The following is a 56,615-nucleotide window of genomic DNA, read 5'->3' on the forward strand; positions in this document are numbered from 1 at the left end:
CTACGTCGACAAGTGGGCCGACCAGTACGCCGACGAATACGAAGACGAGAAGGCCTGACGCCTCTCGCTCGTCCGCGCGCCCGCCGACGCCTCTGCGGCGACCGGGTGGGCACGAGTGGTTCTCGTCGACCCTCGATGTCGAGCGGCGGTGACGTGATCGTCACCGCCGCTCTTTCGTCCCGGGGTCGGCGACGCCCCTGAGCGGAGCGGGTCGTCACCAGGAGCGTCCGGTACGCCTCTCCCACGCGTCCTCGATCGTCTCGCGCCGCGCGACGATCAGCCCCGCGGGCACGGCGCACGCGATCGCCGCGCCGAGCACGACGAGGGCCGCGACCCATCCCCCGGTCAGTTCGTGCGTGAGGCCGATCGCCAGCGGCATCAGGGCGGCGAGCCCGTAGCCCGCGCTCTGCACCAGTCCGCTCAGCGCGACGGCCGTCTCGTGCCCGCGCGTGCGCAACCCGAACAGCACCAGCACGAGTGGGAAGAGCAGGGGCGGGATGCCGATCAGCACGACCCACAGCACCGTCGCCGCCGTGGGGGCCACGAGCAGTCCCGCCACCCCGGTGAGACCGGCGATGACCGCGACGGCGTAGAACGGCGTCGTCCGCCCGATCCTCTGCACGAGCAGGGGGACGAGGAGCGAGACCGGCAGGCCCATGAACGAGAACAGCGCGAGCAGTCCCCCGGCCTCGGCGGCGTCGACGCCCGCCACATCGATCAGCAGCGGCGGCAGCCAGGCGAACATCCCGTACGCGACGGCGGAGTTCACCGCGAACGTCAGCACGAGCGCCCACGTCTGCGGCACCCGCACGATGCGCGACAGCACGGAGGTGCGCGGCTCCTCGACGAGGTCGACGCGTGCGGCCCGCGCCCGCAGACTCATGAGGATCCAGGGCACGACGGCGGCGAGGGCCACAACGGCCCACGTCGCGAACGATCCGCGCCAGCCCACGGCGTCGGCCAGAGGCACCGCGACCAGCGGCGGAGTGAAGGTCGCGACGGCCATCGTCGTCGTGTAGACCGTGGTCATCAGCCCGATGCGCGCGGGGAAGTACTTCTTCACGACCGCCGGGATCAGCACGTTGGCCACACCCACCGCCGCGAACACCCCGGCCGTCGCGGCCAGGAGCGTCCACGCGTCGACCGCGGCGGCCCGCAGTCCGAGCATGACGGCGGCGACCACCGCCGCGACCAGCACGCTGCGCTCGAGTCCGAGGCGGCGTTCGATCGCGGGGGCGACCATTCCGGCGAGGGCGAACGCCACCGGCGGAGCCATGCCGATCAGGCCCACGACCGCCGCCGGCAGGGCGAAGTCGCGGTCGATGACGTCGAGCAGCGGCGACAGCGAGGCCACCGCGATGCGCAGCGTCAGCGCCAGCAGGACGATGGCCGACGCGGCCAGCGCCAGCGTCCCCGCCGGTCTCGGCGGGGTCAAGACTCCTGGCTGCCCTCGACCCAGGCGAGGTACTCCTCCGACACGGTGCCCGTGACGTAGCGGCCGTCGAAGCAGCTCATGTCGAGGTCGACCAGGTCGGTGCCCTCCATGATCGCGGCCTTCAGATCGTCGACCTCCTGATACACCAGGTAGTCGCAGCCGAGCTCCTCGGCGATCTCGGGGATCGTGCGCCCGTGGGCCACCAGCTCGTGACGCGAGGGCATGTTGATGCCGTACACGTGCGGGTAGCGCACGGGAGGTGCGGCCGACGCGAACGTCACGCTCTTGGCCCCGGCATCCCGGGCCATCTGGATGATCTCGCGGCTGGTGGTGCCGCGCACGATCGAGTCGTCGACGAGGAGGACGTTCTTGCCCTGGAACTCCGTCGACATCGCGTTGAGCTTCTGGCGCACGCTCTTCTTGCGCACCGCCTGACCGGGCATGATGAACGTCCGGCCGACGTAGCGGTTCTTGTAGAAGCCCTCGCGGTACTCGATCCCGAGCTTGCGGGCGACCTGCATGGCCGCCGGACGCGCGGAGTCGGGGATCGGCATGACCACGTCGATGGCGCCAGCGGGCGTGTACTTCGCGACCGTGTCGGCCAGGCGCTCGCCCATGCGCAGGCGCGTCTCGTACACCGAGACGCCGTTCATGACCGAGTCCGGACGCGCGAGGTAGACGTACTCGAACGAGCACGGCGCGAGCATCGTGCTCTTCGCGCACTGCTGCGCGTGCAGGGTGCCGTCGAGGCTGATGAAGACGGCCTCACCGGGCTCGACGTCGCGCACGACCTCGAAGCCCGCGTTCTCGAGCACCAGCGACTCGGACGCCACGATCCACTCGTCGCGCGGATCGCCGCCCGGAACGGTCGCGGCGGGACGCTTGCCGAGGATGAGCGGGCGGATGCCGAAGGGGTCGCGGAACGCGAGCAGCCCGTACCCGGCGATGAGGGCGATCGAGGCGTACGACCCCTCGACGCGCTCGTGCACGCGGGCGACCGCGCGGAAGACCTGGTCGGGGTCGAGGTCGGGACCGGTGATCTCGGACTGCAGCTCGGAGCCGAGGATGTTGACGAGCAGCTCGGTGTCGCTGCTGGTGTTGAGGTGGCGACGGTCCTTGCTGAACAGCTCCCGCGTGAGCTCGCGGGTGTTGGTCAGGTTGCCGTTGTGCACGAGCACGATGCCGTAGGGGGCGTTGACGTAGAAGGGCTGCGCCTCTTCTTCGTTGGATGCCGTCCCCTTGGTCGCGTACCGCACGTGCCCGAGGCCGATGTCGCCGAGGAGGGCCCGCATGTCGCGCGTGCGGAACGCCTCGCGCACCTGCCCCCGGGCCTTGTGGATGTGGAACACCCCGCTCGACTCGGCCGTGGCCATGCCCGTGGAGTCCTGTCCCCGGTGCTGGAGGAGGAGGAGCGCGTCGTAGATCTCCTGGTTGACCGGGCCCTGCCCGGCCATGCCGACGATGCCGCACATGGGGTGTTAGTTCGCTCCGTTCGCCGGGTGACCGGCATCCGCGTAGGTTCCGACCAGGCGCACGGCACCGCCGTCGACGCCCTTCGCACCCTGCTCGTACTCGCCCTCGGGGCGGGCGCCGTCGCGCACGACGCCGACCTGCCAGGTGGCGATGCCGTCGGCCTGCAGCGCCGCGGTCGCGGCATCCGCGATCTCGGGCGCGACGACGGCGAGGAAGCCGATGCCGAGGTTCCAGGTGCCCTCGGTCGCGGTCAGGTCGAGGCCGCCCAGATCGGCGAGCACCCGGAACACCGGCGACGGGCTCCACGTCGAGCGGTCGACGTCGACCCACGTGTCCTGCGGCAGCACGCGCGCGAGGTTCGCAGCGATGCCGCCGCCGGTGACGTGGCTGAGCGAGTGGATGCCGGAGCCGACCGCCGCGTCGTCGAGCAGGCGCAGCAGCGGCGAGGTGTACAGGCGCGTGGGCTCGAGCAGCGCCTCTCCCCACGTGCCGCCGAGATCGGCGGAGGCCGAGCCGTAGGCGATGCCCGCGCCGGTGATGATGTGGCGCACGAGCGAGTAGCCGTTCGAGTGCAGGCCGCTCGAGGCGAGCGCGAGCACGACGTCGCCGCTGCGGACGCGATCGGCGCCGAGCACGCGGTCGGCCTCGACGACGCCGGTCGCCGCTCCCGCGACGTCGTAGTCGTCGATGCCGAGCAGACCGGGGTGCTCGGCCGTCTCGCCGCCGACGAGCGCGGTGCCCGTCATGGCGCAGCCGCGCGCGATACCCGCGACGATGTCGGCGATGCGCTGCGGAACGACCTTGCCGCACGCGATGTAGTCGGTCATGAACAGGGGACGCGCCCCGACCACGACGATGTCGTCGACGACCATGCCGACGAGGTCTTCGCCGATCGTGTCGTGCTTGTCGATGGCCTGAGCGATCGCGACCTTGGTTCCGACGCCGTCGGTGCTCGTCGCGAGCAGCGGCTTGGCGTAGTCGCGCAGGGCGGAGGCGTCGAAGAGGCCGGCGAAGCCGCCGACCCCGCCCAGCACCTCGGGACCGTGCGTGCGGCGCACGGCCGACTTCATCAGTTCGACGGCGAGATCTCCGGCGGCGGTATCGACGCCTGCGGCGGAGTACGGGTTTTCGTGGGGAGCGGAGGCCACCGCAACAGACTACCCGGGGCGGACACGCGCGGGTGTCCGGCGGGGTCCGCAAGGCCCGGCCCCGACCCCGCTCCGCCTCCCTACAATGGCGCCATGACGGGCGGCCAGCCGGAATGGGTGATCCGCGAAGACGCGGCGCAACCGGTGCTCGTCGCGCTCTACCTGCGTCAGGTGCTCGGCATCCGCTCTCCCGAGGAGCTGCCCGCCCTTCGCCGCGTCCCTCCCCCGCTCGTCGACGAGCGGACGGATGCCGCGCACGAACTGCTCGAGCGCGAGTGGCGCAGCTACTGGGCCCTGACCGTGGAACCGCAGGCGCATCCCTCGCCCGTGCCGCTCGAGCTGGTCGACGGTTTCGGCACGCTCGTCGCGCTCCCGGTCGAGGGCTCCGATGCCCTGCGCGCCGCGATCGGCCGCCACGCCGACGACGCCGTCGACTTCGCGCGCCTCGCCCACGACCGCTACGCGCGGGAGTCCGCGGCGCGACCGGGGGTGTCGTACCGCGCCTACGCGAGCGCGATCGCCGCGCACGAGCGGGTGGTCGGTCGACGGGCCCACTCGTTCGAGCTGAACGTGCAGGTGCTCCCGCTCGCTCAGCGGGGCGTGTGGTGGATCGGCTCCCTGACCGTCGCGGTGACCGACGGTCTGCGCAGCGACGTGGTCGCGTTCGACACCGCGATCCACCCGATCATCGCCGAGCTGGCGTGAGGGTCAGACCTCGAACTGCTCGTGGTCGACGGTGACCTGACGGGTGCGTCCGCCCAGGGTGCGTTCGAAGATGAGGGCGACGATCGCGGCGAGCGCGACCCCCAGCACCACGCAGATGAGGGCGGTGAAGCCGAAGACCTGCACCTGCGAGTAGACGACCTGCGTGTAGGGGCTCACGTCGGTGCCGTCGATGGCCACGGTGAGGATGAGGGCCACGAGGATGCCGAGGAAGGCACCCGCGGCCAGGAAGACGCCGTACTTGGGGGCGCGGCGCACCGTGACGGTCTCGATATCGTCGCGGACGTACACCGGTCGTTCAGGAGCGGGCTGGTCGGACATACGCATATTGTCCCACCGCTGAACCGCGAGCGGGTCGGGTTCTTCGGCGTCGAGCGACCCGGCGTCCGCGGCCGGGCGTTCCGCGGACGGCGCCCCTCGCGCGGGCGGGATCCTTCTGCCAGGAGACCGGCTGCGCGCGAGAGGACCCGCCGTCCGCGCGGGTGCCGGGGCATCCCGCGCGTCGGGGGTCCGTTCGGGGCGGGGCCGAGGGTTACGGCCGCAGGGGGAGCAGAGCGCTCAGGTCGGCGCGCACACCGGAGGCGATGATGCGGCCGGCGGCCACGGCATCCGCCCAGTGCTCCTGACCGGTAGCGACGGCGATCCAGGTGGCGGCGTCGGTCTCGACGACGTTGGGCGGGGTTCCGCGCGTGTGGCGCGGGCCCTCGATCACCTGCACGGCCCCGAAGGGCGGCACGCGCATCTCGACCGAGTTGCCGGGGGCCTTCTCGGCGAGCAGCTGCAGCAGGTAGCGCACCGCGGTCGCCGTGGCCGGGCGCGGGGCGTCTCCGGCGGCGACGGCGGCGAGCGCGTCGCGGCCGTCACCGGTCTCGATACGGCGGGGAGGCATGGCATCCACGCTACTCGGGGCGGTGCGCGTCGGCGCCGCGCGCGATGTCAGGGATTCGCACGACCTCAGCTCCCCCACGCCCCACGCGACGGAGATTATGCAGATCACAGAGCGTGCACCAACGCACCCCGACGCCGCGCACAACCTCAGCGATTCGCACACCCTCAGCTCCCCCGCGCCCCGCGCGACGGAGGTTGTGCGAATCACGGAGCGTGCGACCGCGCCGGGCCGGCGGACCGCGACCCGAGCCCCGGCCCCGCGCTCGCTAGGCTGGCCGCGTGAGAATCCTGGTCCTCGGTTCGGGCGCGCGCGAGCACGCCATCATCCTCGCGCTGCGCTCGGAGCAGGAGTCGCACGCGATCTTCGCCGCCCCCGGCAACGCCGGAATCGCGCGCGAGGCGCACCTCGTCGACCTCGATCCGCTCGACCCCACCGCCGTGCTCACCTTCGCCAAAGACGAGGCGATCGACCTGGTCGTGGTCGGCCCCGAAGCGCCGCTGGTCGCCGGCGTGGCCGATCCGCTGCGGGCGCACGGCATCCCGGTGTTCGGCCCCGGCAAGGCCGCGGCCCAGCTCGAGGGCTCCAAGACCTACGCGAAGCGCATCATGGATGCCGCGGGCGTGCCCACCGGACGCTCCGCGCGCGCGCACGACGTCGAGGCCGTGGCCGCGGCGCTCGACGCGTTCGGCGCCCCCTACGTGGTCAAGGCTGACGGCCTGGCCGCGGGCAAGGGCGTGATCGTCACGAGCGACCGCGACGCCGCCCTCGCCCACGCCGAGACCTACCTGCCCACCGGAGCGGTGCTCATCGAGGAGTTCCTCTCGGGACCCGAGGTCTCGCTGTTCTTCCTCAGCGACGGCGATCACGTCGCTCCGCTCAGCCCCGCTCAGGACTTCAAGCGCCTGCGCGACGGCGACGAGGGCCCCAACACCGGCGGCATGGGCGCCTACTCCCCGCTGCCCTGGCTGAGCGACCGATTCGGCGATGAGGAGACGTTCGTCGACCTCGTCACGCGCGAGATCGCCGAGCCCGTGATCCGGCAGATGGATGCCGAGGGCACCCCCTTCATCGGACTGCTGTACGCGGGGCTCATCCTCACCGAGCAGGGCGTGAAGGTCATCGAGTTCAATGCCCGCTTCGGCGATCCCGAGACGCAGGTCGTGCTGCCGCGCCTGGTCGACCCGCTGTCGCGCCTGCTGCTGGCCGCGGCATCCGGAACCCTCGAAGACGAGCCCCGCCCGGCCTTCGCCGAGGCCACCGCGGTGACCGTCGTGCTCGCGAGCGAGGGCTACCCCGAAGCGCCACTGACCGGACGCGTGCTCACCGGCCTCGACGAGGCCGAGGAGGTCGACGGCGTCCACCTCGCACATGCCGCCACCGCCCAGCGCGACGCCGACTTCGTCGCCACGGGCGGGCGCGTGCTGAGCGTGGTCGCGACCGGCACGACCTTCCGCGAGGCGCGCGAGGCGGCCTACGCGGGCCTCGAGCGCATCGGCCTCGAGGGCGGGCAATTCCGCACCGACATCGCCGCGCGGGTCGCGCAGGACTGACGCGAGACACCCCGGTCCAGCCGGGGCACCGGCCGCGTCACACCCGAACGAGCAGCACCTGGAACCCGTCCGGGTCGAGGAACGCCGACGCGTTCTGCTGCCAGTACGGGTTCGTCGGCGTGGTCTCGCGGCCCGCGAGACGAGCCGCGGTGCGCCGCAGCTCGGCGTCGTCGAGGTACAGCACGAGCAGGGATTCCGGCTCGGGCGTCGGAGCGGCCTGACCGCCGCCCGACGTGAACTCGAGGTGCGCCCCCGTTCCGGGGAGATCGAAGAAGACCCCGTCGTACCCCGCGTGATCGCGGAACTCCCCCCGCACGGGCAGGCCCAGGTCGTCGCGGTAGAAGCGCACGATCTCAGGAAGGCGGTCGGTGTGCCGTGCGAAGCGGACCTGCATGGGTCCATTCTGAGCGCGTAGCCTCGATCGGTGGCACCTTCCCCCGCCTACGACGCACGAGCCGACGAGTACATCGCGGCGCTCGGAACGATGGATGCCGTGCACCCGGTCGACCGCGCGATCGTCGAGGCGTGGGCCGCGCGGCTCGCGGGCCCGGTGCTCGACGCCGGCTGCGGTCCCGGCCACTGGACGGCGCATCTCGCCCGCTCGGGCCTCGACGTGCGCGGCGTCGACCTCGCGCCGCGCTTCGTGGAGCACGCGCGAGCAGCTCACCGCGGCATCCGTTTCGACGTCGGCACCATCGACGAGCTCGAGATGGCCGACGGCGGGCTGGGCGGCATCCTGTCGTGGTTCTCGACGATCCACCACGCGCCCGAGGCCGTCTCGACGCCCCTGCGCGAGTTCGCGCGCACGATCCGTCCCGGCGGGGGTGTGCTGCTCGGCTTCTTCGTCGGGAGGGTGCTCGAACCCTTCGATCACGCCGTCACGCGCGCGTGGCGGTGGCCGGTCGACGACCTGTCGGAGAGGGCGGATGCCGCGGGCTTCGACGTCGTCGAGACGCACACGCGCGCGACGCGGGGCACTCGGCCGGTCGGCACCCTGGTCGCCGAGCGACGCGCATGAGCGCAGGTGTCGTCATCGTGCGCGCCGGACCGGCTGACGCCGCCGCCATCGCCCGCTTCCAGGTCGCGGCGTGGCGGGAGTGCGACCGCCTCATCCGTATGCGAACCGTCAGGACCCGCCATCCGACGGCGGGCGGTGGAGAGCATGAAGACGTGATCGAGACCGACCTTTCCGACCTCTCCCCCGTCCGCCCCGTCGAGGCCGAGAACGAGTCCGGGGTGATCCTCGGCTACAACTGAGCCTCATGCTCACGGGGCGGCGGACGACGCCGCCCCGTGAATCCGAGGGCGTATGGCTTCCGCGAGGAACACCGAACCGCGGGGGAAGCGAGACCACGATGACGACGTGCAGTTCTCCGACAACGCTTCTCCTTCCCTCTCGAGCGGCGAGTGGGGGTCGTACGAGCGGCGCTTCAGCGCGCACGGTCTGACCGTCGAGCACCTCCGGGTGCTGCCGCCCGACGCGAGCGCCGACGACCGCCTGCGGTGGAGCCTCACCGCGATCTGGCCCGTCGTGGGCTTCTTCCTCGGCATCGCCGTGTCCGTCGCGACTCACCGGATCGCCTCGGTGGAGGTCGGCGTGGCGGCCGGTTTCGTCGCGTGGATCGCGCCCTGGCTCTGGCTGGCGTGGAGCAGTCGCGCTTTCACGCGTGAGATCCGCGAGGAGTGGCGGATCGGCAGCGCGGGATCCTGGGCGCTGGACGATTCCCCCCTTCGGGAGCGGGCGAGGCGTCTGATGGCGGCGAGCAGCGGGAAGCGGACGCCCGAGCGGGACGCGATCCTGCGACCGGTCTGGGCCAGCGTGTACGCGGAGATGGGGGGCGTCGACTCCGAAGGCGCCGCGCGCCGTCGTGGGGAGGTCGGGGACCGGCTCTTCCACGGCTGACGATGCCGGTCGCGAGCCGACGGGTGGCCCACGAACGCCGGATGCCGCCACCCGCTCGGGTGACGGCATCCGTGATCCAGCGTTACTCCCCCGCGGCAGCCGGGGCGGCCTGCGCGGCCTTCTGGGCGGCGCCCGCGTCGCGCGGCGCACCGTGCGGGCGGATCATCGACGGACGCCGCATGAACAGCACCACGATCAGGCCGACTCCGATCACCACGATCGGCAGCACGAGCGACTGCCCCATGGCCTGCGAGAACCCGCCGACCACCTGCGGCGGCAACGCACCGCCGCCGAAGCTCGCCCCGGCATCCGCTGCTCCCGGCAGGTTCGCCTCGAGACGCGCCTGCATGAACGCGGCGATGGATGCCGAACCGATGACCGATCCGACGGTGCGGGTGGTGTTGTAGATGCCGGCGCCGGCCCCCGCCTGACGCGGGGGGAGGTTGCGCGTGGCGGTGGTGGCGAGAGGACCCCACATGCCCGCGTTCCCGACGCCCATCAGCGCCGAGGGGATGAGGAACATCCAGATCGGCGCGTCGTTGAGGATCAGCGCGACGTAGATGCCGAGCGAGCCGCCCACCAGCAGCAGACCGGGGACGAGCAGGAAGCGGGGATCCGTGCGGTCGAGCAGCTTGCCGGCGAACGGGGCGAGGACGCCCGAGAGGATCGCGAGAGGGACGAGCAGCAGCGCCGACTCGGTGGGCGTGAGGCCGCGCGCGAGCTGCAGGTAGAACATCTGCGGCAGCGCCATGCTCGTCACGGTGAAGCCGACGGCCGCGATCGCGAAGTTGGCGACCGAGAAGTTGCGGTCCTTGAAGAGGTCGAGCGGCACGAGGGGTTCTCCCGTGCTGCGTCCCTGCGTCCAGATGAAGACGCCCATCACGACGACACCGGCGATGACCATCGCCCAGATCCACGCGGCCCACGCGTAGTGCTCGCCCTCCTGGAGTCCGAAGACGATGAGGAACAGGCCGATCGCGCTGAGGACGACGCCCAGGATGTCGAACTTGTGCGCCGTCCGGGGCAGCTGGGGCACGAGGATCACCGCGGCGATGAAGCCGATGATGCCGACGGGGATGTTGATGAAGAAGATCCACTCCCAACCGAGACCGTCGACGAGCAGGCCACCGGCGAGGGGGCCGACGAGCGTCGCGACGCCGGCGGTCGCTCCCCACAGACCCATGGCCGCGCCGCGGTTCTGCGGCGGGAAGGTGCGGGTGATGACGGCCATCGTCTGCGGCGTCATCAGCGCGGCGCCGAGGCCCTGCACGGCACGAGCCGCGATCAGCACCTCGAGAGAGGGCGCGAGACCGCACGCGAGGGAGGCGAGCGTGAAGATGGCGAGACCCGTGAGGTAGATGTTCTTCGGGCCGAAGCGGTCGCCGAGGCGGCCGGTGATCAGCAGCGGAACCGCGTAGGTGAGCAGATAGGCGCTGGTGACCCACACGACGTTGTCGAGGTTGTTCGTGTTCGGGTCGAGGGCCGCCTTGATCGCGGGGTTGGCGACCGAGACGATCGTGGTGTCGACCAGGATCATGAAGAAGCCGATGACCAGGGCCCAGAGGGCCGGCCACGGGCTCTTCGCCGGGGTCTTGAACGAACCGGTGCGGAGAGACCCGGTCGAGGGGGATGCGGATGCGGATGCCGTGGAAGCGGCGCGGGAGTCGGTCATGGGGTTGTCTCCTTCGAGACGCGTGCTTTCGTGAAGTGTTCCGGGATCTCGTCGGGGCCCCAGGCGAGGGAGCCGTCGGCGAGGCGCGCACGCAGGGCGTCCTGCCACGCGAGTTCGGCGTCGAGCAGCACAGCCTGCCGCTGCACCTCGACCATGAACTGGGCGGGGACACCACGGTGGGCGGCTCCGTCCAGGCCGGTGCGATGCTGGTCCATCGAGGCGACGAGCAGGGCACGGCGTCGATCGAGCAGAGCGACCACGTCGTCGCGCTCGAGGTTGTGCGCTTCGGCGAGCGCGACCCGGAAATCGGTCGGGCGCTCGATCTGCGGCAGTTCGGTGCGCACCCACTCCTCGACCGCGCGGCGCCCGGCGTCGAGAAGCGTGTACGTGGTGCGTTCGGGACGATTGCCGTCGCGGTCGACGCCGACCTCGGCGAGCAGACCGTCACGCTCGAGACGGGCGACCGTGTGGTAGATCGTGCCCTTCTGCAGCGGCACGAGACGGTCGTCCTTTCGCTCGCGCAGCAGGCGCACGAGCTCGTAGGTGTGCATGTCGCCCTCGCGGAGGGTGGCGAGGATCATGACCGCGACCGGCGTGAGGCGCGTCACATCCGGCATCCTGCTCCCCCCGATCAATGGTCCGTCTCGACTAGTCCATATGGACTATACGCTGCTCCGGCCGGACACGCGAGTGCGGGAGATGAACGTCGAGTGTCCGGACGGCGCCGCGGGCGCGACGACGCAGCGGGAACAGTCAACGCGCGGCGGAGGGCGCGGACGGGGGGCTTGCGCCGGGCCCGCGGGACGGGGTGTCGAGCGTCCTGGGGCGAGCCGGGACCGGGTGCCGGCGGCGGGGCCGCCACGCCCCGTCCGCGACGACCCCCGCGCGCACGGGGCACGCGGGGGTGTCGGAAGCCGGGACTACGTCGCGCTCGGCGGCGTCGTCACCTCGTCGTTCGACGGGGCGGTGGCCGGCGACCCGGCGCGCGTGTCCGCGGAAGCGCCCGCGGGCGCGCCGACCCGCGGGCGGCGCCAGGGGGCCACGAAGCCGAAGATGCCGCGCTGGTTGGGCTCTTCCACCTCGAGGCCGTAGTGCTGTCCGATCGAGTCGCGCAGCTGCGCGCGCTCCGCCTTGTCGTACGCCTTCATCTCGCGGCGGAACGCCACGACCGTCGCCCAGCAGATCGCGAGCAGCACGACGCTGAAGGGCAGCGCGATGCTGATCGCGGCCGTCTGCAGGGCGGTGAGACCACCCGCGATGAGCAGCGCGAACGCGATCACGGCGGTGGCGAGGGCGAAGAAGACGCGCACCCAGTTCTTCGGCTCCTCTTCGCCGCCGGTCGCGATCATGCTCATCACGAGCGCGCCGGAGTCGGCCGAGGTCACGAAGAACACCGCGATGAGGATCAGGAAGCCCACGATGAGCACCACCGAGCCCGGGATGCCCTCGAGCATCTGGAACAGCGCCGTCGAGACGTCGACCGATCCGTCGGCCCCCGTATAGGAGGCCGTACCGGTCAGCTCCCCGTAGATCGCGGTCCCGCCGAGGACCGTGAACCACAGGATGCCGACGAGCGTGGGCACCAGGATCACACCGACGACGAACTCGCGCACGGTGCGGCCGCGCGAGATGCGCGCGATGAAGATGCCGACGAAGGGGGCCCACGAGATCCACCAGCCCCAGTAGAAGGCTGTCCACGCGCCCTGCCAGGCGACGCCGTCGTCACCCGCGTAGGCGCTGACGGTGAAGGAGAGACCGACGAAGCTCTGGATGTAGTTGCCGATCGACTGCACGACGTCGCGCAGGAGGAACTCGGTGGGGCCGACGAAGAGGAGGAAGAGCATCAGGACGCCGGCGAGGACGAGGTTGATGTTCGAGAGCCACTTCATGCCCTTGCCGACACCGGAGAGCACCGAGAAGAGCACCAGCCCCGTGATGATGCCGATGATCACGGCCTGGCTGACGATCGTCGTCGGCACGACCCCGAGGAAGTCCAGGCCCGCGCTGATCTGGATGACGCCGAGACCGAGCGACGTCGCCACGCCGAACAGCGTCCCGACGAGGGCCGCCACGTCGATCGCGTTGCCCCAGCCGCCCTGCACGAGACGCGCACCGAGGATCGGCTCCAGGGCCCAGCGGATCGTGCGGGGGCGGCGACGACGGTGGAAGGCGTAGGCCAGGGCGAGGCCCAGCACGACGTAGATCGACCACGCGTGCACGCCCCAGTGCAGGAACGTCTGCGACATCGCCTGCTGCGCGAGCTCCGCGGGCGTGCCGGTCACCCCGGGGCGCGGCGAGACGAAGTGGGTGAGCGGCTCGCTCACGCCGTAGAAGACGAGGCCGATCCCCATGCCGGCGGCGAAGAGCAGCGCGAACCACGACATGGTCGAGAACTCGGGCTCGTCGTCGTCCTGACCCAGCTTGATGTTGCCGAAGCGGCTGAAGCCCATCGCCAGGGCGAACACCACGAAGAAGGCGGCGATGAGCACGTAATACCAGTTGAAGGTCGAGACGATCGCGGTCTGGACGCTGGTGAAGGTGGCCTCCGCCGCTGCCGGGAAGAACAGCGCGAACGCGATGAACACCAGGGCGATGGTCGCGGCCGGCCAGAACACCCACCCGCGGATCGTCTTGTGACTGCTCCCCCGGTGAGGGTCGACGGATACCGCGTTGTCGGAGGCTGCATCGGTCATCTTTCCAGGCTAGCCAGGGGCCTCCCGCCGCCACGGGGGCAGGCGCCGCGCGCGCCGGTGTGGAACAATCCGCACGGGTGCGTTCCGCGCACACCCGCAATAATGAGCGGGTGACCTCCGCCCCTCCCCTCGAGCTCGCCGGCTGGCGCCACGTCTACTCCGGCAAGGTGCGCGATCTCTACGTGCCCGCCGAGACGGCCCCCGACGCCGCCCCCGCGCACCTCCTCGTCGTCGCGAGCGACCGGGTGAGCGCCTTCGACCACGTGCTCGAACCCGGCATCCCCGACAAGGGGGAACTGCTGACGACGCTGAGCCTGTGGTGGTTCGATCAGCTCGCCGGCGCCGACGGCGGGTCGTCGATCCCGAACCACCTCGTCCCCGATCACCGCCTCGAGGGCGATGACACGGTGAGCCTCATCCCGGATGCCGTGCGGGGGCGCGCGATGCTCGTGCGCTCGCTCGACATGCAGCCGATCGAGTGCGTCGTCCGCGGCTACCTCACCGGCTCGGGGTGGGCGGAGTACCGCGCGCAAGGCACGGTCTGCGGCATCCCCCTCCCCGAGGGCCTCGACGACGGAGACCGCCTCCCCGAACCGCTGTACACGCCGGCCTGGAAGGCCCCGATGGGCGAGCACGACGAGAACATCACGTTCGAGCGCTCCGTCGAGCTCGTCGGCGCCGACACCGCGGGGGCGCTGCGCGACCTGTCGCTCGAGATCTACCGCCGCGCCTCCGCGATCGCCGAGGCGCACGGCCTGATCCTCGCCGACACGAAGTTCGAGTTCGGCTTCGACGCCGACGGCGTGCTGACCCTGGCCGACGAGGTGCTGACCTCCGACTCGTCCCGCTACTGGGACGCCGAGGCCTGGCGCACCGGCACCACCCCCGCCGAGCGCATGGCGAGCTTCGACAAGCAGATCGTCCGCGACTGGCTCGCCGCGCACTGGGACAAGCAGGGCGAGCCCCCCGCCCTCCCCGCCGAGATCGTCGACCGCACGCGCGAGCGCTACGCGACTCTGCTGCGCCTGCTCACGGCATCCTGACCACGAGAGCACACGATCGGGCCGAGATCGCACGTCCTCACCCCGCGGGGCCGTGTGATCTCGCGCCGAGCGTGCGATCTCGGCATCCACCACCCCAAGGAGACACATGTTCCGCTGGAAGCTGCACGGAGACGGGCGCACCGTCGCACCGGGCGCGGTCGTCGCCCCGGGCGAGCGCCTGAACTGGGGCGCGACGATCGCGATCGGCCTGCAGCACGTCATCGCGATGTTCGGCGCGACCTTCCTCGTGCCGGTGCTCACCGGATTCCCGGTGTCGACGACGCTGCTGTTCTCGGGTGTGGGCACCCTGCTGTTCCTGCTCGTCACGAAGAACCGCCTCCCCAGCTACCTGGGGTCGTCGTTCGCGTTCATCGCCCCGATCACCGCGGCGACCACCACCGCCGGAACGGGCTCGGCCCTCGCGGGCATCGTCGCCGTCGGCGTGCTTCTCATGGCGGTCGGCTTCATCGTGCAGTTCGCCGGGCTCGGCTGGGTCGACAAGGTCATGCCTCCCGTGGTCGCGGGAGCGATCGTCGCCCTGATCGGGTTCAACCTCGCCCCCGTGGCCTGGTCGAACTTCCAGGTGCAGCCGCTACCCGGCACCATCACGCTGGTCGCGGTGATCCTCTTCAGCGTGCTGTTCCGCGGATTCCTCGGGCGCATCTCGATCTTCCTCGGCGTGATCGTGGGATACGTCGCGACGGTCATCATCCAGGCCGCCACGGGCGAAACGCTGATCGATTTCGCGGCGGTCGAGGCCGCGCCGTGGATCGGTCTGCCCGTGTTCCAGTTCCCGAACTTCGCGACGCCGCAGACCTGGTCGGTCATCGCGATGTTCCTGCCCGTCGTCCTGGTGCTCGTGGCCGAGAACGTCGGTCACGTGCGCGGTGTGGCGGCGATGACGGATGCCACGGCCAACCGCTCCACCGGACGCGCGCTGATCGCCGACGGCGTCGCCACGACGCTCGCCGGTACGTTCGGCGGTTCGGGCACGACGACCTACGGCGAGAACATCGGCGTGATGGCCGCGACCCGCGTGTACTCGACCGCGGTGTACTGGATCGCCGGTCTCACCGCGATCGTGCTGAGCCTCTCACCCAAGGTCGGCGCAGTGTTCAACACCATCCCGCCGGGGGTGCTCGGCGGCGTGACCACCGCACTGTACGGCCTGATCGGCATCATCGGCATCAAGATCTGGGTCGACAACCGCGTCGACTTCTCGCGCCCCGTCAACCAGTACACGGGGGCCGTGGCGCTCGTGCTCGCGATCGCCGGTTTCACGATGCAGTGGGGTGACTTCCAGCTCGGCGCGATCGTGCTCGGCTCCGTCGCCGCCCTGGTCATCTATCACCTGGGCAACGCGATCGCCCGCGCCCGCAGGACCGGCGCCGACGACGGCGGTCCGATCCCCGCGGTGGGCCCGCTGGGCGGCGACCCGTCCTGAGTCGCCGGGGTCGCGGCATCCGGTGCCGAGATCACCCGATCGGCTCGAGCGCACCCGTTCCGCAGGCCGCGGAGCGTGTGCGCTCGAGCCGTTCGTGTGTTCTCGCGCGCGTTCCGGGCGTGGGCGTGTGCGCTCGCGCCGCCGGTAGAATGGGGAGCGGCGTGTCGGGAAGTCTGGTCGACGATCTGTCGATCGACCCCGGAAGGGACACCTTCATGACCGAGACCCACACGCGCGCGCCGAGCTGGCCGGGCTACCGCGAAGTCCACCGCGTCACCACGCTGCTGCGCCGCGAATCCGTCGGCGGGATGCTGCTCGTGGTCGCCGCGATCATCGCGATCATCTGGGCGAACTCCCCCGCGTCCGACGCCTACTTCGCGCTGCGGGACTTCCGCTTCGGATACGAGCCGTGGCACCTCGAGCTGAGCGTCGGATCGTGGGCGGCCGACGGCCTGCTGGCCGTCTTCTTCTTCATGGTCGGCCTCGAACTCAAGCGCGAGATCGTCGTGGGGAGCCTGCGCCGCTTCCAGACCGCGATCGTCCCGGTGACCGCGGCCTTCGCCGGCGTCGCCGTGCCCGCGCTCATCTACGTCGCGATCGTGCACACGCAGCCGAGCCTTCTCGCCGGATGGGCGATCCCGACCGCGACCGACATCGCGTTCGCCGTCGCCGTGCTCGCCCTCGTCGGCTCGCACCTGCCCGGTCCGCTGCGCATCTTCCTGCTGACCCTCGCCGTGGTCGACGACCTCATCGCGATCGCGATCATCGCGATCTTCTACACCAGCGACATCTCACTCGTGCCGCTCGCCGTGTTCGCGGTCCTCGTCCTCGTGTACGGCGTGATCGCGCACCGCGCCCGCGCCTGGTTCTCGCGTCACGCGTGGGGCGCGTGGGTGGTGCTGCTGCCGATCGGCTTCGCCGCGTGGGCGTTCCTGCACGCCTCGGGCGTGCACGCCACGATCGCCGGTGTGGCGCTGGCCTTCACCATCCCGGTCGCGGCGTCGAAGCGGCAACCCGAGCACCACGGCATGGACCTCGCCGAGCAGTTCGAGCACCGCTTCCGTCCGCTCTCCAGCGGCATCGCGGTGCCGATCTTCGCGTTCTTCGCGGCGGGTGTCGCGGTCGGCGGCGGCGAGGGCATCGCGCGTGCGCTGATGGACCCCGTGACCATCGGCGTCGTCTCCGGTCTGGTGCTCGGCAAGCCGCTCGGCATCCTGCTCGGGGTGCGCGTCCTCACCCTCGTGACGAAGGTGCGGCTCGATCCCGCCCTGAAGTGGATCGACCTCGCCGGGGTGGGACTGCTCGCGGGCATCGGCTTCACGGTCTCGCTGCTGATCGCCGAGCTCAGCTTCCCGGACGGCTCCCCGCACACCGACGACGCGAAGATCGCGATCATGGCGGCGTCGCTGCTGGCATCCGTCCTCGCCTCGGCCGTGCTGCTCGTGCGCAACCGCCGCTACAAGCAGCTCGCCCTCGCCGAAGAGGTGGATGCCGACGGCGACGACATCCCGGACGTGTATCAGCAGCCGCACCCCGAGGGGCGCTGAGCGCGCGGCGACGCCGCGGACCCGATCAGGCCGATCCGCGCTCGATGACCTCGGTCGGCAGGATCGTGGCGTGCGCCGCCGGGCGCCCCGCGAGGATGTCGAGGAGCACGGATGCCATGTGGCGGCCCTGCGTGAGCGAGGGCTGGCGCACCGTGGTCAGGGCGGGGCTGAGGGCCGTGGACACCGCGGAATCGTCGAAGCCCATCACCGCGATGTCGCGCCCCGGCTCGAGGCCCTTTTCGCGCAGCACCGTGTACGCACCGCGCGCCATGAGGTCGCTCGCGACGAAGATCGCCTCGGGACGCTCCCCCGAGGCGAGGACGCGGGTCATCGCCAGCGCCCCGCCCATCTCGGTGAAGTCGCCGTTCTCGACGGCCACCGGCTCGAGACCCGCGTCGGCCATCGCGTCGCGGAAGCCCTGCAGGCGGTCGATGCCGGCGGGCATGTCGGTGGGGCCCGAGATCGTGGCGATGCGGCGGTGTCCGCGTGCCAGCAGGTAGGCGGTGGCGGCCCGGCCCCCCTCGACGTTGTCGACGTCGACGTAGTAGTCGTCGGCGCGCACGCGCGCCGGGCGGCCGCCGTAGACCACGGGCACGACGTCCGCCACGCGGTCGAGGAACGTGTCGCTGGTGTGGTGCGAGGCCACGATCGCCCCGTCGACGCTGCCGCCGCGCAGGTAGCCGAGAGCCTTGGCGCTGGCGTCGTCGCTGGCGATCAGCATGTTCATGATGTAGTCGCTCTCGCCGATGACCTCGCCGATGCCGGCGACGATCGAGGCGAAGAACGGGTCGCCGAAGAAGCGGTCGGTCTGCTCGGGGATGACGAGCGCGATCGCCCGGGTCTGACGGCTCGCGAGCGAGCGCGCCGCGCGATTGGGAACGTACTGCAGTTCGTCGATCGCGCGGCGCACCGCCTCGAGGGCCGAAGGCGAGACCGCCGTGGACCCGTTCACGACACGGGACACCGTCGAGCGGGAGACCCCCGCTCGGGCCGCGACCTCTTCGATCGTGGCGGTACCGCGCACGGGTGCGATCTCCATAACCCTGCCTCCTGGCGAAACCCGCGGACGCGCTCTAGACCGCGGGTGCGGTGGCCAGGGCGCGTTCGGCGATGATGCGAGCGTACTGCCGGCCCGAGTCCTTGAGGGTGCGCTCCTGCGTCTGGTAATCGACGTGCACGATCCCGAACCGCTTCGCGTATCCCCAGGCCCACTCGAAGTTGTCCATGAGCGACCAGTAGAAGTACCCGCGCACGTCGACGCCGCGCTCGGCGGCGTCGAGGACCGCACCGAGGTGCGCCTCGACGAACTCGACGCGCGCCGTGTCGTGCACCCGGGTCTCGCCCGCCTCGACGACGACCTCGTCGTCGTACGCCGCACCGTTCTCGGTGACGTACAACGCGACGCCGGCCTCCGACGAGTACTCCGCACTCACCCGCTCGAGCAGTCGCGTCAGCCCCTCGGGCTGCACCTCCCAGCCCATGTTCGTGCGCGGCAGGCCCCGGTCGTGCCAGTACAGCTTCTCGTGCGCCGGGAAGGGCACGCCGATCGGTCGCGTGGTGGGGGCGTCGCCCGCGGGGGGATCCACCTCGGGCGGCGTCCCGCCGACGAACTCCCCGTGGTAGTAGTTCACGCCCAGCGAGTCGATCGGGGTCGAGATGATCTCGAGGTCGCCCGGGTGCACGGCATCCTGCCAGCGCGCGACCGCCTCGGCGTCGGTGTCGCGGAAGTCTTTGATGATGTCGGCGGGGTAGGTGCCGCGGAAGATCGGGTCGAGGAACCAGCGGTTGAACTGCCCGTCCACACGGCGTGCGGCGTCGAGGTCGGCCGGAGCGGAGGGGTCGACGGCCTCGGCGACCGTGAGGTTCAGGGTGATGCCGAGGTTGAGCGCGGCGTCGCGCGCCCGCAGCTCGCGCACGGTCTGGCCGTGACCGAGCAGCAGGTGGTGCGCCGCGAGCATGCCCTCGGCCTGCGAGTAGTGGCCGGGGGCGTGGGCGCCCGCGGTGTAGCTCAGGAACGACGAGCACCACGGCTCGTTCAGCGTCGTCCACACGTCGACGCGGTCGCCGAGGGCGTCGTGCATGTCGAGCGCGTACTCGGTGAAGCGGTCGCTGGTCTCACGCACGGTCCACCCGCCGCGCTCCTCCAGGGCCTGCGGGAGGTCCCAGTGGTACAAGGTCAGCCAGGGCAGGATGCCGGCATCCAGCAGCTCGTCGACGAGACGCTTGTAGAAGTCGACGCCCCTGGCATTGAGCGCTCCGCCGTCGGGACGCACGCGCGACCACGAGGTCGAGAAGCGGTACGTCTGCAGGCCGAGCTGCTTCATCAGCTGAACGTCGCCCGCGTAGCGGTGGTAGTGGTCGCAGGCCACGTCGCCGTTGTCGGCGTTGATGACGGCGTCCGGCACGCGGCTGAACGCGTCCCAGATCGAGGCGGTGCGGCCGTCTTCGAAAGCCGCTCCCTCGATCTGGTAGGCCGCGGTCGCCGCGCCGAAGAGGAAGCCGTCGGGGAACGAACGGGTGGTGGACATGGATCGGGTTCCTTCCGTGGGCGCGAGGGTCATCCCTTGACCGCCCCTTGCATGATGCCACTGACCAACTGCTTGCCCGCGAAGACGAACAGCAGCAGCAGCGGGATCGTCGACAGCAGCACCCCGGCGAGCACGATGGAGTAGTCGACGAAGTAGTTCGACTGCAGCAGCGACAGCGCCACCGGCAGCGTCGGGTTCTGCCGGTCGAGCACGATGAACGGCCAGAAGAAGTTGTTCCACGCGCTGACGAAGGTGAACAGGCCGAGCATCGCCGCCGCGGGGCGCGCGGCCGGCGCACCGACCGTGAGGAACGTGCGGAACGAACTCGCTCCGTCGACGCGGGCGGCCTCGATGAGCTCGTCGGGCACGGCCTGGCGCAGGTACTGCGTCATCCAGAACACCCCGAAGGCGCTCGTGAGCGCGGGGATGATGATCGCGCCGAGCTGGCCGGTCCAGCCGAGCTCGCTGAACAGGATGTACAGCGGCACCACGCCCAGCTGCATCGGCACCGCCATGGTCCCGACGACGAAGACGAGGAGCCACGGGCCCCCGCGGAAGCGCAGCTTCGCGAACGCCCAGCCCGCGAGGGTGGAGAAGAAGACGACGGATGCCGCGATCAGGCCGGAGCTGATGATCGAGTTGAGCAGCGCGGGCCAGAAGTTCACCGCCGGGTCGCCGATCACCGCGGCGGCGTTGGTGAAGAAGTTGCCGCCGGGTATCCAGGAGCGGTTCGCGTCGCGGATGGTCGAGGAGTCGCCCGAACCGATCAGCAGCGACCAGTAGAACGGGAACACGCTGGCCAGCAGCACCGCGCCGAGGCTCGCATACACGATCCAGCCGGGGCGCGATCCGCGCACGGGGCGGGGGCGGCGGCGCGCGGGCGAGGGGGCGTCGCGCTCCACGATCGGGACGGGGGCGGCGTTGACGGCGGTCATCGACCCGTCTCCTCTCCGCGGACGCCGGCAGGCGCGGCATCCGCCATCATTCGTTCCTTCGCGGCCCGCGCCTGCGCACGACGCTCGCGGCGGGTGCGGGGGTCGCGGGTGCCGTCGTCGCGCACGAGCGAGCGCGTGACGACCATGTTGATCGCGCCGATGGCGAGGATGATCAGGAAGAGGATCCACGCGAGGGCGGCGGCGCGGCCGAAGTTCCACTCGCCCCAGCCGACGTTGTAGAGCCAGAGCGTCACCGTCAGCCACTGGTTATCGGCGCCACCGGTGCCGTACTGGTCATACATGCGCGGCTCGTCGAAGATCTGCAAGCCCCCGATCGTCGCGGTGATGATGACGAAGATGAGCGTCGGCTTCAGGCTCGGCAGCGTGATCGAGAAGAACTGGCGGATCTTGCCCGCGCCGTCGACCGTCGCGGCCTCGTAGTACTCGCGCGGGATCGCCTGCATCGCAGCGAGCAGGATGAGGGTGTTGTAGCCGGTCCAGCGGAAGTTGACCATCGTCGCGATGGCGATGTGGCTCGCGAACGCGTCGGAGTGCCACGGAACGGCGGGCAGACCCAGGTTCTGCAGCGTGGTGTTCACGACGCCGTACTGGTCGCCGAACATGTTGCTGAAGATGAGGGCCACGGCCACGGGGGCCATGACGTAGGGGACGAGCACGCTCATGCGCCAGAACGTCTTCGCGCGGATGTTCTGGTCGAGCATCGCGGCGATGAAGATCGCGATGATCAGCTGCGGGACGCTGGAGAGCAGGAAGATGCTGAAGGTGTTGCGCAGGGCGATCCAGAACTTGGGCTGCGAGAGCACCCACGCGTACTGATCGAAGCCGATGAACTCGCCGGAGTTGCGGACGAGATCCCAGTCCATGAACGAGATGACGGCCGTGTACGCGATGGGGAACAGCCCCGTGATCGCGAACAGGATGAAGAACGGCGAGATGTAGAGGTAGGGCGAGAGCTTCAGGTCCCACGCGCTGCGGCGGCTCCGGCCGAAGCCGAGTCGGCGCGGTTCGCGGGCGTCGGGCGCGGCGACCGGCGTCGGTCGCTCGAGTGTGCTTGTCACGGTGTCTCCTCCTCGAGACGAGCGGGACGGATGCCGTGAGCCCGGTGCGCGGGCCGACGGCATCCGTCCGCTGCGGTCAGGACAGGGCGTCGACCTCGGTCGCCCACTGCTTCCACGAGTCGGCGGCGCTCTGCGTGCCGTCCTCGACACGGGTCAGGGCCTTCTGCATCGCGTCGTTGATCTGGAAGTAGAACTGTCCCTTGAAGGGCGAGACCTTCACGGCCTGCGCGCGCTCCGAGAGCATCTCGCCGACGGGGGCGTCGTTGAAGTACGCGTTGACGCTGCCCGTGAGGGCTTCGGCCTTGAGCGCGTCGGTCTGGCTCGGGAAGGTTCCCGCGTTCTCGAACGCCTTGACCTGGGTCTCGGGGTCGGTCAGCCAGTCGGCCAGCTCCTGGGCGGCCTCGACGTTCTTGCCGTTGCCGGGGACGGTCAGGTACGACCCGCCCCAGTTGCCCGCGCCGCCGGGGAAGACGTTGGCGATGTCCCAGCCCGTGACCTCGGGGGCGTTGCCCTCGATGACGCCGAGCATCCAGCCGGGGCAGAGCATCGTGGCGAAGGCGCCGTTCGACAGACCGGCGAACCAGTCGTCGGACCACTGACCCAGGTGCGCGGACTGGGTGGCGCTGGCGGCGAGCACCTGGTCGTAGATCTTCTTGACGTCGGGGTTGCTCGTGGCGGTGATCGAGCCGTCGTCGGGGTTCTCGTAGGCGGCCTCGACCTGGTTGATCGCACCCTGGTAGGTGCCGCCGGCGGAGTCGAAGAAGGCCTTGCCGGTCGCGGCGACGTACTTGTCGCCCGCGGCGAAGTACGTCGACCAGTCGCCCTCGAGCATCTTGGCGACCTCGGCGCGATCGGTGGGGAGTCCCGCCGCGGCGAAGAGGTCGGAGCGGTAGCAGACGCCCTCGGGGCCGATGTCGGTGCCGTAGCCGACGAGCTTGCCGTCGGAGCTGGTCGCGGCCTCGACCTTGTAGTCGAGCCAGCGGCTCTTCAGGTCGTCGGGCACGGGGGCCAGCAGGTCGGCGTACTCCATGACCTCGGGCAGCCAGTCGACCTCGATCGCCTCGATGTCGGCGAGGCCGGTCTTGCCGAGCTTCTGGAAGTAGTTCTCGCGGGCTTCGTTGCTGGTCGCGGCCTTGTTGTGCACGATCTTCACGTTCGGGTGCGCGTCCATGTACTCCTGCAGGAGCGCGTCGGTGTAGCCGAAGTCGTTGAAGGTGGCGATGGTCAGCGTGACCTCGCCGTCGGAACCGCCCGAGGCGGAGCCCCCGGCGCCGGAGCATCCGGCGAGGACGAGGGCGGAGGTGGACGCGACCGCGGCGACGAGCGCGGTCCGGCGCAGGGCATGGGTGTTCACAGATCACTCCTTTGTGGTGGGTGCGGAACGGCGTGAGTCTCCATCGTGGGAGCGCTCTCACCGGTCGAGGTCGACAGTATGGGATCGCTCCCACGGCGTCAAGGGAGCGCTCCCACACCGTTACCTGCTCGAGACCCGGCAGCCTCCCGCCGCCGAGGCGCACGCTCGGGCGCCGCGCCCGTCACGCTGGCGGCCGCGCCCGCGCACCGCGGCGCGTCGGGCGCTCGCGTAAGATGACTCCCACAACGCCACCCGACTTCTGGAGCTGCAGTGCCCACCATCGTCGTCGACGTCATGCCCAAGGCCGAGCTTCTCGACCCGCAGGGGAAGGCCGTCGCCGGCGCCCTGTCGCGGCTCGGTGAGAACCGCTTCTCCGACGTCCGCATCGGCAAGCGCTTCGAGCTCACCGTCGAGGGCGAGGTCGACGAGGCCACTCTCGCCCGGGCCCGTGAGCTCGCCGACGAGATGCTCTCGAACGCCGTCATCGAAGACGTCGTCAACATCGAGGTCATCGACCGGTGACCGCGCGCATCGGGGTCATCACCTTCCCCGGCTCCCTCGACGACCGCGACGCGCAGCGCGCGATCCGCCTCGCCGGCGGAGAGCCCGTGGCCCTCTGGCACGGCGAGCACGACCTTCAGGGTGTCGACGCGCTCGTGCTCCCCGGCGGCTTCAGCTACGGCGACTACCTCCGCGCCGGCGCGATCGCCGCCTTCGCGCCGATCATGGCCGAGGTCAAAGACGCCGCCGCCAAGGGCATGCCGGTGCTCGGCATCTGCAACGGCTTCCAGATGCTCGTCGAGGCGCACCTGCTGCCCGGCGGCCTGATCCGCAACGCCCACCAGCAGTTCATCCGCCGCGACCAGCGCCTGCGCGTCGAGAACGCCTCGACCGCCTGGACGAGCGACTTCACCGAGGGCGACGAGATCGTCATCCCGCTGAAGAACGCCGACGGCGGCTACATCGCCGATGCCGAGACCCTGGCCCGCGTGAACGGCGAGGGCCTCGTGGCCTTCCGCTACCTGGGCGTGAACCCCAACGGCTCGCTCGACGACATCGCCGGCCTCACCAACGAGCGCGGCAACGTCGTGGGCCTCATGCCCCACCCCGAGCACGCGGTCGAGCCGGGCTTCGGTCCGGGCACGGCGGCGGCCATGCGCTCGGGCGTCGACGGACTCGGCTTCTTCACGTCGGCGATCGCCGCCGCGGTGAACGCCGCCGCCTGACCCGGCGCCCTCCGTGACCGAGAAGCGCGCCCCCGACCAGGACGCGCTCATCGATCGCATCCTGCACCTCTGGCGAGCGGATGCCGACACCCTGCCGTCCGAGCCTCGCCTGGCCGAGCTCACCGGCGCCAGCCGCAACTCGGTGCGCGAGGCACTGATCCGCCTCGAAGAGCGCGGGTACGTTCACCGCACGCAGGGAGCGCGCACGTCTCCGAACCGCCGCCTTCCGGGCGTGGGCCGACGCATCGACCAGCAGTTCGACCACTCGCTGTCGATCCGCGCGGCGGGCTACGACGCGACCCTCGATCTGGTCTCGTCGGAGCGGACGAGCCTGGTTCCCGGCATCCATCGCTTCGACGACCTGCCCGACGGCACGAGCGTGCTGCGCACGGTGAAGATGTGGCGGGTCGATGGCGCTCCCTACGCGCTCGCCGAAGACCTCGTCCCTCTCGTGCACGAGGTCGAGCTCGACCCGCACCGCCCCGTCTTCGACCTCGCCGAGGCCGCCAACGGCGTGCGGGTCGCCTGGGAGACGATGTGGATCGAGGCGACCGGGTTGGATGCCGAGCGGGCGGCCCTGCTGTCGGCCGCGGCCGCGACGCCGGTCATCGAGATGACCTACTGCGGGTACGGCGCCGACGATGCGATCGGCTACTGGTCGCGCGAGGTGCAGCTGCCCGCTCCCCCGGGCCTGCGCAACGCGCTGATCCGCCGCGTGCGGTCCTGAACGGCGGGCGACCGGTCGGAGCGGATTTCGGCGGCGTAACAGCGTCGTGAACATGTCCGACAAGTGCTCTGCACGCTTGTTGGACAAGCGTATCGTCGGCGTCACCCGACGAAAGCGAGCCGCCATGACCGACACCCTGAGCGTCCACACCCTGCGATCCGAGATCGTCTCGGCCGACGCCTTCGACCCGTTCGGCGTCGTCCTGACACCCATGGAGGACGGCACCCCGTTCACCGCCGAAGAGGCCGTGCTCGACGTCTCCGGCGGCATCCCGCGCTTCTACCTCATGCACCTCGACGACAAGCCGGCCGCGTTCGTGCGGGTGACCCGCCACCTCGAGACGACCCAAACGCTCATGGCCGTCGGCGACGTGGAGTGGACCATCGCCGTCGCCGCCCCCGGCATCGACGAGCCCGGTCTCGACGATCTGCGCGCCTTCCGCATCCCCCCGCGCACCGCGATCACGATGCGCAAGGGCACCTGGCACGCCGGCCCCTTCTTCGCCGACCCGAGCATGGACTTCGTCAACCTCGAACTCGACGACACCAACGTCTCGGACCACCACAACCACCGCCTCGACGACGCCTTCGGCGTGCGCGTCGAGATCGTCGCGGAGTGAGCGTGCCGAGCCCCCTGCCCGACGCCGCCGCCCGGCTCGCCGCCCTCGAACGCGAGGCGGCCCACCAGGCGGAGGTGAGCGCGGGAGACGGACGATCCTGGGTCGGCGCGAAGGACGGCATCCGCCCGGTGGTCATCGTCGGCGCGGGGCAGGCGGGGCTCGTCCTCGCCCGGGGCCTGCGCCGGCGCGGCATCGACGACGTGGTCGTCGTCGACGCGGCGCCCGCCGACGCGGCGGGGCCCTGGACGACCTACGCGCGCATGCACACCCTGCGCACGCCGAAGGACATCGCCTGGCCCACCTGGGGCACCCCGGCGGTGAGCCCCCGGGCATGGTTCGAGGCCGTCTACGGGGTGGAGGCCTGGCAGGACATCGAGTACTTCCCGACGGCCGCGTGGCAGGGGTTCCTGCGCTGGTACCGCGACGCCTCGGCCGTCACCCCCGTCGCCTCGACCCGCGTGCGCTCCCTCACCGTCGCCGGGGCCGACGACCCCCTCGAGCTGCACCTCGAGGGACCCGACGGCGCGTGGATGCTGCCCGCCCGGCACGTCGTGCTCGCCACGGGCATCGAGGGCGCGGGCGGTCGCCACGTCCCCGCGCTGCTCGAGCGTCTTCCCGCCGGTACGGTGCACCACACGCACGACGACATCGACTTCACCGCTCTCGCGGGCCGGCGCATCGGCATCCTGGGCGCGGGCACCGGGGCGTTCGACAACGCCGCCACGGCCCTCGAGCACGGGGCCGCGAGCGTCGACGTGCACATGCGGCGGCCCGCGATGCCGCAGGTGAGCCCCTACCGCTGGATGGAGTTCGCCGGGCTCATCGAGAACTACGGCTCCTTCACCGACGCGCAGAAGTGGGAGTTCAACGTGCACCTGTCCGCCGTCGACCAGCCGGCGACCCAGAACGCGCTGTGGCGCGCGCACGCGTTCGATTCCTTCCGCTTCCTCACCTCGTCGCCGTGGGAGAGCGTCTCGTGGACGGGGCGCGACATCGCGGTGACCACGCCGCACGGGGTCCACCACTACGACGTCGTGCTCGCCGCGACCGGCATCGCGGCCGACCTCGCCCGACGCCCGGAGCTCGCGGGCGTCGCCGCGGATGCCGCACTGTGGAGCGATCGCCTGTCCCCCGCCGACGCCGCGCGGAACCCGGGCCTGGCCGCCTTCCCCTACCTCGACGACGACTTCGGCCTCGTCAGCCGCAGCGCCCCCGACGCGTCGGCGCTGTCGCGCATCCACATGTTCAACCACGGCGCCCGGATCAGCCAGGGCATGCTGAGCCACCAGATCCCCGGCCTCGTCGGAGGCGCGACGAAGCTCGCCGCCGCCCTGTCGCGGCGACTGTTCCAGCGCGACTCCGACGCGCTGCTCGCGGAGTACCTCGCGTACGACGTGCCGGTGGGGGTGCACATCGGCCGCCGCCCGCAGGCGCCGGTCGCCGTGGGGTGATCGCCCCCCGCGCGGCGGACACGATGCAGGATCATCGGCGCGCGCACACCGCCGCCGGCTGCTCCTGAGGCGGGTAGCGCGCACATCTCCTGCGTCGTGTCCACCCGCGCCGACGCCCCGGCCACGCGAGTAGCGTCGATCGCGTGACGACCTCGATCCCCCTGCTCGTGTCCGTTCCCACCGCCCAGCTGCGCGACGACCTGGGCGAGCTGCCCGACGGCGTCGAGGTGGTGGTGTGGGACATGCAGGATGCCGCGCCCCGAGAGCGCTTCGACATGGTCGTGCCGCCGTACATGTCGATGGACGGCGTGGTCGAACGGCTGAGCGAGATCGAAGTCGGCCTCGTGCAGGGCCAGTCGATCGGCTACGACGACGTCGAGGGGCGCCTCCCCGACGGGCTCGTCTTCGCCAACGCCTCGAGCGTGCACGAGACCGCCACCTCGGAGCTCGCCGTCACCCTCGCGCTGGCCGCCCAGCGGCGCCTCCCCGACATCGTCCGCGCCCAGGACCGCGGCGAGTGGACCGGCGGCGGGGCGCCCGGGCTGGCCGACGCCCGCGTCACGCTCCTCGGGTTCGGCGGCGTCGGTCGGGCGATCGCCGCGCGCCTCAAGCCCTTCGAGGTGCGCCTGCGCGCGATCGCCTCGCACGGCCGCCTGCAGGACGACGTCGAGGTGTTCCCGCTCGGGAAGCTCGCCGAAGTGCTCGCCGACACCGACATCCTCATCGCGTCGCTGCCCGGCGGCGACGCCACGCGCCACCTCATCGACGACGAGGCCCTCGCCGCCCTCCCCGACGGAGCGCTCGTCGTGAACGTCGGTCGCGGTCCGCTCATCGACACCGACGCCCTGGTCGACCACGTCCGCCGCGGACGCATCCGCGTGGCGCTCGATGTCACCGACCCCGAGCCGCTCCCCGCGGGGCACCCGCTGTGGAGCCTCCCGGGCGCGCTCATCGCCCCGCACGTGGGAGGGGCGACGGATGCCATGCGCCCCCGCATCGCTCGTCTCGTGCGGCAGCAGATCGAGCGCCTCGTCGCCGGAGAGGAACCCCTCAACGTCGTGATCGGCGGCTGACCCCAGTATTCGTTCGACGCGCGCCGTCGGGGACGCACGGCGGACGGCGTCCCGGACGCACGGCGGCTCTGCCGGAGGCGAGGGCGTTCAGCCCGCGAGGCGCGCGGAGGAGTTCGCGACGGCCGCGACGTCGTCGACGTAGCTGTCGAGGTGGTTGTACGAGAACACCGCCCGGCGCCAGCCCACGGGGCTCGTCATCTCCCCCGAGGCGCACAGGTAGCGGGCCGCGGCGAGGGCCGCATCGTCGATCTGGTTCGGATCGGCCACGCCGTCGCCGTTCGCGTCGGCACCCCACTGCTCCCACGTCGACGGGATGAACTGCAGGGGTCCCACCGCGCGGTCCCACACGGCATCCCCGTCGAAACGACCCCCGTCCGTATCGGGTATCGCGGCGCTCGCGGAACCGTCGAGCGCGATCCCCCGGATGGGCGGATCCGGGTAGCCGTCGTCGCGCAGGACTCCGCCCGCGTGCCCGCCGTGTCCGGATTCGATCGCTCCGAGGCCGGCGAGCGTGTTCCAGCCGAGGCCGCACCCCGGCTGCTCGACCTGGAGCGTGAGCGCGGCCGAGGCGTACGCGCGCAGGGCGCGGGCGGGGATGCCGGTGCGCGCGGCGGTGTTCGAGGTCCAGGTCGCGTCGGCGACGACGATCGTCGCCCCGGGGTGGGCAGCGGCGACGGCCGGCGCACTCGTCTCCCCCGCTCCCCCGGGCATCGCACCCGACTCCCCGACGCTCGCCGCCGCGGCGTGGTCCCCGGACACCGCGATCGCGGCCGGCCGAGCGGCGACGGGAGTCGTTCGCCGCTCGGCATCGCGCGCCATCGCCTGCGCCTGCGTGCACAGGATGCCCACGCCGATCACGGCGCCGACGAGCGCGATCAGCCAGGGCCAGATCGGCCGGCGCACGACGCTGTCGGGCTCCACGGACACCTCCCGGCGCCCTCGGGCCGGGCGCTCGGGTGCCACCGTAGGCGCCGCCGGGTGCGTGCTGTTGAACGAGCGGGATACGGCATCCGACGCGGCCCACCCCGGCCTCGGGTCAGCCCCGGAAGCCCGCCGGGTTCGACAGCAGGTCGGCGAACGCGAGCTCGGCGGGGCCGATGAGCATGAGCCGCGAGCGCAGGTGGGCGCGCTCGAGGCGGATCGTGCGCCCCTCGGCACCCAGGGGATGCACGCGGACCGCGTCGGCGAGCCGCTCCCTGCTCACCGACAGGAGCGCCCCGAGATAGCCCGAGAGCACGACGGTCTCGGGTGCGAAGGCGTTGACGAAGTTGGTCAGCGCGAGGGAGAGCATCTCGACCTGGCGCGTGACCTCGGTCATCACCCGCGGGTTGCGGGCCACGCCCAGCTCGACGTCGAGCTCGTCCTCGTCGAGCTTGCGGCGACCCAGGAGAGGCTCGAGGATGTCGAGGCTGACCTCGGCCTCGAGGCATCCGCGCCGCCCGCACACGCATCCGCGGCCGCGCGGATCGACGACCGTGTGGCCGAGCTCGCCGGCGTAACCGGAGGTGCCGCGCAGGAGCGTTCCGTCGATGATGAGCCCGCCGCCGATGCTGTGCATCGCCCCGCCGAGGTAGAGCAGGTTGCCGACGCCCACCCCGACGCCGAAGCGCGACTCGGCGAGAGCGCCGATGCTCGCGTCGTTGCCCGCCGTCACCGGCATCCCGAGCTCGTCGCTCAGGCGCGCGGAGACCGGGTCGCGCTTCCAACCGAGGGTCGGCGACACCAGCACCGAGCCGTTGGCGTTGACCAGGCCTGGAACCGCCAGGCCCGCCCCGACCACGCGGTAGTGGCGGTCGATGTCGGCGCGCATCGCCTCGACCGACGACGCGACGATCTGCACGAAGCGTCGGGGCGACGGTGCCGAGGCGGTGTCGTGCCGCAGTCGCGCGTGCACCACTCCGCCGAGGCCGACGAGCGCCACGGTGACCGCGTGCGGCTCGGCGCGGACGCTCAGGGCGGCGACGTGGTCTTCGGGCTCGAGGTCGAGGGTCGGGCGTCCGACCTTGCCGGTGCGCTCCCCGCTCGGGGCCTCGCGCACGAGCCCGAGCTCGGTGAGCTCCATGATCAGGCCGGTCACGGTCGACCTGTTGAGGCCGGTCGTCGCACCCAGCTGCGCGCGTGAGAGCGCTCCCCGCGAATGCAGCAGCGACAGCACCGACGCGAGGTTCTGCTGCCGGATCAGGTCGTTCGTCGTACGACCGGCCGGGGGCGCGAGCGGGGTCGCGGGCTCGAACACGGCAGGGGTCATGAGGGGAGCACCTCCCCCATCATCCCATCGGAGCGATGCGGGCGGGAATCGCGGCGACGCGGATGGGGAGCGGGCCCCGGGGCCGCGCTCCCCATCCGGTCAGACACCGCCGTTGCGGCGCTTGTTGAAGATGTCGAACGCGACGGCCAGCAGGAGCACGATGCCCTTGATCGCCATCTGCCAGGCGGCGTCGACGCTCAGGATCGACAGACCCATGTTGAGCACGCCCATGACCAGACCGCCGACGACCGCGCCGACGACCGTGCCGATACCGCCCTGCACGGCCGCGCCTCCGATGAACACCGCCGCGATGGCATCCAGCTCGTAGTTCTGACCGGCGGATGCCACGGCCCCACCGGCGCGCGCGGTGCTGACCACCGCGGCCAGACCCGCCAGCACGCCCATGTTCACGAAGATGAAGAAGTTGACCCACTTCGTCTTCACACCGCTCATCACCGCGGCGAACAGGTTGCCGCCCATCGCGTAGATGTGACGGCCGAAGGTCGTGCGGTTGAGCACGAAGGTGTACGCCAGCACGAGCACCGCGAGGATGATCAGCACGATCGGGGTGCCGTTGTAGGCGGCGATGGTGAAGGCGACCGCCATGATCGCGACGACCGCGATCGCGTTCTTCAGCCAGAACGACCAGGCCAGCTCGCGGGGCAGCTCGAGACGGCGCAGCGTCGCGCGGGTGCGCAGCTGCTGCACGACGAGCAGCACGCACGCGATCGCGCCGAGGACGAGGGTGAGGCTGTCCCAGTTGCCGAGGTAGCCGAGGAAGGGCGGCAGCCAGCCCGCACCGATCGCGGTGAAACCGTCGGGCAGACCGCTGATCGTGCCGCCGGTGAGCAGCACGAGCGTGAGCCCGCGGAAGAGCAGCATGCCCGCGAGGGTGACGATGAACGCCGGGATGCCGACGAAGGCGACCCAGAAGCCCTGCCACGCGCCGACCACGGCGCCGACGACGAGCGAGAGCAGCACCGCGACGAACCAGGGCAGGCCCCACTGGTTCATCGCGATCGCCGCGATCGCACCGACCATGGCGACCACCGAGCCGACCGACAGGTCGATGTGCCCGGCGATGATCACCATGACCATGCCGATCGCCAAGATCAGCACATAGGCGTTCTGCTGGATCAGGTTGTTGACGTTGCCCGGCATGAGCAGGCGGCCGCCCGTGAGCACCTGGAACAGCACGATGATGATGACGAGCGCGGCGAGGATGCCGAACTGACGGAAGTTGATGCGCGCGAGCAGGCCGCGACGCCGCGGTCCGGGTTGCGTCGGCGCGTCGACCGTCTGGGTGGATGCGGTGGCCATGTGAGTCAGTTCCTTCCGGCGGTCATGTGCCGCATGAGGGTCTCCTGGGTGGCGTCGTCGCGGCTGACCTCGGCCGTGATGCGTCCCTCGGAGATCGTGTAGATGCGGTCGGAGAGGCCGATGACCTCGGGCAGCTCCGACGAGATGACGATGACGGCCTTGCCCTGGGCCGCGAGTTCGTTGATGATCCCGTAGATCTCGTACTTGGCCCCGACGTCGATGCCGCGGGTGGGCTCGTCGAGGATCAGCACGTCGGGTCCGGTGAACATCCACTTCGACAGGACCACCTTCTGCTGGTTGCCTCCGGAGAGGCGACCGGTGATCGCGGCGACGCTGGGCGCCTTGATGTTCATCTTGTAGCGGTACGAGTCCGCGACCTTGTACTCGCGGTACCGGTCGACCACGCCGAGGCGGGCGAGCCGGGCCAGGGCGGATGCCGAGACGTTGACCTGGATGTCGCCGATGAGGTTCAGACCGTACTTCTTGCGGTCCTCGGTGGCGTAGGCGATGCCGTGCTTGATCGCGGCGTCGACGGTGCGCACGTCGATCTGCCGGCCGTTCTTGTACACCTCGCCCGAGATGCCCGTGCCGTACATGCGACCGAAGATGCTCATCGCGAGCTCCGTGCGACCGGCGCCCATGAGCCCGGCGAAGCCGACGATCTCTCCGGCGCGCACCATGAACGACGCGTCCTGAATGACGACGCGCTCGGTGTCGACGGGGTGGTGCACGGTCCAGTTCTCGACGCGGAACAGCTCGTCGCCGATGTCGGGTTCGCGCGGCGGGAAGAGGCTGTTGAGGTCGCGGCCGACCATGGCGCGGATGATGCGCCCCTCGTCGGTCTCGGGGTCGGAGCGGTGCATCGTCTCGATCGTGCGTCCGTCGCGGATGATCGTGATGCGGTCGGAGATGCGCAGCACCTCTTTGAGCTTGTGGCTGATGATGATGCAGGTGATGCCCTGCGTGCGCAGCTGGTCGATGAGATCGAGCAGGTGCGCGGAGTCGTCGTCGTTGAGCGCGGCGGTGGGCTCGTCGAGGATGAGGAGCTTGACCTCCTTCGCGAGCGCCTTCGCGATCTCGACGAGCTGCTGCTTGCCGACGCCGAGCTCGTAGATCTTCGTCGCGGGGTTCTCGCGCAGCCCCACGCGCTTGAGCAGGTCGGCCGCGGCGGTGTTGGTGGCGTTCCAGTCGATGACGCCGCGCTTTGACTTCTCGTTGCCGAGGAAGATGTTCTCGGCGATCGACAGGTAGGGGCTGAGTGCGAGCTCCTGGTGGATGATGACGATTCCGGCGGCCTCACTGTCGTTGATCGAGCGGAACGCCATCTGCTCGCCCTCGAGGGTGATCGTGCCGTCGAACGTGCCGGCCGGGTAGACCCCGCTGAGCACCTTCATCAGCGTCGACTTCCCGGCGCCGTTCTCGCCGCAGATCGCGTGCACCTCACCGCGGTACACGTCGATCGACACGTCGGCCAGGGCCGGCACGCCGTTGAACGACTTCGAGATCCCCGCCATGCGCAGGATCGGTTCGGTCATGGTGTGTTTCCTCCGTCAACTCGCTCGCCGAGGCGGCGAGGATCGAGCGGCGGGGCGGGCGAACCCGCCCCGCCGCGAGTGAGCCGGGGCGGGCGGACCCGCCCCGGCCGGTGGGGCTCAGAGCCCGACGTCGGAGGCCTTCAGGAAGCCCGAGTCGATGAGCTTGGACTGCACGTCGTCCTTGACGACGACCTCGGGGGTCAGCAGGTACGAGGGCACGACCTTCTTGCCGTTGTCGTAGGTCTTGGTGTCGTTGACCTCGACGGTCTTGCCGTCCTTGATCTCCTGGATCATCGTGAAGACGCGGTCACCGAGGGCACGGGTGTCCTTCCAGACCGTCATGGCCTGCAGCCCGTCGAGGATCGCCTTGACGTTGGCCTTGTCGGCATCCTGACCCGTGATGATCGGGTAGTCCGCTCCGGCGGTGTAGCCGGCCGACTTCAGCGACGCCTCGATACCGATGGCGAGGCTGTCGTTGGGCGAGAGCACGACGTTGACCTTCTTGCCGTCGCCGTAGAACGACGAGAGGCGGTTGTCCATCTCGGCCTGCGCCTTGTCGGAGGCCCAGCCCTGGATGCCGATCGAGGCCCAGGCGTCGTCGTTGGCGGGCGACTTGCCGCTGGGCACGACCAGCTGACCCTTGTCGACGTACGGCTTCAGGACGTCCCACGCGCCGGCGAAGAAGAATTTCGCGTTGTTGTCGTCGGGGCTGCCGGCGAAGGGCTCGAGGTTGTACGGGCCCTTGCCGTCCTTCAGGCCGAGCTGCGTCTCGATGTACTGGCCCTGCAGGGTGCCGACCTTGTAGTTGTCGAACGTGGCGTAGTAGTCGACGTTCTCGCTGCCGTTGATCAGGCGGTCGTAGGCGATGACCGTGGCGTTCTGCGCCTTGGCCTCCTGCAGCACGGGGCCGAGGGTCGAACCGTCGATCGCGGCGATGACGAGGATCTTCGCGCCACCCGAGATCTGGTTCTGGATCTGGCTGATCTGCTGGTCGGTCTTGTTGTCGGCGTACTGCAGGTCGACGGTGCAGCCGGCGTCCTGCAGCTTCTTCTGCAGCTGCTCGCCGTCGTTGATCCAGCGCTCCAGGCTGCGGGTCGGCATCGCGATGCCGACGTTGCAGTCGCCGCTCGCGCCGCCAGCGTCTCCGCCGCCGTCGGCGGGGCGCGTCGAGCTGCAGGCTCCGAGGCCCACCGCGAGCGCGGCGATGGCCGCACCGGTCAGGATTTTCTTCAGCATGTGATCTGCGTTCCTCTCTGAACAGCAGGGACCGTGTGGTCCGTACCCGCGCCCTCCCCGGCGTCGGATCGGGTACGTCGTCGTCCCGGCACTCTGGTCCGTCGAATTATGACGGCTCCGAAAAAATATCCATCGTCGAGGGTTTTGTCTATAGGCACGTCAAAATTGCCGATGCCCGTGATCGGACCGTGATCGAACGGTCGGGAGCGGCTGATCGAGGGGCCTTCCGAGCGGGGTCAGCGCACGTCGTGATCCGCGCCCGACCACAGGTCGGCGCACTCGACGAGCGTGGCGTCCTGGGCGATCAGGTACGGCCGCGCGCCCACGTCGCCGCGCACCGCCGACGCCAGGGCGGACCAGTGCGCGCGACCGAGCAGCACCGGATGACCGGGGACGCCGTCGTACACGGCCTGCGCCAGCGCGTCGGCACCGGCGTGCCGGATCAGCCGCGCCACCGCCGCCGGCACCAGCTCCGGGGTGTCGACGGGGACGACGACCGCCGCGACCCCCGGCCCGGACGCGAGCGCCCCGAGCCCCGCGCGCAGCGACGCCGCCATCCCCGACGCCCAGTCGGCGACGCGCACGATCGCGACCCCGTCGGGCACGAGCTCCTCAGCCGCGTCGGCCCCGGCTCCGAGCGCGACGGTGACGTCGCGGCATCCGCCCTCTCGCAACGCGCGCACGGCGAGGGCGAGCCACGGCGCCCCGGCGGGTGTGCGGGCGAGGGCCTTGGGGCCGCCGAAACGGCGACCCGCACCCGCGGCGAGGACGAGTCCCGAGACGGCGACGGCGGGCTCGGCGGGCATGGTCACGACAGCGTAGCGTGCGCGAAACACGCCCCGATTACCGTCGTCCCCATGCTCGATCTGGCCGCTGACCTGGTGCCGCTCCTGGACGCCGGGGTCCCCCTCGCGGCCGTCACGGTCACCGCCGTCGTGCGCAGCGCACCGCGCGGCGTGGGCGCGAGCCTCGTCGTAACCCGCGACGCGCGGGTCATCGGATCGATCTCGGGAGGGTGCGTCGAGAACGACGCCGTCATGCTCGGGCTCGACGCCCTGCGCACCGGTGCCGTGCGCCGCGCCCGGTTCGGCTTCACCGACGACGGCACTGTGACCCCGATCGCCGCGGGCCTCGCGTGCGGGGGCGCGGTCGACGTGGTCGCGTATCCGCTCGACGAGAGCGTGCGACCGGCGCTCGACGCCGCGCGGGAGGGGCGCCGCGCGAGCGTCCGCCTCGACCTCGACGGCGAGCCGCTCGTGCTCGAGAGGGTCGCCGCGCCGCGGCTGATCATCCTCGGCGCCGGCGAGCACGCGGCGGCGCTCTGCCGGCTCGGCGCGGCCGCCGGATTCCGCGTCACGGTGTGCGACGACTGGGCGCTGCTGGCCACGCGCGAGCGGTTCCCCGACGCCGCCGAGGTCGTCGTCGCCGCCCCCCACGACTACCTGGCCACCCTCGACGACGCCGACGAGCGCACGGCGGTGTGCGTGCTGACGCACGACGAGCGCCTCGACGTGCCCGCCCTGCGCGCGGCCCTGCGGATGCCGGTCGGATTCGTCGGCGCCATGGGCGCGCGGGCCACCGTCGCCCGTCGCGCGCAGCTGCTGCGCCACGCGGGGGTGACGGATGCCGAGCTCGCGCGCCTGCACTCCCCCCTCGGCCTCGACCTGGGCGGCGCCTCGCCCGAAGAGACCGCCCTGTCGGTGGTCGCCGAGATCGTGGCATCCCGTCACGCGGCCGATGCGCGGCCGCTGCGCGAGGGCTCCGCCGGTCGCCTGCACCGCGGCGAGGCGTCGTCGACGGATGCCGCCGCTTCGTGCGCCGCGAGGAGCGCATGAGCGTCGTCGTGGTGCGCGGCGCGGTCGCCGTCGTCGAGGAGGCGGGCCGCACGCGCACGGGCGACGTCGTGATCGTCGACGGGCGCGTCGACGACACGGCCGACACGGCCGGAGCGCGCGTCATCGACGCGAGCGGATGCGTCGTCACGCCGGGCCTCGTCAACGCCCACCACCACCTGCTGCAGACGGCGTTCCGGACACTGCCCGGAACCCGCGGCATCCCGATGCGCGACTGGCTCCCCGCGATGGCCGCCGCGTACACCGAGGCCGTCGTCGACCCGGAGCTGACGCTCCTCGCCGCGCGCGCGGGCCTCGCCGAAGCGCTGCTGAGCGGGGTGACCACCGTCGCCGATCACCATCTGACCTGGCCGAGCGGGGCCGACACGGTGGGAATGGCGCGGGCCGCGGCGGACGCCGCCGCCGGACTCGGCGCACGCCTGACGTTCGTGCGGGGAGCCGCGCGCGACGACCCCCAGGAGGCTGCCGCCTCGGCCGACGACATCGTGCGCGCCCTGCTGCCGGACGTCCACGGCGGCGTGTCGCACGACGGGATGCTGCAGGTCGCCGTCGGTCCGGCGGGCGTGCACAGCGACCCCCGCGAGACGTTCGAGCTGCTCGGCGAGGTCGCGCGCGCGCACGGACTCCGGCGGCGCACGCAGGCGAACGAGGTCGTCGACGTCGAGATCGCGCGCGAGCGGTACGGTCGGCGGCCCCTCGACCTGCTGGAGGAGTGGGGCTGGCTCGCCCCCGACGTCACCCTCGCCCACCTCTGCGACGTCACCGACGACGAGATCGCCCGCCTCGCGGCATCCGGGATCACCGCCACCCACGCACCCGGCTGCGACGTGCCGATGGGATGGGGCGTCGCCCCGGTGCGACGGCTCCTCGACGCGGGGCTCGCGGTCGGGCTCGGCACCAGCGGCGGCGGCAGCAACGACGCGGGGCACCTGCTCGCCGACGCGCGCCTGGCCCTGCAGGTCTCGGCGCTCGTGGGGCCGCAGCTGGCGGCATCCGAGGTGCTCGCGATGGCCACGGCGGGCTCCGCCGACGGTCTCGGGCGCCCCGAGCTCGGACGACTGACGCCGGGATCGGCCGCAGACCTGTGCCTGTGGGACGTCACGGGCGTCGCCGACGCGGGAGTCGCCGACCCCGTCGCCGGGTTGCTGTGGGCCTCTCCCGGACGCCGCCCGCGCACCGTCGTCGTCGCCGGACGGGTCGTGGTCGACGAGGGCCGCCTGCTCACCGCCGACGAGCACGCGGTCGTCGCCGATCTCTTCGAGAGGGTGGCACGATGACGTCCATGGCACCACCGGCGGTCCCCTTCTCTCCCACGGACCCGTCCTCCCCCGCGGACGACCCCCTCACCAGCGACGAGCGCCTGGGCGCCCACCTGCGCGGCCTGCGCAAAGCGCGCGGCCTCACGCTCACCCAGCTCGCCGAGGCGGCCGAATTGTCGCATCCGTTCCTCAGCCAGCTCGAACGCGGACTCGCCCGGCCGAGCATGGCGAGCCTCGAGCGACTCGCGCGCGCCCTGGGCACGAGCCGTGTCGAACTGATCGCGGGCTCCGAGCCCCCGCGCGCCGACGCCGACGCGCAGCCGTCGTTCGTCGCGGCCGGACAGGGCGTGAGCGGGCCGTACGCCGAGGGCACCGCGCGCCTGCTCGCGGAGGGGCCGCGTCGCTTCGAGCCGCTGGAGTTCACCGGCTCCAACCCGCAGCCGGGCGATCACTACGTGCACGACGAAGACGAGTTCCTCACCGTCCTGGAGGGCTCCGTCGTCATCTCGTTCGGGCCGTTCGGCGAGCGCACGCTGCGCGTGGGCGACTCCGTCTACTGCCGCTCCGGCACGCCGCACCGCTGGCACTCCCCCGACGGCACGCCCTACCGCCTGCTGATCGTGAAAGAGGTCGTGCACGGCGACGGCGCCGACGACCCGACCGACGTCTGACCGAGAAGGAGAACGCGTGAGTGCAGGGGTGAGCTTCGAGGCCGTGGTCCGCGAGCGACGGGATGCCGCCGACGGCGTCGTCGTACTCGACCTCGAGCGCACGACCGGCACGCTGCCGCACTGGTCGCCCGGGGCGCACATCGACGTCGTGCTGCCCGGGGGGATCGAGCGGCAGTACTCGCTGTGCGGATCGCCGTCGGCGCGCGGAACCTGGCGCATCGGCGTCCTGCGCGAGCGCGAGGGCTCGGTGTGGCTGCACGAGAACGCGCACGTCGGAGAGACGCTGCGCGTGCGGGGACCCGCGAACCACTTCCTCTTCGCCCCCACCGCGGGCCGGTCGTACGTGTTCGTCGCGGGCGGTATCGGGATCACGCCGATCCTGCCGATGGTCGAGGCCGCCGAGGCCGCGGGCGTGGCCTGGACGCTGCTCTACGTCGGACGATCGCGCTCGACGATGGCGTTCGTCGACGAGCTCGAGACGCGGTACGGCGAGCGCGTCGAGGTGTTCGCCGGCGACGAGGGGCGCCGACTGGACATCGACGACCGACTGGGCACGCCCGTCGCGCGCACGGTCGTGTACGCGTGCGGTCCCACCCGGCTGCTCGACGCCCTCGACGCCACGATGTCGGTGTGGCCCCGCGGCAGCCTGCACGTCGAGCGGTTCGAGGCGAAGGTTCTCGGCCCGCCCGTGTGGTCGGAGCCCTTCGAGGTCGACCTCATGATGTCGGGGCTGACGGTCACGGTGCCGCCCGAGCGGTCGATCCTCGACGTCGTCGAGGAGAACGGCATCGTGGTGCCCTCGAGCTGCCGGGTCGGAACCTGCGGAACGTGCGAGGTCGCCGTCGTCGACGGTGAGATCGAGCACCGCGATTCGGTGCTCTCCCCGGAGGAACAGGATGCCAACCGCACGATGATGCCGTGCGTCTCGCGCGCGGCGTGCGAGCGGATCACGCTGGAGCTGTAGAGCCGCGGCTGGTCCCGGGGGCTTCGACAAGCTCAGCCACCCGCGCCGAGGTCCCTGAGCTCGTCGAAGGGACCGGTACCCCCGGTCACGCTCAGCGGCTTCGACAAGCTCAGCCACCCGCGCCGAGGTCCCTGAGCTCGTCGAAGGGACCGGAGGCTTCGACAGGCTCAGCCACCCGAGTCGAGGTCCCTGAGCTCGTCGAAGGGACCGGAGGCTTCGACAGGCTCAGCCACCCCGGTCGAGGTCCCGCGAGGCTTCGACGGGCTCAGCCGCCTCGGTGTGCCCCACCTGTCCGACATGTTTGTCACGAGGGTCACGCGGGAGAAATACGGCGGAAACGCACGCTTCCTAGCATCGGATCAACGCCGGATGTTGGTCACACCAACACTGGAACCGCCGCTCAGACGGCTCGCCCCACTGCCGTGGCTCCCCTCTCGACGTCTGTCTTCCCGAGTCCCCCGGAGGCCCCCGTGTCTGCCGCTCCACCCGTCACCATCGCCGCCCTGCGCGGCGCGCGCCTCGCCTCCGGCGCGACCGTCGACATCGCGCTCGACGGCGACGAGGTCGTCGCGGTGGTCCCGGCCGGCAGCCCGCTCCCCGACACCGACGGCATCGTCCTCGACCTGACCGGCTACCTCGTCACGGCGGCCGCCGCCGAACCGCACGCGCACCTCGACAAGTCCCAGTCGTGGGATGCCATCCGCCCCCCGTTCGGCGACCTCGAACGCGCGATCGAGAGCTGGCACGCCTACGCCCTCACCCTCGACGAAGACGACACGCTGCGCCGGGCCCGTTCCACGGCGCTGCGGATGCTGGCATCCGGGATCACCTCCGTTCGCACCCACGTCGACCTGCTGCGCGGCGACGACCCGCTGACCGGCGTGCGCGCCCTCGTCCGCCTGCGTGACGAGCTCGACGGCCTCATGGACATCGAGCTCGTCGCCCTCGGCGGACCCACGATCGCCGACGAGGTGTTTGAGGCCGCGCTCGACGCCGGCGTCGACCTCGTCGGCGGCGCCCCGCACCTCGCCGACGCCCCGATCGCCGACCTCGAGCGCCTCATCGCCCTCGCGCGACGTCACGACGTGGGCCTCGACCTGCACACCGACGAGAGCCTCGCCGGCGCCGACACCCTGGCCGCCTACGCGCGGGCCGTCACGGGGTGGCACCGTCCGCGCTCCGCCGGACACTGCGTGCGCCTGAGCATGATGCCCGCGACCGACCTCGCCGCCCTCGCCGCCGACGTGCGTGCGGCCGACATCGGCGTGATCGCCCTGCCCATCACCAACCTCTACCTGCAGGGGTGGGACACCGACCACGCCGTCCCCCGCGGCATCGCGCCGATCGGCCGCCTCAAGGCAGCCGGAGTGCGCGTCGCCGCCGGCGCCGACAACGTGCGCGACCCGTTCAATCCGGTCGGTCGCTGCGACCACCTCGAGACCGCGTCGCTGCTCGTCAGCGCCGGACACCTCGCCCCCGAGGACGCTCTCGAGGCCGTCACGACCGGGGCGCGAAACGTGATGGGCCTGCCGTTCGCGGGGCCCGTCGCCGGCGCCCGCGCCGACCTCGTCGCGGTGAAAGCCGCCTCGCTGGGGGACGCCGTCGCGTTCGCCAGCGCCGACCGCGTGGTGATCCACCGCGGTCGCCTCGTCAGCCGCACGACCGTCTCGACCGAGACCGCGGCATCCGTCCCCACCCGCACCGCCGCACCCGCGACGGCGTCCTGACCCGACCCCACGGAAAGTGAGCGCCCCGTGACCCTGGCCTCTCCCGCCCCGGCATCCGTCGCGGATCCCACCGCGCCGATCCTGGACTTCCGCAACGTCGCCATGACGTTCCCCAACGGCACCACCGCCCTCTCGGGCGTCGACCTCACCGTCGAGCGCGGCGAGTTCGTCAGCGTCGTCGGCCCCTCGGGCTGCGGCAAGTCGACGCTCCTGCGCATCGCCTCGGGCCTCGAGTCCGCCAGCGAGGGCACCGCGACGGTCAACACCGATCGCATCGGCTACGTCTTCCAGGACGCGACCCTGCTGCCCTGGCGCGACGTGCAGGCCAACGTCGAACTGCTCGCCGAGCTCAACTGGCAGCCCAAGCGCGTGCGCACCCCGAAGGCCCAGTGGGCGATCGACCTCGTCGGCCTCAAAGGCTTCGAGAAGCACCTGCCGAAGCAGATGTCGGGCGGCATGAAGATGCGCGCCTCGCTCGCCCGCTCGCTCACCCTCGACCCCGAGCTCTTCCTCTTCGACGAGCCCTTCGGAGCGCTCGACGAGATCACCCGCGAGCGCCTGAACGACGAACTCATCAAGATCTTCGTCGAGCAGAAGTTCGGCGGGCTCTTCATCACCCACTCGGTCTCGGAGGCCATCTACCTCTCCACGAAGGTCGTGGTGATGTCGGGACGCCCCGGCCACCTCGTCGACACCTTCGAGGTCCCCTTCGACATGCCGCGCGACCCCGAGATCCGCTACACCGCCGAGTTCGCGAAGCTCGTCGGCGAGGTCTCCCACGCCCTCCGGGAAGGACACTCATGAGCACCACCTCCGCTGAGCCGGTCGTCGACCAGGCGACCGTACCCCCGGCATCCATCCCTCCGATCGAGCCGCCCCGCACCCGCACCGCCCGCCGCCGACGCGGCTTCGGAGCCCGGGCTGCCGTCATCGGACCCCCGCTCGCCGTTCTCGTCGTGCTCCTCGGCGGGTGGTACGCCGTGTCGATCGCCCTGGCCGCGTCGGGCAAGGGCTTCCTCATGCCGATGCCTCACGAGATGTTCACGCTCGGGTTCTTCGACCCGCAGGTCGGCGCCGACATCTGGGTCGCCCTGTTCCGCACCACCGGGGTCGCGCTCACGGGCCTCGCCGTGGCGATGATCCTCGGCATCGGCTGGGCCATCGCGATGTCGCTGGCGCGCTGGGTCGAGCGCTCGACGTACGCCTACGCGGTGATGCTGCAGTGCATCCCGATCCTCGCCCTCGTGCCCCTCGTCGGCTTCTGGTTCGGCTATGAATTCACGGCCCGCGTCATCGTCTGCGTCCTGATCGCCCTCTTCCCGATGGTGTCGAACACGCTGTTCGGCCTGCAGTCGGTCGACAAGTCGCAGCGCGAGCTGTTCCGCCTGCAGAAGGCGAACAAGTGGACCGTGCTCACCAAGCTCACCCTGCCGGCCGCCCTGCCCTCGATCTTCGTCGGCATGCGCACCTCGGCGGGCCTCTCGGTCATCGGCGCGATCGTCGGCGACTACTTCTTCCGCCGCGGCGAGCCGGGCATCGGCTCGCTCATCGCCAACTACCAGTCGCGCCTGCAGAGCGCCGAGCTGTTCGCCGCCATCCTCGCGGCCTGCCTCCTCGGTGTCGCGATCTTCGCGTTCTTCGGCTGGCTGTCGAAGGTGGCCGTCGGCCGCTGGTACGAGAGCGCCCTCTAGACCCCCGGATGCCGCAGCGCAGCTCCTCCCGCACGCACGTGCGGGAGGCGGCATCCGGCGTACCCGAAAACCCGCAGCTTCATCTCCCGCACCCGAGCTCCACCTCGTCACAGAAAGCGAACCAGCATGCAGCGCTCCACCCTTCTCCGCGGCACCGCCGTCACCGGCGCCGTCGCGATCGCCCTGACCCTGACCTCGTGCGCCGGAAGCGCCGCCGAGCAGGCCGCCCCCGCCACCGACATGCCGATCGGCGCCGTCGACCTGTCGGCGGACTGCCCCTCGACGATCGTCGTGCAGACCGACTGGAACCCCGAGTCCGAGCACGGTCACCTCTACGAGATGATCAAGGACGACTACACGATCGACGCCAACACCAAGGCCGTCACCGGCCCCCTGATGTCGGACGGCGAATACACCGGCGTCAACCTCGAGATCCGCGCCGGAGGACCCGCGATCGGCTTCCAGACGGTCTCGGCGCAGATGTACCAGGACGACAAGATCACCCTCGGATACGTCAGCACCGACGAGGCGATCCAGCTCTCGTCGACCACGCCCACCAAGGCCGTCTTCGCCCCGCTCGACATCAGCCCGACCATGGTGATGTGGGACCCCGCGACCTACCCCGACGTCAAGACCATCGACGACGTCAAGGGCGCCCTGTCGGCGAAGGGCGGCGTGTGGCGCTACTTCGACGGGTCGGCCTACATCGAGTACCTCAAGAGCGCGGGTCTCGCCGACGCGTCCATCCTCGACGGCTCGTACGACGGCACGCCCTCGAACTTCGTCGCCGCGGGCGGCAAGGACATGCAGCAGGGCTTCGCCTCAGCCGAGCCGTACGTCTACCAGAACGAGGTCTCGGCGTGGGGCAAGCCCGTCGACTTCGCGCTGATCCACGACGCCGGATGGCAGACCTACCAGTCGTCGATGTCGGTGAAGGCCGCTGACTTCGACACGCTCTCGCCCTGCCTGTCGAAGCTCGTCCCCGTGCTGCAGAAGGCCGGCGTCGCGTACTACAAGGACCCGTCCGCGACGAACGACCTCATCCTGAAGCTCGTCGACGAGTACGCCACCGGCTGGACCTACACCCAGGGCGTGGCCGACTACTCGGTCAAGACGCAGATCGACCTCGGCCTGGTCGGCGACGGCCCCGACTCGACTTACGGCAACTTCGACGACGACCGCTTCGCGGACTTCTTCGACAAGGCGAGCAAGGTCTACACCGACCTCGGCACCCCGCCGGCGTCGGGCTACACCCCGGCCGACCTCTACACGAACGAGTTCATCGACACCTCGATCTCGTTCTGACCCGACGGCCCGGTCCGCCTCGCGCGGGCCGGGCCGTTCCCGGAGCCGCTCCCGCAGACCGAAGCCGGGCCCCCGCCCCGGGCGCCGGCCCGGCCCGGCCCCTGACACAACGCAGGAGATCCGACGCCCGATGCCGGCCCGGCGCGCGAGATCGGGCCGACCGATGAGAGCACTCCTGCGTTGTGCACCGTCGCGGCGAAAGCTGCGACATCCACCCATCGGCATCCACCCCCATCCGTTCCACCCGGAGAACCACCCATGAGCGACACCGCCACCCGCGTCCTCTCCCTCGAGGACGACCTGCTCGACCTGCTCGGCCCCGCGGCCGTCAGCACCGAACCGCGCGTTCGCGAACGCGCCAGCGTCGACGGCTCGCCGATGTCGCCGATCATCGCGGCGAAACTGCCCCTGGGCCTGGCCGACCTCGTGGTGTTCGCCGAGAACGCCGAGCAGATCGCCACCGCGGTCGCCGCGGCCGCCCGCCACGGCGTCCCCGTGACGGTGCGGGGCAAGGGCACCGGCAACTACGGCCAGGCCATCCCGATGCACGGCGGCCTCGTCGTCGACACCACGCGCGCCAAGGCCATCGTCGAGGTCGGCGACGGCTACATCACCGCGGAGGCGGGCACCCCGATGGTCCTGCTCGAGCAGGCCGCGTGGGCCGCGGGACAGGCGCTGTGGATGTACCCCTCCACCGCGCAGTCGACCCTCGGCGGCTTCCTCTCCGGAGGCTCGGGCGGCACCGGCTCGATCGAGCACGGCTCCAACGACCGCGGCTTCGTCGCCGCCCTCGACGTCGTGCACGCCGACGGCAGCGACGAGATCCACCACGTCGAGGGCGACGAGGCTCAGAAGTACGTGCACAACTACGGCACCGCCGGCGTCATCGTGCGCGCGACCGTCCGGCTCGAGCCGCTGCGCGAATGGCGCGGGCTATGGGCGAGCTTCCCCGACTTCGCCGGCACCCTTTCGGTGATCCAGGCGATCGGCACGCTCGACCCCTCGCCGCGCCTGGTCTCGGGCGACGGGCCCGAGATCTCGGCATCCCTCCCCTCCGACGAGGCCATCCCGGAGGGCCGGTCGAGCCTGCGGGTCATCCTGGACACCGGGCAGATCGACGCCGTGACCGCGATCATCGAGGGCGCCGGCGGCCGCGTCGAGGCCGTGCGCGAGGGACCGCAGGCCAGCATCCGCCTGTCGATGCTCAGCTACAACCACCCGATCGAGTGGTACCAGAAGAGCCAGCCGCACGAGGTGTTCCACCTCGAGGTGGCCGGGGCGCCCCTGGCCGACGACATCGCGGCGGTCGAGGCGGTGTTCCCCGGCTCGCACCTGCACATCGAGTCGACCAAGGCGTTCCCGATCGGCATGCTCGCCGCGCCCTACGTCAGCGAGGAGGACGTGTACCGCGGCATCGCCGAGTTGAACGCGATCGGCGTCGGCGTGCACAACCCGCACCAATGGAACGTCGACTTCAACGTCGAGCAGACCGTCGAGACCGCGCGCTCGACCGACCCGAACGGGCTGCTGAACCCCGGCAAGCTCGACCCCGACTACGCCGGCGCGCGCAAGGGAGCGATCATCTCATGACCCGTCTGCTGGCCGAGCTGAGCGGACCCGCCGCCGCCGAGGCCCTCACCGAGAAGTCGATCGTGGTCCTGCCCACGGGCGCGATCGAGCACCACGGTCCGCACCTGCCCCTGGCGACGGATGCCATCGTCGCCGAGGCCTCCGCGACGGCCGCCGTCGCGCGGGCTGCGGCGCAGGGCCTGGACGTCTGGCAGCTGCCGACCCTGTCGATCACGAAGTCGGACGAGCACTCGTGGGCTCCCGGGACGCTGTGGCTCACGCCCGAGACGATGATGCAGACGATCGTCGACATCGGCCGGTCGCTGTTGACGACCCGCGCCCGCACGCTCGTCTTCCTCAACGGGCACGGCGGCAACGTCGCCCTGCTGAACGTCGCGAACCGGGAGCTGCGCCGCCGCTTCGGCCTGCGCACGTTCTTCATGCCCGCCGCGCGCGTTCCCTCGTTCGACGGCACCGACGGGGGTCCGAACGAGCACGGCACCGGCATCCACGCCGGGCACGGCGAGACGAGCATGATCATGCACCTGCGGCCGGAGCTCGTGGATGCATCGAAATTCGAGGCGACCGTCCCCGCGCACATCGGCGACTTCCGGCACATCGGATTCAACGGCAAGCCCGTCACGTTCGGGTGGCTGTCGAACGACTTCGGCCCGACCGGCGTGCTCGGCGACCCGACGGGCGCGAACGCCGCGCACGGTGCGCAGCTGTTCGAGGACAGCGTCTCGTTCGTCGTCGAGGCGCTCGAGGAGATCAGCCGATTCGACTACACGGCGTGAGGGGTTCGGGGCGGGCACGACACCTGCAGATCCGGGCCTTCGACCGGGCGACGGGCGGCCGCGCGCCACGACGCAGGAGATGCTCGCCGCAGCCGTCATCACGCGGTCTCCACGGTTCGGTGGGCGCGGTTCTCCTGCGTACTGTCGGGCCCACCCGCTGCGCCACGGCCCCCGCCGACTTTCTCTTCCGCGGCGGGGGCGGCGGCGGTGTCTCGCGCCTCACCGTGACACAACGCAGGAGTATCCGTCGGGATCGCCCGCGACGGCGGGGCGACGCGGGCACTGCAACCAACGCCTTGTCGGATCTCCTGCGTTGCGTCCCACACGACGGGGTGAGAATGCCGTGAGCACGACGACGAATGAGGCGCGGGGCGTGCGGGCCTACGGGCAGGTCCTGCGCCTGCCCGGGGCTCGCAGCTTCGTCACCGCGGGCATCCTCGCGCGTTTCCCGCGGGCGACGCTGTCGCTCGGCATCATCCTGCTGGTCTCCTCCGCGACCGGCAGCTTCGCCTCCGCCGGACTCGTCGTGGCCCCGCTCGTCGGCGGGATGGCGGTCGCCGCTCCCCTCTGGTCGTCGCGCATGGACCGGCACGGCCAGGCCCGCGTCATCCTGATCTCGCTCGGATGCCTCGTGCTCGCGGCATCCGGATTCCTCGCCCTCGTGCTCACCGGGGCGCCGTTCTGGACGTGGCTCGTGGCCGCGTTCGTCACGGGTGCGGCGACTCCCGACCTGACCTCGGCCGTGCGGGCGCGGTGGACCGTTCTCGCGCCGGAGTCGCAGCGCACCCCCGCTCTCGCGCTCGAGACGATCGCCGATCAGATGGTGTTCATCTCGGGGCCGCCCGCCATCACCGCGGTGGCCGCCGCGATCGATCCCGCCGTGGCGATGCTCGGCTCGCTCGGGCTCGGAGTGATCGGCGGGGTGTGGCTCGCCGCGCAGCGCGGCACGCAACCGGCGCCGACGCCGCGCGGTCCCCGGCGCGGGCTGGTGCTGCCGCCCGCGGGAGTGATTCCGATCGCGATCGCGTGCATCGCCCTCGGTGGCGTGTTCGGATCGTTCGACGTCAGCCTGGTCGGGTGGGCGGAGATGAGCGAGCGGCCGTGGCTCGCGGGCCCCGCGTTCAGCGCGCTGGCCGTGGCGATCGCGATCGGCTCGGTCGTCACCGGAGCACGGACCTGGAGGCTCTCCCCCGCCGCGCGCTACATCTTCTTCGCGGCGCTCGCCTGCGCGGTCGCCCTCGCCCTGCCGTTCGCGCAGGGGTCCGCTCCGGTGCTTTTCGGGGTGATCCTGCTGCTCGGGCTCGCCGTGTCACCGGTGATGGTGTCGGGGATCCTGGTGGCATCCGCCCGCGCTCCCGAGGGGCGCGTGACCGAGACTCTGGCGTATCCCACCGCCGCGATGTCGCTGGGTGTTCCGATCGGCGGGGTGATCGCGGGAGCGGCACTGGATGCCACCGGCCCCGCGACCGCGCTCGTCAGCATCGCGGTGGCCCTCGCCCTCGCCGCCGTCGTCGCCGCGGTCGGTGAGGCGCTGCTGCGCGCCGCGGGCGCGCGGGCGGTGCGGGCGTGAGGAGCGGGGCGCCGCGCGGGCCGGGGCGGCCGCCCCACCCGTGAGACTGCATCCTGCTTACACGTCGGTGTCAGAATGTCGCCGAGTTGTCAGCGGAGTGCTGTCTCGCGACTCAGACCACCCGCGCGAGGGCGCCGCTCAGGTGGCGCAGCACCGCGACGTGCCCGTCGTCGGGGTGCAGCTCGAGCGTCGCCCGCGGCAGGACGGCGGCGAGAGCTCGAGCGTGCGCGGGCGGGATCACCCGATCGCACTCCCCCTGGACGAGCAGAACGGATGCCGCCACCTCCGCCGCCGCGAACCCCCAGGGACGGGTGAAGGCGAGGTCGTCGTCGACGAGGCCATCCGGCCCGTCGGCGCCGGCCGCTCCGGCGTCGGCCCCGAGCGACGCCCATTCCCCCCGCAGCGCGGCATAGTCGGCATCCACGAACTGCGCCGGATCGAACTCGTCGGTCGCGGCGAAGCGGCGCCTCTCGTCCTCGCTGACCGCGGCGGCACGGAGTCCCCCGGGCGCCTGCATGCCGGCGAAGCACCACGGCTCGTCGATGAACGGCGCGGGCGACGCGAGAGTCACCACCGCGCGGACGTGCCGCGGCATGACCGCGGCGCACGCGAGCGCGTGCGGTCCGCCGCCCGAGGCTCCTACCGAGACGACGGATGCCACCCCCAACCCCTCGAGCACCGGGTGGAGCCCCCGCGCGACGTCGACGACACGACGCCCGGGCAATCGCGGCGATCCGGCGTAGGCCGGACGCGCCACCGAGACGACGGCGAGCCCGTGCTCCTCGGCGGCCGCGCGGACGGGCTCGAGGATGGCTCCGGTCTGCGGCGATCCGTGGTGCCACAGCAGCACCTGCCGCCCGGCGACGTCGTCATGGGAGGTGTGGACGTCGAGCCCGGCGATGGTCGTGCGCATGCGGCCAGGCTGGCACAGCGTGCGAGGCGGCGCGAGGTGTTCGCCCGCGCCCGCGCCCCGGCACCCGTCGCCCGGTGCCTCCGCGGGGCGGGGCGGGGCGGGGAGGGGTAGGGAGGGCTAGAGGATGACGCCGAACTCCTCGGCCAGGGCGGGCAGCTGCTCGTGCAGAACAGCCGAAGCCTCCGCGGCGAGAGGGTTCGTCGAGACGCCGTCCTCGTTCACCAGCTCGCCGCCGACGTACACCTGCTTCAGGTTGCGCAGACCGCACGCGAGCACGTAACTGCGCACAGGGTTCCACAACGGACCGACGTCGGGAAGCCGCGGGTCGACGACCACGAAGTCGGCGAACTTGCCCACCTCGAGGCTGCCGACGCGGTCGTCGACGCCCATGATCTCGGCACCGCCGAGGGTGTGCAGGCGCAGCACGCGCTCGGGCATCATCGACAGCGGGTCGTGCGTGCGGGCCCGCTGCATGAACATGCCCATGCGCATGTTCTGCCAGGGGTCGGCAACGTCGGTGCAGGCCTGGTCGTCGAGGCCCATGCCGACCTTCATGCCCTGATCGAGCATCTCGGGCACGTGCGCGATCCCGGATGCGAGACGCCCGTTCGATGCCGGCTGCCACGACATGCTCGCGCCGCCGGCAGCGGCATCCGCGATGATCTCGGGCGTCGTCTGGATGAAGTGGCCGAACATCATGCCCGGACGCAGGGCTCCGGCGTTCTTGTACAGCTGGAACTTCGTCTGCTGGTGCTCGATCGCCTCGTATGTCTCGAGGAAGTGCGCCTGGTTCGTGACGCCGAAGCGGTCCATGACCGCGACCTCGATCTCGGCGGCATCCGGCCGGGTCGACCACTGCACCTGCCCCATGATCGAGGCGCCGAGGGCGATATCGGGGTCCATCGCGAGCACGTGATCGAGGGAGGCCTCGAAGCGCGCGAAGATCTCGTCGTCGGTGCCGACGGTGGCATCCAGGGCGATCGAGTCGACGAAGCGAAGCCCGGCGTCGTGGCATCCGTCGGCCTGCCGGGTGTGCCAGGCGTGATCGCGCAGGATGCCGCCGCCGTCGGCGCGCTTGCCGTCGACCATCGGCTCCCAGGGCAGGAGAGGGTCGGTGAAGTTGTACGCCGTGGTCACGCCGTTGGCGAGGAAGTCGAGCGAGCCGTGCAGCGTCGCCCAGTAGATCTGGTCGGGCGAGGCGTTGTTGAGCACGCTGAACATCGACGTGCACCAGCCGTAGAGCGTCTGGTCGACGCCGAGCCCGCGCGAGCCGCTCGTGAAGAGGTGGCTGTGGCTCGACACGAAACCGGGGGCGACGAACTTGCCGTCGACGTCGAGGATCTCGTCGGCGGTGACGCCCGGGTCGGGGTCGCCGGCGCCGATCGCCGCGATGCGGCCGTCGCGGACGAGCATGTATCCGCGCTCGATGTAGCCGGGGTCGTCGGTGCCCGCGGGGACCGTGATGAGACGTGCGTTCGTGACCAGGAGCGACATGTTGATGACGGTAACAATGGCGTGTTTCCGCGGTGTTCCGGGCGTGGGGCGGGGGTTTTGCGGAGGGTGGTTGTGGTGGTTGTGGCGGCGGTTGTCCCACTTCTAGCGGTGCATGTCGCAGAAATGGCCGGTGCAGCACCACCCAACCCACCACAAGTGGGACAAGGGGGCGCGGGGCCCGCGCGAGAGACACGCCCCAGCGAGGCCTCGTCCCCCTTTTGTCGGTGCGTGTCCCAGAAATGGCCGGTGCAGCGCCGCCCCACCCACCACAAGTGGGACAAGGGGGGCACAGCCCCATCACGGCCCGGGCCAGACGAAGCCCCACCCCCGCAACGCGCAGACCCGACCCCGCACGCCGAACGCCGCGCCCGCCCAGAGGGCGAGACGCGGCGTCCGGTGGAAGCGGGTCAGGAGATGTGCGAGCCGCCGTTGATGTCGTAGGTCGCGCCGGTGATGTAGGCGGACCGGTCGCTCATGAGGAACTCGAAGAGGTTCGCGATGTCCTCGGCCGTCGCCTGACGCCCGAGCGGCACGTCTGCGGCGAGCTTCGCCTCGAGCTCGTCGTTCGTCGCACCGGCGCGGATGTCGGTGGCGACGACACCGGGGGTGACGGAGTTGACCGTGACGCCCGACGGTCCGAGCTCGCGCGCGACGGCGCGGGTGAAGCCGAGGATCGCGGCCTTGGCGGCCGAGTAGGGGACGCCGCCGAAGACGCCGCCACCGCGGATGGCCGACACCGACGACATGTTCACGATGCGGCCGTATCCGCGCTCGACCATGCCCGCCGCGATCCGCTTGGTCACGATGTACGTGCCCGTGGCGTTGATCGACATGACACGGTTCCACTCGGCGAGCGTCGTCTGCAGGAAGCGCGTGGGCGAGGTGATCCCGGCGATGTTGGCGAGGGATGCCACGGGCGGCAGGTCGCTCTCGATGCGCGCGACCACGGCGTCGACCGCGGCCTCGTCGGTGACGTCGGCGCCGTAGCCGAAGGCCTCGACCCCGAACTCGTCACGGAGTTCGGCGGCGACGGCCTCGGCGGCGGCGGCATCCAGGTCGATGACGGCGACGGGAGCGCCGGTCGCGGCGAGCGCGCGGGCGGTGGCGCGGCCGATGCCGCGGGGGGAGCCGGCGCCGGTGACGACGGCGGTGGTGGGCTGGGACATGGGGTGTTCTCCTTCGAAACGGATGGTGGGTGTCACGCGGGGACGACGGCGGCGGCGAGCAGGCCGCTCAGATACTCCGCGGCGGCGCGGGCGGCATCCGCCCGGTCGGCGTCGGCGGTGTCGCGGGTCTCGAGCTCGAGGGCGAGGTCGCCGGTGTAGCCGACCTCGGCGAGCGCCGCGGCGAGGTCGGCGAAGTCCACCCGCCCGCGGCCGATCGAGTGGTGGATGTAGCCGGGCTCGGCATCCCTCAGGTGCACGTGACGGGTGCGCGCGGCGTGAGCGGAGAGGAAGTCGCGGGGATCTCCCCCACCGGCGACGATGTGGCTGGTGTCGAGCACGACGCCGATCTCGGCCGGCAGGCGCGACAGCAGCGCCCCCGCGCGGTCGAGGTCGTACGCGAGGCGGAAGAAGTGCGGAGCCTCGACCCACAGCTCGATGCCGCGGGCACGGGCGGCCGCGGAGATCTCGACGAGCCGCGCGGCGACGAGGTCGAGGTCGGTGTCGAGGTCGACGACGGGGGCGTGCTCCTGCGCGCCGTTGGGGAGGACGAGGGCGTCGGATCCGATCGCGACGCACAGGTCGAGCAGACGGTCGACGTGAGCGGCACGGCGGGCGGCCGAACCCTCGGAGTCGGGGCGGTTGAGATCGCCCACGTCGGCGTTGACCGAGCGGACGCGGAGTCCGGATGCCACGACGGTGGCGGCCACGGCGGTCACGGCCGCGTCGTCGAGGTCGTACGGCACGTGGTCGCAGACGCCGGGAAGGGCGCCGAGGTCGATGCCTTCGAAGCCGCGGGCGCGGATCTCGGCGAGCGCCTCGGCGAGCGGCAGGTGGCGCAGCGTGATGGTCGAGCACGTGATGCGGGGGTCGGTGGCGGCCACGGTTCTCCTCCTCGAGTGTGACGGCCCGTTCGGGCTTGACGGCGAGACTATTTGTTCTATTGTTAACATTAAAACACTGAACGTGTTCCACCCGCTCCTCACCGGAGGTCGACGATGACCCGACTGTTCAATGACCCGGCCGATTTCCCCGCCGAGATGCTCGAGGGATTCGCCGCCGCCTACCCCGACATGGTCGCCCCCGTCCCCGGCGGGGTCGTGCGCAGCACCTCCTATGAAAGCGTCGCCGTGCTGGCCGGCGGCGGCTCCGGCCACTACCCCGCGTTCTGCGGCCTCGTCGGGACCGGCCTCGCGCACGGCGCCGTCGTGGGCAACATCTTCTCGTCGCCCTCGGCGTCGCAGGCGGTGTCGGTCGGCCGCGCCGCGGACCGCGGCCAGGGCGTCATCTTCACCTTCGGCAACTACGCCGGCGACGTCCTGCACTTCGGCGAAGCCGCCACCCGCCTCGCGGACGAGGGCATCGACGCGCGCATCGTCCTCGTCACCGATGACGTCGCCAGCGCCCCGCGCGACCAGATCGAGAAGCGCCGCGGGATCGCGGGCGATCTCGTCGTCTTCAAGGTGCTCGGTGCGGCCGCCGACGAAGGACTCCCCCTCGACGAGGTCGTCGCCGCCGGGCGCCACGCGAACGACCGCACCCGGACCTTCGGCGTCGCCTTCGACGGCTGCACGCTGCCCGGCGCCGATGCGCCGCTCTTCCGCGTCCCCGAGGGGATGATGTCGCTGGGTCTCGGCATCCACGGTGAACCGGGCGTGAAGGACGTGCCCATCGCCTCGGCCGACGACCTCGCCGCGATGCTCGTCGACCGGCTTCTCGACGAGCTCCCCGACGGCGTCGATCAGGCGCGCGGCCAGCGCGTCACCGCGCTGCTGAACGGTCTCGGCACGGTCAAGTACGAAGAGCTGTTCGTCGTGTGGCGCCGCGTCTCGCAGCTCCTGGATGCCGCGGGCGTCACCGTCGTGAGCCCCGACATCGGCGAGCTGTGCACGAGCCTGGACATGGCGGGCATCTCGCTCACGCTCGTCTGGCTCGACGACGAACTCGAGCGCCGGTGGACCTCGCCCAGCCTCACGCCCGGCTACCGCAAGGGCAGCGCCCGGCCCGCCGCGCAGCTGGACGCCGACGCACGCGACGAACTGCGCCGACGCGCCGTCGTCTCGGGCGCGGAGATCGAGCCCGGGACCCCCGCGTCCCAGAACCTGGCCGCGGGGGTGCTGCGCGCGCTCGAGACGCTGCACTCCACGATGGTCACCCATGCCGCGGAGCTCGGCCGGATCGACGCGGTCGCCGGAGACGGCGATCACGGGATCGGCATGGAGCGCGGCACCCGCGCGGCGCTCGACGCCGCACGAGCCGCCGCCGAGCGCGGAGCCGGGGCCGGAACCCTGCTCTCGCGCGCCGGCACCGCCTGGTCGGACGTCGCCGGCGGTACGTCGGGAGCCCTGTGGGGGGGAGCCCTGCGTGCCGTCGGCGCGTCTCTCGGCGACAGCGAGTCCGCCGACACCGCGCGCCTCGTCACCGCCCTCCTCTCCGGACGCGACGCCATCACCGGAACCGGCGGCGCGACCCTCGGCGACAAGACCATGGTCGACGTGCTGCTGCCCTGGTCCGGAGTGCTGTCGAGCGGGACCGCGGATGCCACTGCTCTCCGATCCGCGCGGGACACCGCCATCGCGGCGGCCAGGGAGACGGCGGGCCTCACCCCGCGTCTCGGTCGCGCCCGGCCGCTCGCTGAGCGCAGCGTCGGAACTCCCGACGCCGGCGCCGTCTCGCTCGCCCTGGCGATCGCCGCCCTCACCGACCTCGCGCTCGGGGACTCCACCCCGGCGCTTCCGCTCATCCTGGAAGGACGCTCATGACCGCGCTCGACCCCCTCCGCCTCGTCATCGGCTGCGACGACGCCGGCTACGACTACAAAGAGGCCCTCAAGGCCGACCTTGCGGCATCCGATCTCGTCGTCGACGTGGTCGACGTGGGAGTGGATGCCGACGGCCACACCGCGTATCCGCACATCGCGGTGGACGCGGCCCGCATGGTCGCCGACGGCCGCGCCGACCGCGCGCTGCTCATCTGCGGCACGGGCCTGGGCGTCGCGATCGCGGCGAACAAGGTGCCCGGCATCCGCGCCGTGACCGCGCACGACCCCTTCTCGGTCGAGCGCGCCGTGCTCTCGAACGACGCGCAGGTGCTGTGCATGGGGCAGCGCGTGATCGGACTCGAGCTCGCGCGGCGCCTCGTGCGCGAGTGGCTCACGTACCGCTTCGACCCGGCCTCGGCCTCGGCCGAGAAGGTCGCGGCGATCTGCGGGTACGAGACGCCCGGGGCCGCGTGACGATCCGCCATCCGCGGCCCCGACCGCGGGCGACGGGCGCCCGGTGACGCCCGTCGCGGCAGCGGCGACTAGGTTGGTCTCCATGCCGACCTCCCCCTCGAGCGCTCTGCGCGGTCTCGGCAGTGTGAGTCGCAACACGCTGCGAGAGCAGATCCTCACGCGCTTGCGGGACGCGGTCTCGTCGGGAGAGCTGGCCCCCGGCACGCACCTGGGCGAGATCGAGCTGGCCGACTCGCTCGGGGTGTCGCGCGGCACGCTGCGCGAGGCCCTGCGCCATCTGCAGCAGGAGGGTCTGCTCGCCGCCGACTCTCGCGGACGCCTGTCGGTGCGGGTGGTGTCGGCCGCCGACATCCGCGAGATCTTCGACGTGCGCTACGCGCTCGAGTCGCTCGCGTGCGAGGAGATCTGCGCGTTCGACGACCGCTCCGACGCGGCGTCCGTACTGCGCGAACGCCTCGACACGCTGAACGCCGCCGAGGAGTTCGCCGCGCGCGTGCGCGCCGACCTCGCCTTCCACGAGACCCTGTGCGAGCTCAGCGGCAACGCCACGCTCCTGCAGTCGTGGCAGCGGGTCGCCGGGCTCGCCCGCGCGGCGCTGACCAGCGGCGGACTCGACGTGGCGGTGGCGAACATGTCGATCGACCGGCACATGCCCCTCGTCGACATCCTCGTCGAGGGCGACCCCGACGCCGCGCGGCGATTCCTGCGCGGACACATGGATGCCGCTGTCGAGCGCCTGCTCGACCGCGTCGAGGCCTGATCCTCTCGCGCTGACCCGACGATCGCCCGATCGCACCTCGCGCCCGGTCGCCACGCCGTCCTGCCGTCCTGCGGAGTACGCGGCGACGGGCGCCCCCGCCCCCTCGTGGGCCCGCCGTCCTGCGGAGCGCAACGCGCGGCATCCGGTGAGGCGGGGTCCTCGGGCGCCTTTGCGGCACGCCGTCCCGCGGAGCGCGCGGGCGACACGCCGCGCACAGCCGCCCGGAACGGATGCGGCGGCACCCGACTCCGCACGACGGCCCACGGCAACCCGCCCGTACCGACCGCGGCCGCCGGCATCCGGGACCGAACCGGCGCTGCCCGACTCCGCACGACGGCACGCGCCGACCCTCCCGCGGTGACCGCGCCCAGCGGCATCCGGAGAAAAATTACGCTGGGGTGTTGCGCTCAGGGTCCTACTGTTGCATTGTTAACAATCGAACCCAGAGCGTTCAGCCCGCCGGTCTCCATCGCTGGAGCACGCGGAGGCTATCGAAGAAGATAGGAAGACCCATGGCACAGGCCACGACGTCGACCCCGGTGCTCGGCACTCCCCACCGCTGGCGAGTCGCCGCCGGCAGCACCGTCGGCACGACCATCGAGAACTACGACTTCATCGGCTACGGCACCGCCGCGGCCCTGTACTTCGGAACGGCGTTCTTCCCCGACGCCGACCCGCTCACCGGCACCCTGCTGTCGTTCGCGACGCTCGGTGTGGGCTTCGCCGCCCGCCCGATCGGCGGCATCATCGGCGGCTACCTCGGCGACAAGATCGGGCGCAAGCCGGTGCTCAT

At 71.4% G+C, this 56,615-nt stretch carries 54 protein-coding genes (2 of these 54 only partly in view); 30 read left to right on the forward strand and 24 right to left on the reverse strand.

The window, feature by feature from the left end:
• A protein-coding gene (locus AB1K56_RS16825) for a DUF3073 family protein (RefSeq protein WP_136586128.1) crosses the window boundary here: on the forward strand, positions 1-58 show its 3' end. It extends 125 nt beyond the left edge of the window; the window shows 58 of its 183 coding nt (coding positions 126-183); its start codon lies beyond the left edge, outside the window; its stop codon occupies positions 56-58.
• Between the two features lie 156 nt (positions 59-214).
• On the opposite strand, the gene AB1K56_RS16830 is transcribed toward AB1K56_RS16825, so the two are convergent.
• Genes AB1K56_RS16830 through purM form a run of 3 tightly spaced genes read right to left on the reverse strand, consistent with a single transcriptional unit; the run spans position 215 to position 4,056 of the window.
• On the reverse strand, positions 215-1,435 hold the full coding sequence (locus AB1K56_RS16830; protein WP_371206599.1) for a CynX/NimT family MFS transporter: 1,221 nt from the start codon (positions 1,433-1,435) through the stop codon (positions 215-217).
• Positions 1,432-2,907: an amidophosphoribosyltransferase gene (gene purF, locus AB1K56_RS16835; protein WP_371206600.1), complete on the reverse strand. Its 1,476-nt coding sequence runs from the start codon at positions 2,905-2,907 to the stop codon at positions 1,432-1,434. The genes AB1K56_RS16830 and purF overlap by 4 nt, the downstream gene beginning before the upstream one ends.
• 6 nt (positions 2,908-2,913) lie before the next feature.
• Positions 2,914-4,056 carry a phosphoribosylformylglycinamidine cyclo-ligase gene (gene purM / locus AB1K56_RS16840; protein ID WP_371206601.1) on the reverse strand — a complete coding sequence of 381 codons (1,143 nt, stop codon included), beginning with the start codon at positions 4,054-4,056 and terminating at the stop codon, positions 2,914-2,916.
• 93 nt (positions 4,057-4,149) lie between these two features.
• On the opposite strand from purM, the gene AB1K56_RS16845 reads away from it, so the two are divergent.
• The gene (locus AB1K56_RS16845) at positions 4,150-4,761 is read left to right on the forward strand and encodes a zinc-binding alcohol dehydrogenase (protein ID WP_371206602.1); all 612 of its coding nucleotides are present in this window, start codon (positions 4,150-4,152) and stop codon (positions 4,759-4,761) included.
• Positions 4,762-4,764: 3 nt separating this feature from the next.
• On the opposite strand, the gene AB1K56_RS16850 is transcribed toward AB1K56_RS16845, so the two are convergent.
• A complete protein-coding gene (locus AB1K56_RS16850; protein WP_136586133.1) occupies positions 4,765-5,100 on the reverse strand; it encodes a potassium transporter Trk in 336 nt (111 codons plus the stop codon).
• 211 nt (positions 5,101-5,311) lie between these two features.
• The gene (locus tag AB1K56_RS16855) at positions 5,312-5,668 is read right to left on the reverse strand and encodes a sterol carrier family protein (protein WP_136586134.1); all 357 of its coding nucleotides are present in this window, start codon (positions 5,666-5,668) and stop codon (positions 5,312-5,314) included.
• Positions 5,669-5,946: 278 nt separating this feature from the next.
• On the opposite strand from AB1K56_RS16855, the gene purD reads away from it, so the two are divergent.
• Positions 5,947-7,218, forward strand: coding sequence for a phosphoribosylamine--glycine ligase (gene purD / locus AB1K56_RS16860; protein WP_371206603.1), 1,272 nt, complete (start codon positions 5,947-5,949; stop codon positions 7,216-7,218).
• Positions 7,219-7,255: 37 nt separating this feature from the next.
• Here purD and AB1K56_RS16865 read toward each other — a convergent pair whose 3' ends face one another.
• Positions 7,256-7,612 (reverse strand): VOC family protein, encoded by a 357-nt coding sequence (locus AB1K56_RS16865; RefSeq protein ID WP_371206604.1) that lies wholly within the window; start codon positions 7,610-7,612, stop codon positions 7,256-7,258.
• 30 nt (positions 7,613-7,642) lie between these two features.
• Between AB1K56_RS16865 and AB1K56_RS16870 the strand changes: the two genes are divergently transcribed.
• The 3 genes from AB1K56_RS16870 to AB1K56_RS16880 all read left to right on the forward strand — a co-directional run bounded on the left by AB1K56_RS16870 (position 7,643) and on the right by AB1K56_RS16880 (position 9,121).
• Positions 7,643-8,236, forward strand: coding sequence for a class I SAM-dependent methyltransferase (locus AB1K56_RS16870; protein ID WP_371206605.1), 594 nt, complete (start codon positions 7,643-7,645; stop codon positions 8,234-8,236).
• Complete coding sequence (locus AB1K56_RS16875; RefSeq protein ID WP_371206606.1) at positions 8,233-8,475, forward strand: hypothetical protein; 243 nt, start codon at positions 8,233-8,235, stop codon at positions 8,473-8,475. The genes AB1K56_RS16870 and AB1K56_RS16875 overlap by 4 nt, the downstream gene beginning before the upstream one ends.
• Positions 8,476-8,581: 106 nt before the next feature.
• Positions 8,582-9,121 carry a DUF6611 family protein gene (locus AB1K56_RS16880; protein WP_371206607.1) on the forward strand — a complete coding sequence of 180 codons (540 nt, stop codon included), beginning with the start codon at positions 8,582-8,584 and terminating at the stop codon, positions 9,119-9,121.
• Between the two features lie 82 nt (positions 9,122-9,203).
• Here the strand turns inward: AB1K56_RS16880 and AB1K56_RS16885 are convergent, their stop codons facing one another.
• From AB1K56_RS16885 to AB1K56_RS16895, 3 genes are all read right to left on the reverse strand, one after another.
• Positions 9,204-10,793, reverse strand: coding sequence for a DHA2 family efflux MFS transporter permease subunit (locus tag AB1K56_RS16885; protein ID WP_371206608.1), 1,590 nt, complete (start codon positions 10,791-10,793; stop codon positions 9,204-9,206).
• The gene (locus AB1K56_RS16890; protein ID WP_371206609.1) at positions 10,790-11,410 is read right to left on the reverse strand and encodes a PadR family transcriptional regulator; all 621 of its coding nucleotides are present in this window, start codon (positions 11,408-11,410) and stop codon (positions 10,790-10,792) included. Before AB1K56_RS16890 ends, AB1K56_RS16885 begins: the two co-directional genes overlap by 4 nt.
• 303 nt (positions 11,411-11,713) lie before the next feature.
• On the reverse strand, positions 11,714-13,486 hold the full coding sequence (locus tag AB1K56_RS16895) for a BCCT family transporter (protein ID WP_371206610.1): 1,773 nt from the start codon (positions 13,484-13,486) through the stop codon (positions 11,714-11,716).
• Between the two features lie 110 nt (positions 13,487-13,596).
• Here AB1K56_RS16895 and AB1K56_RS16900 point away from each other — a divergent pair, with 110 nt between their 5' ends.
• The 3 genes from AB1K56_RS16900 (at position 13,597) to nhaA (ending at position 17,520) form a co-directional block, all read left to right on the forward strand.
• Entirely contained in the window at positions 13,597-14,529 is a 933-nt protein-coding gene (locus AB1K56_RS16900; protein ID WP_371206611.1) for a phosphoribosylaminoimidazolesuccinocarboxamide synthase, read from the forward strand.
• A 106-nt stretch (positions 14,530-14,635) separates the two neighbouring features.
• A complete protein-coding gene (locus AB1K56_RS16905) occupies positions 14,636-15,973 on the forward strand; it encodes a uracil-xanthine permease family protein (RefSeq protein ID WP_371206612.1) in 1,338 nt (445 codons plus the stop codon).
• Between the two features lie 215 nt (positions 15,974-16,188).
• Positions 16,189-17,520, forward strand: coding sequence for a Na+/H+ antiporter NhaA (nhaA, locus tag AB1K56_RS16910; protein ID WP_371206613.1), 1,332 nt, complete (start codon positions 16,189-16,191; stop codon positions 17,518-17,520).
• A gap of 25 nt (positions 17,521-17,545) precedes the next feature.
• On the opposite strand, the gene AB1K56_RS16915 is transcribed toward nhaA, so the two are convergent.
• From AB1K56_RS16915 to AB1K56_RS16935, 5 genes are all read right to left on the reverse strand, one after another.
• On the reverse strand, positions 17,546-18,559 hold the full coding sequence (locus AB1K56_RS16915) for a LacI family DNA-binding transcriptional regulator (protein WP_371206614.1): 1,014 nt from the start codon (positions 18,557-18,559) through the stop codon (positions 17,546-17,548).
• A 34-nt stretch (positions 18,560-18,593) separates the two neighbouring features.
• A complete protein-coding gene (locus AB1K56_RS16920) occupies positions 18,594-20,048 on the reverse strand; it encodes a glycoside hydrolase family 1 protein (protein ID WP_371206615.1) in 1,455 nt (484 codons plus the stop codon).
• A 29-nt stretch (positions 20,049-20,077) separates the two neighbouring features.
• Positions 20,078-20,983 (reverse strand): carbohydrate ABC transporter permease, encoded by a 906-nt coding sequence (locus AB1K56_RS16925; RefSeq protein WP_136586153.1) that lies wholly within the window; start codon positions 20,981-20,983, stop codon positions 20,078-20,080.
• On the reverse strand, positions 20,980-22,062 hold the full coding sequence (locus AB1K56_RS16930; protein ID WP_371206616.1) for a carbohydrate ABC transporter permease: 1,083 nt from the start codon (positions 22,060-22,062) through the stop codon (positions 20,980-20,982). The genes AB1K56_RS16925 and AB1K56_RS16930 overlap by 4 nt, the downstream gene beginning before the upstream one ends.
• Positions 22,063-22,138: 76 nt before the next feature.
• Entirely contained in the window at positions 22,139-23,416 is a 1,278-nt protein-coding gene (locus AB1K56_RS16935; protein ID WP_371206617.1) for an ABC transporter substrate-binding protein, read from the reverse strand.
• A 270-nt stretch (positions 23,417-23,686) separates the two neighbouring features.
• Here AB1K56_RS16935 and purS point away from each other — a divergent pair, with 270 nt between their 5' ends.
• The 6 genes from purS (at position 23,687) to AB1K56_RS16965 (ending at position 28,512) form a co-directional block, all read left to right on the forward strand.
• Positions 23,687-23,938: a phosphoribosylformylglycinamidine synthase subunit PurS gene (gene purS, locus AB1K56_RS16940; protein ID WP_136586156.1), complete on the forward strand. Its 252-nt coding sequence runs from the start codon at positions 23,687-23,689 to the stop codon at positions 23,936-23,938.
• A complete protein-coding gene (gene purQ / locus AB1K56_RS16945; protein WP_136586157.1) occupies positions 23,935-24,642 on the forward strand; it encodes a phosphoribosylformylglycinamidine synthase subunit PurQ in 708 nt (235 codons plus the stop codon). Before purS ends, purQ begins: the two co-directional genes overlap by 4 nt.
• Positions 24,643-24,655: 13 nt before the next feature.
• Positions 24,656-25,369 (forward strand): GntR family transcriptional regulator, encoded by a 714-nt coding sequence (locus AB1K56_RS16950; RefSeq protein ID WP_371206618.1) that lies wholly within the window; start codon positions 24,656-24,658, stop codon positions 25,367-25,369.
• 124 nt (positions 25,370-25,493) lie between these two features.
• Positions 25,494-25,988, forward strand: coding sequence for an ureidoglycolate lyase (locus tag AB1K56_RS16955; RefSeq protein ID WP_371206619.1), 495 nt, complete (start codon positions 25,494-25,496; stop codon positions 25,986-25,988).
• Positions 25,985-27,439 (forward strand): FAD-dependent oxidoreductase, encoded by a 1,455-nt coding sequence (locus tag AB1K56_RS16960; protein WP_371206620.1) that lies wholly within the window; start codon positions 25,985-25,987, stop codon positions 27,437-27,439. Before AB1K56_RS16955 ends, AB1K56_RS16960 begins: the two co-directional genes overlap by 4 nt.
• 143 nt (positions 27,440-27,582) lie before the next feature.
• The gene (locus tag AB1K56_RS16965; RefSeq protein WP_371206621.1) at positions 27,583-28,512 is read left to right on the forward strand and encodes a 2-hydroxyacid dehydrogenase; all 930 of its coding nucleotides are present in this window, start codon (positions 27,583-27,585) and stop codon (positions 28,510-28,512) included.
• A gap of 87 nt (positions 28,513-28,599) precedes the next feature.
• Here AB1K56_RS16965 and AB1K56_RS16970 read toward each other — a convergent pair whose 3' ends face one another.
• The 6 genes from AB1K56_RS16970 to AB1K56_RS16995 all read right to left on the reverse strand — a co-directional run bounded on the left by AB1K56_RS16970 (position 28,600) and on the right by AB1K56_RS16995 (position 35,657).
• Entirely contained in the window at positions 28,600-29,433 is an 834-nt protein-coding gene (locus AB1K56_RS16970; RefSeq protein WP_371206622.1) for a lytic transglycosylase domain-containing protein, read from the reverse strand.
• A 115-nt stretch (positions 29,434-29,548) separates the two neighbouring features.
• Complete coding sequence (locus AB1K56_RS16975) at positions 29,549-30,760, reverse strand: ROK family transcriptional regulator (RefSeq protein ID WP_136586161.1); 1,212 nt, start codon at positions 30,758-30,760, stop codon at positions 29,549-29,551.
• Positions 30,761-30,859: 99 nt separating this feature from the next.
• On the reverse strand, positions 30,860-32,080 hold the full coding sequence (gene mmsB / locus AB1K56_RS16980; protein ID WP_136586162.1) for a multiple monosaccharide ABC transporter permease: 1,221 nt from the start codon (positions 32,078-32,080) through the stop codon (positions 30,860-30,862).
• Positions 32,081-32,085: 5 nt separating this feature from the next.
• Positions 32,086-33,615, reverse strand: a complete 1,530-nt coding sequence (gene mmsA / locus AB1K56_RS16985; protein ID WP_136586163.1) for a multiple monosaccharide ABC transporter ATP-binding protein — start codon at positions 33,613-33,615, stop codon at positions 32,086-32,088.
• A 117-nt stretch (positions 33,616-33,732) separates the two neighbouring features.
• Positions 33,733-34,851, reverse strand: a complete 1,119-nt coding sequence (gene chvE / locus AB1K56_RS16990; RefSeq protein WP_136586164.1) for a multiple monosaccharide ABC transporter substrate-binding protein — start codon at positions 34,849-34,851, stop codon at positions 33,733-33,735.
• 236 nt (positions 34,852-35,087) lie between these two features.
• On the reverse strand, positions 35,088-35,657 hold the full coding sequence (locus tag AB1K56_RS16995) for an NTP transferase domain-containing protein (RefSeq protein ID WP_371206667.1): 570 nt from the start codon (positions 35,655-35,657) through the stop codon (positions 35,088-35,090).
• Between the two features lie 51 nt (positions 35,658-35,708).
• On the opposite strand from AB1K56_RS16995, the gene AB1K56_RS17000 reads away from it, so the two are divergent.
• From AB1K56_RS17000 to AB1K56_RS17050, 11 genes are all read left to right on the forward strand, one after another.
• Positions 35,709-36,686, forward strand: coding sequence for an XdhC family protein (locus AB1K56_RS17000; protein ID WP_371206623.1), 978 nt, complete (start codon positions 35,709-35,711; stop codon positions 36,684-36,686).
• Positions 36,683-37,981 (forward strand): amidohydrolase family protein, encoded by a 1,299-nt coding sequence (locus tag AB1K56_RS17005; protein ID WP_371206624.1) that lies wholly within the window; start codon positions 36,683-36,685, stop codon positions 37,979-37,981. The genes AB1K56_RS17000 and AB1K56_RS17005 overlap by 4 nt, the downstream gene beginning before the upstream one ends.
• Entirely contained in the window at positions 37,978-38,634 is a 657-nt protein-coding gene (locus tag AB1K56_RS17010; RefSeq protein WP_371206625.1) for a helix-turn-helix domain-containing protein, read from the forward strand. Before AB1K56_RS17005 ends, AB1K56_RS17010 begins: the two co-directional genes overlap by 4 nt.
• A gap of 16 nt (positions 38,635-38,650) precedes the next feature.
• The gene (locus AB1K56_RS17015) at positions 38,651-39,598 is read left to right on the forward strand and encodes a 2Fe-2S iron-sulfur cluster-binding protein (protein WP_371206626.1); all 948 of its coding nucleotides are present in this window, start codon (positions 38,651-38,653) and stop codon (positions 39,596-39,598) included.
• 470 nt (positions 39,599-40,068) lie between these two features.
• Positions 40,069-41,325: an amidohydrolase family protein gene (locus tag AB1K56_RS17020; protein ID WP_371206627.1), complete on the forward strand. Its 1,257-nt coding sequence runs from the start codon at positions 40,069-40,071 to the stop codon at positions 41,323-41,325.
• Positions 41,326-41,352: 27 nt separating this feature from the next.
• Positions 41,353-42,129 carry an ABC transporter ATP-binding protein gene (locus AB1K56_RS17025; RefSeq protein WP_167494159.1) on the forward strand — a complete coding sequence of 259 codons (777 nt, stop codon included), beginning with the start codon at positions 41,353-41,355 and terminating at the stop codon, positions 42,127-42,129.
• A complete protein-coding gene (locus tag AB1K56_RS17030; protein WP_371206628.1) occupies positions 42,126-43,016 on the forward strand; it encodes an ABC transporter permease in 891 nt (296 codons plus the stop codon). The genes AB1K56_RS17025 and AB1K56_RS17030 overlap by 4 nt, the downstream gene beginning before the upstream one ends.
• Positions 43,017-43,142: 126 nt before the next feature.
• Positions 43,143-44,321, forward strand: coding sequence for an ABC transporter substrate-binding protein (locus tag AB1K56_RS17035; protein WP_371206629.1), 1,179 nt, complete (start codon positions 43,143-43,145; stop codon positions 44,319-44,321).
• 258 nt (positions 44,322-44,579) lie between these two features.
• Positions 44,580-45,911, forward strand: coding sequence for an FAD-binding oxidoreductase (locus tag AB1K56_RS17040; RefSeq protein ID WP_371206630.1), 1,332 nt, complete (start codon positions 44,580-44,582; stop codon positions 45,909-45,911).
• Positions 45,908-46,687, forward strand: a complete 780-nt coding sequence (locus AB1K56_RS17045; RefSeq protein ID WP_371206631.1) for a creatininase family protein — start codon at positions 45,908-45,910, stop codon at positions 46,685-46,687. The genes AB1K56_RS17040 and AB1K56_RS17045 overlap by 4 nt, the downstream gene beginning before the upstream one ends.
• A gap of 343 nt (positions 46,688-47,030) precedes the next feature.
• Positions 47,031-48,257 (forward strand): MFS transporter, encoded by a 1,227-nt coding sequence (locus tag AB1K56_RS17050; RefSeq protein WP_371206632.1) that lies wholly within the window; start codon positions 47,031-47,033, stop codon positions 48,255-48,257.
• A 112-nt stretch (positions 48,258-48,369) separates the two neighbouring features.
• On the opposite strand, the gene AB1K56_RS17055 is transcribed toward AB1K56_RS17050, so the two are convergent.
• The 4 genes from AB1K56_RS17055 to AB1K56_RS17070 form a co-directional block, all read right to left on the reverse strand.
• A complete protein-coding gene (locus AB1K56_RS17055) occupies positions 48,370-49,170 on the reverse strand; it encodes an alpha/beta fold hydrolase (protein ID WP_371206633.1) in 801 nt (266 codons plus the stop codon).
• Positions 49,171-49,287: 117 nt separating this feature from the next.
• Entirely contained in the window at positions 49,288-50,664 is a 1,377-nt protein-coding gene (locus AB1K56_RS17060) for an amidohydrolase family protein (protein ID WP_371206634.1), read from the reverse strand.
• A gap of 407 nt (positions 50,665-51,071) precedes the next feature.
• Positions 51,072-51,830, reverse strand: coding sequence for an SDR family NAD(P)-dependent oxidoreductase (locus AB1K56_RS17065; RefSeq protein WP_264629753.1), 759 nt, complete (start codon positions 51,828-51,830; stop codon positions 51,072-51,074).
• Positions 51,831-51,862: 32 nt separating this feature from the next.
• The gene (locus tag AB1K56_RS17070) at positions 51,863-52,711 is read right to left on the reverse strand and encodes a sugar phosphate isomerase/epimerase family protein (protein ID WP_371206635.1); all 849 of its coding nucleotides are present in this window, start codon (positions 52,709-52,711) and stop codon (positions 51,863-51,865) included.
• A gap of 114 nt (positions 52,712-52,825) precedes the next feature.
• Between AB1K56_RS17070 and AB1K56_RS17075 the strand changes: the two genes are divergently transcribed.
• The 4 genes from AB1K56_RS17075 to AB1K56_RS17090 form a co-directional block, all read left to right on the forward strand.
• Entirely contained in the window at positions 52,826-54,589 is a 1,764-nt protein-coding gene (locus AB1K56_RS17075; RefSeq protein WP_371206636.1) for a dihydroxyacetone kinase family protein, read from the forward strand.
• Positions 54,586-55,062, forward strand: coding sequence for a ribose-5-phosphate isomerase (locus AB1K56_RS17080; protein WP_371206637.1), 477 nt, complete (start codon positions 54,586-54,588; stop codon positions 55,060-55,062). Before AB1K56_RS17075 ends, AB1K56_RS17080 begins: the two co-directional genes overlap by 4 nt.
• An 82-nt stretch (positions 55,063-55,144) precedes the next feature.
• Complete coding sequence (locus AB1K56_RS17085; RefSeq protein WP_058623079.1) at positions 55,145-55,822, forward strand: GntR family transcriptional regulator; 678 nt, start codon at positions 55,145-55,147, stop codon at positions 55,820-55,822.
• A gap of 512 nt (positions 55,823-56,334) precedes the next feature.
• Positions 56,335-56,615 carry the start of an MFS transporter gene (locus AB1K56_RS17090; RefSeq protein WP_371206638.1) on the forward strand. 1,054 nt of this gene lie beyond the right edge of the window, so only the first 281 of its 1,335 coding nucleotides appear in the window; the start codon lies at positions 56,335-56,337; the stop codon falls past the right edge of the window.

The sequence above is a fragment of the Microbacterium sp. BWR-S6Y genome (assembly GCF_041379845.1).
Classification (GTDB): Bacteria; Actinomycetota; Actinomycetes; order Actinomycetales; family Microbacteriaceae; genus Microbacterium; species Microbacterium hydrothermale.

Bases quoted from the DNA above. Each gene is read 5' to 3' on its own strand.
- mmsA (WP_136586163.1), bottom strand. From the start codon at position 33,615: ATGACCGAACCGATCCTGCGCATGGCGGGGATCTCGAAGTCGTTCAAC.
- AB1K56_RS16975 (WP_136586161.1), bottom strand. From the start codon at position 30,760: ATGACCCCTGCCGTGTTCGAGCCCGCGACCCCGCTCGCGCCCCCGGCC.
- AB1K56_RS16920 (WP_371206615.1), bottom strand. From the start codon at position 20,048: ATGTCCACCACCCGTTCGTTCCCCGACGGCTTCCTCTTCGGCGCGGCG.
- chvE (WP_136586164.1), bottom strand. From the start codon at position 34,851: ATGCTGAAGAAAATCCTGACCGGTGCGGCCATCGCCGCGCTCGCGGTG.
- nhaA (WP_371206613.1), top strand. From the start codon at position 16,189: ATGACCGAGACCCACACGCGCGCGCCGAGCTGGCCGGGCTACCGCGAA.
- AB1K56_RS17035 (WP_371206629.1), top strand. From the start codon at position 43,143: ATGCAGCGCTCCACCCTTCTCCGCGGCACCGCCGTCACCGGCGCCGTC.
- AB1K56_RS17030 (WP_371206628.1), top strand. From the start codon at position 42,126: ATGAGCACCACCTCCGCTGAGCCGGTCGTCGACCAGGCGACCGTACCC.
- AB1K56_RS16875 (WP_371206606.1), top strand. From the start codon at position 8,233: ATGAGCGCAGGTGTCGTCATCGTGCGCGCCGGACCGGCTGACGCCGCC.
- AB1K56_RS17085 (WP_058623079.1), top strand. From the start codon at position 55,145: ATGCCGACCTCCCCCTCGAGCGCTCTGCGCGGTCTCGGCAGTGTGAGT.
- AB1K56_RS17075 (WP_371206636.1), top strand. From the start codon at position 52,826: ATGACCCGACTGTTCAATGACCCGGCCGATTTCCCCGCCGAGATGCTC.
- AB1K56_RS16915 (WP_371206614.1), bottom strand. From the start codon at position 18,559: ATGGAGATCGCACCCGTGCGCGGTACCGCCACGATCGAAGAGGTCGCG.
- AB1K56_RS16865 (WP_371206604.1), bottom strand. From the start codon at position 7,612: ATGCAGGTCCGCTTCGCACGGCACACCGACCGCCTTCCTGAGATCGTG.
- AB1K56_RS16955 (WP_371206619.1), top strand. From the start codon at position 25,494: ATGACCGACACCCTGAGCGTCCACACCCTGCGATCCGAGATCGTCTCG.
- AB1K56_RS17065 (WP_264629753.1), bottom strand. From the start codon at position 51,830: ATGTCCCAGCCCACCACCGCCGTCGTCACCGGCGCCGGCTCCCCCCGC.
- AB1K56_RS17055 (WP_371206633.1), bottom strand. From the start codon at position 49,170: ATGCGCACGACCATCGCCGGGCTCGACGTCCACACCTCCCATGACGAC.
- AB1K56_RS17060 (WP_371206634.1), bottom strand. From the start codon at position 50,664: ATGTCGCTCCTGGTCACGAACGCACGTCTCATCACGGTCCCCGCGGGC.
- AB1K56_RS16905 (WP_371206612.1), top strand. From the start codon at position 14,636: ATGTTCCGCTGGAAGCTGCACGGAGACGGGCGCACCGTCGCACCGGGC.
- AB1K56_RS17045 (WP_371206631.1), top strand. From the start codon at position 45,908: ATGACCCGTCTGCTGGCCGAGCTGAGCGGACCCGCCGCCGCCGAGGCC.
- AB1K56_RS17005 (WP_371206624.1), top strand. From the start codon at position 36,683: ATGAGCGTCGTCGTGGTGCGCGGCGCGGTCGCCGTCGTCGAGGAGGCG.
- AB1K56_RS17040 (WP_371206630.1), top strand. From the start codon at position 44,580: ATGAGCGACACCGCCACCCGCGTCCTCTCCCTCGAGGACGACCTGCTC.
- AB1K56_RS16845 (WP_371206602.1), top strand. From the start codon at position 4,150: ATGACGGGCGGCCAGCCGGAATGGGTGATCCGCGAAGACGCGGCGCAA.
- AB1K56_RS17080 (WP_371206637.1), top strand. From the start codon at position 54,586: ATGACCGCGCTCGACCCCCTCCGCCTCGTCATCGGCTGCGACGACGCC.
- mmsB (WP_136586162.1), bottom strand. From the start codon at position 32,080: ATGGCCACCGCATCCACCCAGACGGTCGACGCGCCGACGCAACCCGGA.
- AB1K56_RS16925 (WP_136586153.1), bottom strand. From the start codon at position 20,983: ATGACCGCCGTCAACGCCGCCCCCGTCCCGATCGTGGAGCGCGACGCC.
- AB1K56_RS16995 (WP_371206667.1), bottom strand. From the start codon at position 35,657: ATGCCCGCCGAGCCCGCCGTCGCCGTCTCGGGACTCGTCCTCGCCGCG.
- AB1K56_RS17000 (WP_371206623.1), top strand. From the start codon at position 35,709: ATGCTCGATCTGGCCGCTGACCTGGTGCCGCTCCTGGACGCCGGGGTC.
- AB1K56_RS16895 (WP_371206610.1), bottom strand. From the start codon at position 13,486: ATGACCGATGCAGCCTCCGACAACGCGGTATCCGTCGACCCTCACCGG.
- AB1K56_RS16850 (WP_136586133.1), bottom strand. From the start codon at position 5,100: ATGTCCGACCAGCCCGCTCCTGAACGACCGGTGTACGTCCGCGACGAT.
- AB1K56_RS17010 (WP_371206625.1), top strand. From the start codon at position 37,978: ATGACGTCCATGGCACCACCGGCGGTCCCCTTCTCTCCCACGGACCCG.
- purF (WP_371206600.1), bottom strand. From the start codon at position 2,907: ATGTGCGGCATCGTCGGCATGGCCGGGCAGGGCCCGGTCAACCAGGAG.
- AB1K56_RS16885 (WP_371206608.1), bottom strand. From the start codon at position 10,793: ATGACCGACTCCCGCGCCGCTTCCACGGCATCCGCATCCGCATCCCCC.
- AB1K56_RS16855 (WP_136586134.1), bottom strand. From the start codon at position 5,668: ATGCCTCCCCGCCGTATCGAGACCGGTGACGGCCGCGACGCGCTCGCC.
- AB1K56_RS16890 (WP_371206609.1), bottom strand. From the start codon at position 11,410: ATGCCGGATGTGACGCGCCTCACGCCGGTCGCGGTCATGATCCTCGCC.